Below are 57,671 nucleotides of genomic sequence, written 5' to 3'. Positions count from 1 at the left end.
CCTAAGCGGCTGGTGGAAGTGTTATTCGATGAGGCTTTACTCAACAAAGCCTTAAATCAGCTGGTTCATGCAGAGCGCGCCAAGTTAGTCGACGATCTGCACCGCTGGACAGTCTTAATGAATGGCACCGAAGGCTATCGCACCGCTGAAGTCACTCTCGGTGGTGTGGATACCCATGAACTCTCCTCCAAAACCATGGAAGCCATAAAAGTCCCCGGCCTGTTTTTTATCGGCGAAGTGATGGACGTAAGTGGTTGGTTAGGTGGGTTTAATTTTCAATGGGCCTGGGCATCTGGCGTTGCGGCTGGACAAGCGGTTTAGTCTGTTTGGGACAATAAAGTTTGAAGAAATATTTAGAAAAATTAAATGAACTAGAAATCGCTTGTCATAACAATTTTAAGGATGACTCGGATGAACATTGGGTTGATGAAGAATACGTCCGTATAAGAGCTGATGCTCTCAAGTTGCTAAGTAGCGCAAGCAAAGAGTTAGAAGTGAATGAACTTACTAGTTTTAGATTGAAAATAGTACAGTTCTTTTGTGCCAATATGGGATGTCATTTAGATATTAAAGTGCTTGAATCTGAAGATGCAAATGTACTGTCGCAAAATGAGATCGAATTTATATTGGGAAATTCTCAGTTAGCGCGGTGGAATACGTAAATTTAGGTTTGTTTTCTGCACATAACAATTCAAGGCAATTGGCGTTGTATACATTGTCACTGTTTCCCCAGTGACACGCCGCCCTTTTATTTTACAAGAAGTATCCCTATAGGTTCGACGTCGGCATCTGCAATACATGGAAGTGTAAATGCCGCCAACGGACACTGTTGCAACAATGGCAATTTTAACGATCATTTAACTGTTCATCTGGCTAAAGGCTTTTGCCCCAAATTGTGTTTCGCAGTTCAAAAGGGGAATAGGCCAAGTAAGGCTTTGCCTATAGAAAAGTTGATGGTTCGACTTAGAAGTTATGTATCCCATCTTTTCGTAGCTTGAATGCTTTAATCAAAATCGTGGGGCTTCACCCCACACCCGACCAAGGAGGACTGCTCGTCCTATCAAAAACGTCCATGTTAAACTGCCAGCTCGATATCCCTATCTCGCGCTCAAAACGGCCGTTGGCCTTCGCCCCTCGATGCTCCAAGACGCCCCCCCAACGGAGTTGAAAGCCCCTTGTGCTCATTGACAAATTTGCTATCGCTTCCGAAGGATGCGTCCCTGCACCTGCGAAAGCTAGTTCGCCATCCATGGCGAGACTCACGCAATTTGTCTATTCGCCCTGCGGCAACTCCGAGGGGAGGTGTATTCCTTGGAGTTTTGAGTCGTTAGATAGCGATTCATCTGCAAAAAATAAGCGTAAAAGCATAAGAAAGCTAGAACAATATCAAGTAATTACCCATCGAACCGTATAAAAACCGCTACCGCAAAAAAGCAAATTCCTATAGCATCATTTATACCAATTGACATGGATGTGGCAGCGGCCAAGTCCAACAAGCGATTTATGCCCTGCAAACAGCGCATAAATAATAAGACGTTACAAGGCTAAAATAGGTAATTCATGAGTGATAAAAAAGTCAATTATTTTGTAAGATGCTTAATTGTTGGCTTAGCAGCCTTCATTGTTTGGATCATATCTTACAGCTTGTTATCCCAGAGTTCTAAGGGAGCGATTTCAGCAGGTATGATCACATTGGTGATTTTGCTAGTCGTAATTGTTCTCAGTGAAACTTTTGATCAATTTAGTGTAGGAAAACTCTTTAGCTTATCGAAGGAAGTAGTTAAAAAAGATGAGTCTATTGCAAAGTTAAAAAATGAGAACACCGATCTAAGGAAAGAACTAGTAAATGTTGTTACGTCTATAAACCAGCACCAAACTAGTACAAATATTATTGGTCTTTCACCAGCTGATATAGCAAAAGCTATCGGGGTTGAAAAAGCGACGCCAGATGAAATAACAGAAAAACGCACAGAAGAAAATGATGAAAGTCCTGAACGTGTTAGACCTACTCGTCGAAGAATAAATCTTCAAAAACTTGAAGATATCGCGTTTGATAAGTTTCTGGCCGCTCGAAATCTAACTAGTCTGGACCTAATCAAAGAGGCCAAACTGGTTACTCAATTTAGTGGTATAGATGCGATAAGTAATACCCAGCCAATTTTCGATGGTTACATAAATACTGGCGACAGTGAGATATTCATAGAAATTAAAATTGCTCGTGTATCTGCGATGATGACTCGTGAGCGAGTGTATTTAATGCTGAATAAAATTTACTTGTACAATAAACTCAAGAATGCAAATGCACATTTAAATTTAATACTTGTCGATGTAGAAGGGGAAGATGACGATAGGAATCGTGTTCAACGTAATTTCGAACTATTGAAAGAATTCTTCGAACCATCAATATTAAGAGGGTTATTGAGAATAGTGCCAATATCGTTATCTGAAGTAGAAAGAGAGAAAATTTACAAAGAAGTGTAGTTACCTGATAACAACCAATTCAAGTAGATTCGCAACGCGTGACAGTTTTGGTTTTCGTTTTTTGTTTATGACACAATCCGGAAGCATTTTGTAATGCGTTGCTTACTACTTATGGATGTTAACCCGTCAAAATTTTATCCGAAAATCATGTGTTAGAACTGACGATCTAACCTGGAAATATCTCAAACATACTACGTATTTATTTGAAACTTACAGATTACGCTAATACTAAAAAGGCGAGTGATGGCGATTAGATAGATGACCGTCTGCCCCATGACCGCTTTTTGGCATCCATGCTATCGCGGCATTCGTGAATCCATTCACATCAGACTGGGCGGTCGAGCAGATGCCATGATTCGCCTATAAGTCAGCGCTTTCAGAGCCAACTCGACCATCCCACTGGCTCAAGATTACAACTCTCTGATTATCAGTAAATTTGTTGTGCCACCAATCAATCTTTACCCAATTGCCAATTTGGTTTCTGTATAGCGCAGCTTTTTTACCCTTGGGTTGGCAAGGAAGTAGGCCAACATTAGTGGGCCTAGGCGCCCCATAAACATCATAAAGATAATAATTCCTTGGCCTGCACTGGATAAATTGCCTGTTAATCCGCGGGATAGCCCGACGGTGCCGAGGGCGGATACGGCTTCGAAGGCGATATCCATCATTGGGGCTTTTTCGGTGAGCACGAGGGCGAATATTGCCAGCCAAGTGACGCCGATGGAGATCGTCGTTAGGGCGAGTGCCTTGCTAATGGTGTCTTTGGGGATTTCCCGCTTAAACACATACACAGCTTCATCGCGGCGTAAATAGCCGTAGGTGGCGAGGATTAACACCATAAAGGTCACGACTTTAATGCCGCTGGCGGTACTGAGGGAGCCGCCGCCGATAAACATCAGCACTAAAATCAATAGGGTGGAACCATCCTCGAGTTGGTCTATGGGTAGGGTGTTAAAGCCTGCGGTGCGCGGGGTTACGGCCTGAAACCAAGAGGCCAACCATTTGCCGAGTTCGCTTAAGGGCGCGAGGGTGTTGGGGTTGTTGTACTCAATCAGATAAATGGCTATCACGGCCACGGCATTGATCAATATGGTGCCGGTAATCATCATACGGCTGTAAACGGTGAGTTTCGACCAACGTTTATTGCGTTTAAGATCAATCCACACCGAAAACCCAAGGCCGCCCACAATAAATAAACCTGTGATAGTGAGGTTGATAACTGGGTCTGCGACATAAGGGATTAAGCTATCTGGGCTTAGGGCAAAACCCGCGTTATTAAAGGCGCTAATGGTATAAAAGAAGCCGTGAAACAGGCTAGTTTGCCAACCCAATTCGCCGCTCCAGTAGACAGATAAAATCAGCATACCCACGGCTTCAACCAATAGCGAAAACACCAGTACGGCCTTAGCAGTCGAGACTAAGGTAGAGGTATCAGTTTGATTAAACGCTTCTTTCGCCACTGTTTGCTGCAAGAAACCTATCTTACCGCCCAGTGCTATCAGAGTGACAATGGCAAAGGTCATCAAGCCTAGGCCGCCGCATTGAATTAACAGCGCGATAATCACTTGGCCAAAGGGCGTGAACACACTGCCGGTATCGACAACAACTAGCCCTGTGACCGTCACCGCCGAGGTCACGGTAAAGAGGCTTTGCAGCCAAGTAATGGGCGACTCGGTGGCGATAGGCAGTTTAAGCAAGCAAGTGCCGACCAAGATTAGCAGAGCAAAGCTTGCACTTAAGATAAAGGGCGGCGCGCCAAAGAGTTTTTTACTGGTTTTCGGTGTGTGCTCTAGGGTGAGCGAAGGATGCCATTGAACCACGTTACACCAACCTTGATGCGAGCTGTTTTAACTCGGCACGGCTACCGCAGAGGAATAGAGCATCCTCAGTGTGCAGGCTAAAGTCACTATCAATCTTGCTAAATACACTCTGCCCGCGCTTAACCATCAGCGGTGTGACTTTGCCTTTAGGGCTGCGCTGTACGTTGGTTTGCTCATCGGTGTTTTTCTCTTGTAGGCTCCCTAGTAGTTGGCCAACTGTGACTTGATGTAAATGGGCTTTAATATGGATTTCAACAATATAGAGCCCATCGCCGATGGCGAGAAAGTTATTCACCATAGGGTAGTTTAGCGACTGGGCGACGCGGATCCCCATATCTTCCTCGGGGTGAATAATTCGCGCGACATCGAGTTTAGACAATATGGTGTGGTGCGCTTTATTGCTGGCTTTAACCCAAATATTTTGCACGCCGAGATTTTTAAGTGCCAGAGTGCACAGCAGGCTCGATTGCATATCAAAACCGATAGCGACAATCACGACTTCACTACTGGTAAGATCGAGTTCCCGCAGCGACGCCTCATCAGCGCAGTCGCAAATCACCGCTTCGGTAAGACTTTCTACATATTTTTCAACAGCTTTGTGGTCATTGTCGACACCCGTAACTGTATGACCTAAGTGGATCAGTTCTCTGCTTACAGCAACGCCGAAGCGGCCTAATCCGATGACAGTAAAATGTGCCATTTCATATCCTTGTGTGGTTGAGCTAAAGAGTGAGGCGAGCTGGCCTACGGCGGGCCGAGGTCGGTGAGTCGATACCCTAAACCAGGCTCGGTTTTGATCAGTTGTTGTTCGTCACTATCGTTAAGCTTTTTACGCAGTTGGCTGACTAAAATCCGCAGATAATGGCTATCTTCTTGGTGAGTTTCGCCCCAGATATTGCGCAGCAGTTCGCTCTGTTTCAGCAATTGCCCAGGGTGGGACATTAACTGAACCAGTAGGGCAAACTCTTTTTTGGTGAGGGCGATTTCCTGCTGGTTAAGCCAGCATTGATGGCTGCTCTTTTGTAGGGTGAGCGGGCCAAATTGCAGCATATCGATAGTGTTTGAGGTATCCACAAGGTCACGGACTAATACCTTGATACGCACGATTAATTCCCTGATACCAAAGGGTTTACTTAGATAATCGTTAGCACCGGCCTCGAGCAGGCGGATTTTTTCTTCCTCCTGATCGCGGGCGGTTAAAACCAACACGGGGGTCTTATCTTGCTGGCGCAGTGCATGGAGTAGTTCGATGCCATCGCCATCGGGCAGGCCGAGGTCGAGCACGATAAGGTGCGGCTGGTGGCTTTGGTATTGTTTGAGCGCCGTGGCTATGCTGGTGGCGCTTATGTATTCAAAGCCTTCCGCCTCAAGTGAGATCCGCATAAAGGTATGGATTTGTGGCTCATCATCCACCACTAACACCTTGTAAGCCATTTATGCACTTTCCTTCGTTATCGGTAACGCGATGCGGATCAGGCTGCCTTGAGCAACATTTTCGGCACTGATACGCCCGTTATGGGCAGTAATAATCCCTTTGGCGACAGGCAGACCCAATCCAGCTCCGCCATCGGTAGAGGGATGTTGGCGGTAAAACAGTTCGAAAATCGCCTCCTTTTGAGATGGGGCTATGCCTTGTCCTAAGTCTTGAATATCGATACGCAGCATATCTTGGTGGCGATAGAGGCTTACGATCACAGGCTGGTTGGTGGGGGAATAATGCAGGGCATTATCGAGCACATTAAAAATCGCCTGTTCAATCAAAGAGCTGCAAATCATTAATGGTGGTAGCTCTGGCTCAGTATGAATTTTGATTCTGGGTTGCTCAGTTTGAAAGCGAGCGATAGTGCGCTGTAGCACTTCGCGTAGATTGGCTTCATCTAGGCTAAATTTGAGCGCACCATGTTGTAACTTAGTGGCTTGCAAAAGATTTTCGATATATTGGTGCAGGCGATGACTCTCGGCGGCGGCCGAGTCGATAAGCTCCTCAGTTTGCTCTGGGTTGAGCTTGGCTTGGTATTCCTTCAGCGTGGTTAAGGTGCCGATAATGGTCGCAAGGGGCGTGCGTAAATCGTGGGAGACCGAGAGCAAAATGCTGTTTCTGAGCTGCGCCTGTTCGAGTGCATGCTGCTGGCGGCGGTAATGTTCAGCCAATTTGCTGCTAGTAAGGGCGACCAGCAAAAATACGCTTAGATTGACTATGTCTTCGACGTTGAACATCTGTAACGAATAGCGCGGTGTGGTGAATAAAAAATTGAAACTGACGGCGCCAAACACGGCCACAAAGTAGGCATAGTTGGCGCTGCATTGCAGGGCCACGGCGATCACGGCTAATTGCAGGATAAGCAGCACAGCAATGGCTGATCCTGAAAATACATCAATAAAATAGCTAGTTATTAACGTTACCACTAACAACATGGCGGTAAATAACGCGGGATGCGTGCGCCAGTATTGGTTGATGGAGGCTGTGTTTGCAAAAGTCATAATGGCTAAGGCATTGCTGAAGTTAAGGCTACTCTAGCAAAGGCCTGTAGGGATAGCGCGTAAAAAATCCGTAAAATTTTCTGTGGCTTGGCGTGTGAATGTTGTCTGGCATTTACATCAGGCAGTCTGTTCTACTCACCAACTTGCATTAGATAGTGGCTGCAAATACCTCCATTAGGCGAGGTAATCTAGCTCGATTACCTCGCGCTAACGCATGAACGGCTGGGATTACCAAGGGATGGGCGGCGGCATTAAGCGTTTGCCGCTATAACCCGGCACAGTGGCAAAACGTGGGGACTTGGCCTCCCAATCGGCTTGGGCACTGGCGATATCTTCCTTACTGTAGCCGACAAAATTCCACCAGATACTGACAGAGTCGGCGAGGGGCGCGCCGCCAATCAGCAGTAAACGTGCGCCTTGGTGAAGGTCGAGCGTTATACTCTCGCGCAGCATGCCAAGGTAAGCGAGGTTATTGTTATCAAAGGATTCATCGTCGATATCGAATCGGCCCTCAAGCGGCATTAGGCCATATTCAAATCGCGGATCGAGCCGAAGTGTTAGTTGAGTGGCCTCTGTGGCGAAGATATCGAGCGCGACGATTGGCGAAAAGTGTAGTGTGGGCGCTTGTTTATCCTTCCACGAGCCAATCAATAGGGTGAATTCAGCGCCCGCCTCCTGCCAAGTGGGCAGCTGGGGATAATGGTCGAACCTCGGGGTTGTGTCTTTGTGTTCCAGCGGTAGCGCAATCCATAGCTGCACCGCATGCATAGTGCGATGACCTTCGACGGACTCTTCGGTGTGGGCGATACCATGGCCTGCGGTCATCAGATTGACTTGCTTAGGGCGGATCACTTGGGCGCTACCTAGGCTGTCCCTGTGCATGATTTCCCCCTCCAGCATCCAAGTGAAGGTCTGTAGGCCGATATGGGGATGCTCGCCCACATTCATTAAGGGGCCGTTGGTGACAGGACCAATATGATCCAGAAAACACCAAGGGCCTATGAGTCGACGCGGTTTTTGCGGAATAGCCCGCGCTACGGGTATCCCGCCTACATCACCGATTTTGGAGGCTATATGTTGGATTTGGATCCGCCCATCTTCGACGGGGCATTCCCTTGGGCCGCCGTAAAACGGCGACGTTTGCATTTGACTCATATCGACTCCTTATCTTCATTTAGACACGGATAGATTTAACATTTATGCTGGTGCAGCGAGGCGTGTTATCGCCCTCAAGGTCTGTTACTCACGCTCGACCTTAATGACTTTAACGCAATATTGGGAATAAGGGATGTTAACAGACCCTGTTTTTTGGCTAGTGGCGATTCCTGCGGTGTTGATTACGGGGATCTCTAAATCGGGTTTTGCCGGCGGCGTCGGTGGCTTGACCGTGCCCCTGTTAGCGCTAGCCATAAGCCCGGCGACAGCGGCGGCAATCATGTTACCACTGCTGATTTATATGGATTTTTTAAGTGTTCGTTCGTGGTGGGGCCAACATAATCCACGCCAATTATGGATCCTCTTACCCGCGGCGATTGTGGGTATAGGTATCGCCTATTGGTTGTTCGACCGATTAAACGAAGATTACTTACGGGCGATTTTAGGCTGTGTGTCCTTAGGGTTTGGTCTTTATGGCTTGGTTTTAGGGGATAAAACCCAAGCGACCCCTTCACCTTTGGTGGGACGACTCTGCGGCTTAACCGCAGGTTTTACCAGCTTTGTGGCCCATGCAGGCGGGCCGCCACTCAATGCCTATTTGCTGCCGTTACGTTTGGCCAAACCAGAGTTTTTAGCCACGGCAGTGGTATTTTTTGCGGTGGTGAATCTGATTAAGTTAGTGCCCTACAGTCTGCTCGGGCAAATTAATCAAGGTAACATTCTGATTTCTCTGTTACTTGCGCCTTTGGCTTGGTTAGGGGTAAAACTGGGGTTGTCGATCCAAGATAAGATCAGCGATAGGTTGTTTAAACGCATCATCTTGATTTTAATGGTGCTGGTGGGTATTCGCTTATTGTGGACGGCGTTATAGTTTTAAGCTTGAGATTAGCTTAGGCTGTTACCATCGATTTTTTCACGGTATGTTAGTTATCGCTTTGATAGCACCCGATATTACGCAAGAATTGCCCGCGATGAGTTTTACGCTAATGAAACGATTACTGATAGTTATCTTAGCCTTAGGTCTTGGTGCCTGTGCGAGCGCGCCAGAACCTAAGCCTGTGGTTAAGCAAGTTGAACCCGTCTCCGTTTGGAACGATAGCAATATCGCCGAATTGCATTCCGAATGGCGCGGCGTACCTTATCGTTTGGGGGGCGCGACCAAGAAAGGCATCGATTGCTCGGCCTTTGTGTCGGTCGCTTACCAAAAAATGTTGGGTATGACTCTGCCGCGTACAGTGGAGGAGCAGCAAGCACTTGGTAAACCCGTGGCGCGGGATCAACTGCGTAAGGGGGACTTAGTGTTCTTTAAAACTGGCTGGAGCACGCACCATGTCGGCATTTATGTGGGCGGGAATAATTTCCTCCATGTCTCGACGAGCCAAGGGGTAAAAATTTCGAGCCTACTTAATAGCTATTGGGCATCAAAGTATTGGAATGCAAGGCGAATTTAAGCCTTAATCACAGGTAGAGACTCTATGACCCCAGCGTCTGCTTCGTCCCAACATGAGCCTCTACCCACTTCGGTTTTTCTGGCGATTTTCTCCGCCGTGTTCTTACCCATGTTTTTGGCGGCGGTCGATCAAACCCTACTCGCCACCGCAACCCCAGCCATAGTGGAAGATCTTGGCGGCCTCAGGCAAGCCTCGTGGATCACTATCGGCTATATGTTGGCAATGGCGGCCAGTGTACCTATTTATGGCTGGCTGGGGGATAACTTTGGCCGCGCCAAAATCTTGATGATTGCCTTGGCGGTGTTCGCGTTAGGCTCAATTGTCTCCGCCAGTGCCGGGACGATGGACCATATGATTGCCGGAAGGATTCTCCAAGGCCTCGGCGGTGGCGGGCTGATGAGTCTGTCCCAATCCCTTGTGGGGGAATTGGTGCCGATACGGCAACGGGCGCGTTTTCAGGGCTATTTTGCCGCTATGTTTACCCTCGCCAGTGTTGGCGGCCCAGTGATTGGTGGTTTTGTGGTGCATGCCTATTCTTGGCACTGGTTATTTTGGGCGAATATTCCCTTGGCTATGCTGGCGGTTTGGCGACTTAATCGCTTGCATAAACAGAGTATTAAACCAGTACGACTGGGTCGGTTTGATTTGCTTGGCGTGCTGTTATTTCCTTCTATCATTACGGCGCTGCTGTATTGGTTGTCTGTGGCAGGGCAAGACTTTGCTTGGCTATCGGCCACAAGCTTAGGCTTTATCGGATTTATCTTTGTGGGCGCCGCCTTGCTGTTGTGGTGGGAGCGTCAGCGTGAGAGTCCTTTTTTGCCGCTGGATTTACTCGCCAACAAAGCCATTTATATGCCGCTATTAACCGCTGCGCTGTTTGCCGCCTGTCTGTTTGCGATGATCTTCTTTTTACCCATTTACTTACAGGTTGGTCTGCAAACCAATCCGGCCAAAACGGGCTTGCTATTGATACCAATGACCTTTGGTATAGTGACAGGTTCTACTATTGCGGGCCGGTTGTTGAGCCGAGATGTAGCACCTAAATGGTTGCCGACCTTCGGGATGGGGCTGGCTTCTATCGGTTTACTCTCTATCGGTTGAGTCCCGCCCAATGCGGATCTTATTGGCGGATTAGGTGTGCTGGTGGGCATAGGGTTAGGAACCGTGATGCCCAGCGTGCAGTTAGTTGTGCAGAGTGTGTCGGGCAAGGCGCGTTTAAGCCAAATTACCGCTATGGTGTCCTTGTGTCGCTCCATGGGCGCGGCAATTGGTACGGCCTTATTCAGCCTGTTGCTATATAGCTTGTTACCGCTCGAAGGGGCGCAGGTGGGGATTGCGGCGATAAAAAAGCTACCCATTGAGGTTGTGCATCACGCCTTCCAATGGGGTTTTATCGCGGCGGCCTTGGTGGCGCTCAGCTCTGCGATTGTAGGGTATCTCTCGCCCGCCACAGCGCTTAGGGATCATGAGTAGATTTGTTGGTGCACGACGGATTTAAGCTGTGTAGTATTTGCGATAGGTTAGCTTCCGCTGTGACCCCATTCTTTGCCAGGAATTCTGCATGACAACTAAAAACTGGACCTTAAAAAGCATAGCTAACGAGCTAGGTGTCTCTAACGCCACTGTTTCTAATGCTTTTAATCGTCCCGATCAACTATCGGAAAAACGCCGCAACGAAATTTTAGCCGCCTGTTCTAAATTGGGTTACTTTGGCCCAAACAAGGCGGCGCAATCCTTACGCCGAGGCAAATTTGATACCGTCGCGTTGGTATTGTCCGATAGTGTTGAATATATGGTGTCCGATCCTGTCGCCAGTAAGTTTATGAAGGGGGTGGCTTCGGTATTGGAGCGGGAAAAACTCAACTTATTGCTGTTTTCGGGCAGCTCTGACAGTGTAAATGCGGTGGCAGATTTTGTGGATGGGTTTATTTGTTATGGTCGCCCCCGCAATGCCTTGCTTGCCGAGCAATTGAAACAGGTTAAGAAAAAGGTGGTTACAGTGGATTTTGATATCCACCGCAACGCCGCTGTCAGCATTGACAATAAGTTAGCCGCCTATGAAGTGGCAAAATTGGCATTAAAATCACCTACCGATCAGGTTGCAATATTAGGCCTAAGACTGCTCGATACCCATTTAACCTGCCGAGTTTACGATTTGAATTTGCTCGAAATCGATATGTCGATTGCACACCAGAGGTTGCAGGGATACTTACAGGCGATTGAGGAAACGGGTGTCACCCTTGGCAATGATCGGATTTGGAATATTCCTGAAAGTAATGCGGAATATGCACGGATAGCGGCCAAGGAGGCGCTAAATTCGACCCCAAGACCCAACGTATTTTTATGCATGAGTGACTTAATTGCTCTTAGTGTGCTGGGTGAGGCGCAGGCGATGGGATTAGCGATCCCTGAGGATATTCGTGTAGTGGGGTTTGATGGTATTGATGAGGCGACTCGCTCGAATCCTCCGCTGACTACGGTTTATCAATACTCTGAACAAAAAGGCCAAATGGCGGCGCAGATGTTTATCGACGATGCTGTACATGCTCAGGTATTAGGGTATGAATTACGTTTAGGTAAAAGCTGTTAATATATTGATTTTTAAGTGCAAAAGGCGCTGTTAAAGCGCCTTTTGTTTTATGTTTGGTATTTATCCCTGTGCTGGGGTGAGCAGGTCGGCTAAGCTGATTTGGGTTTCGATGCTTTGCTCATCAAGCAGGGTGATCAGCCCTTGTTTATTGGCAAAGTCGAGATTAAGACTCGCCTGTGCATTTACCGCAGACCATGTGAGTGTTAGTGATTTTCCACTGGCTGCCATCGTAAAACGGCCATTGAATGCGGCGCTGCTATTACGCAGTTTAATCAATTGAATAAGAGCGTTAACCACTGGTTTTTGCAGGGCTTGTTGCACTTTTTCTCGGTTTAAATAGGGGCGATTAATATCTCGGCCAACATGGGTTTGATTTAGCAATACCATGTCGTTGGGTATGGTAAGCAGGCCTGCGTAGTACACCTGCGGAATACCCGGTGCGAAAAACTGAATCGCTCGAGCCATCAAGTAATCTAGGTCATTTTGCCCGAGGGCATCGTAATAGGTGCAGTTGATTTGATACAAATCGACATTGCTGGCGGCTGCCCCTGTGGCTTGTAAACTCTCGCCTTGACTGTTGCTGTGTATGGTTTCAACTAGATTATCGATTTGTTTTTCGTCCAATAATCCTTGTAAGCCATCCATTGGGCCCACATCGATAATGCCGATACCATCGTGGGTATCGAGTACGGTAATGCAGTTGCGAGGCGCCATTTCAAGCCAGTGGCTCAGGGCACGACAATCTTGGCTGAAGAGCGTGTGTAAAATCAGCGGTGGTAATGCAAAGTCGTAAACCATATCGACCCGTTTGGCGATATCGATTTGCGTCATATGATGGGAGTGAATTTCGGCTAGGGTTGTCATGCCTAACTGATTGGCTTGCTTTGCTAATTTATCTACAAACTCGAAGGATTCCTCAATCATAAAGCAGCTAGTGCCGGGCTTTTTGATCGCGTAACCTGCGGCATCTAAGCGGATTAAATTGACTTTGCTGTGGTTAAATCGCGCCAATACGCGGTTTAAGTAATCTTTACCTGCTGCGGAGTGAACGTCGATATCGATCTGGTTACGGGTAAAGGTGGTCCAAAACTCTTCCGTTGAACCATCCGCTAAGGTGTAAGTGCTAAAGCAGCTCCCTGGGCGAGGGCGGTAGATAGCTTCTTGATCCTGCTCGCTTAATCCCTCAGGGAATACCTTGTCCTTCGTTAGGAATAAATCCCAGTAAGCCGATTGTTTGCCATGCTTGAGCACATCTTTAAACTCGGGAGACTCCGCGGACATATGGTTAACGATCAAGTCGGCCATGATGTCGAACTCTTCACCTATGCTTTTGACATCGTCCCAATCACCTAAGCGTGAATCCACTTGCACATGGTCTATGGGATCAAAACCCGCATCGCTGCCATCGATAGGATAGTAAAAGGGCAGTAGGTGAACGCCCCCAAATAACCCCTGTAACTCGTTATTGAGCAAGGATTTGAGTTCTTTGAGTCCGGCACCGGTTATCCGATCGACATAGGTGATCAATTGCACTTGATTTTTCATACTTTGCCCACGTTTGAGTAGCCTTCCCAGAGTAAAGTTTGCCCGCGTTTATTTATAAATTGCGCAAACAAACTTAATCGATTAAGTTGTATATTTAACCAATGTGAAACATTATTCAAGTGGTTTGTTTTATTTTTGAGTTAGTCTTAGGTTTTGGGGGGATTAGCTCACTGCTGTACATAAATAATGCCTAAAGCTGTTTGGGGCTTAGCCAGCTTCAAAGGGAGTTAGGCGCGATAACGATAAGGTGAAACAGTATGGTAAGTGATTCAAATTCTGTAGAAAATCGCCATCACACTCGTATTCGAGTGCTGACGTATTTAATGTTTTTTATGTTTGCTATGACCTCCGATGCCGTGGGCGTGATCATCCCGCAGCTGATTGCTGAATTTGGCCTCTCTTTGTCTCAGGCGAGCGCCTTCCATTATATGCCGATGATTTTTATCGCAATAAGTGGCCTGTTTCTGGGTTTTTTGGCGGATAAAATAGGGCGTAAACTAACCATTTTATTAGGGTTGTTGTTGTTCGCTATTGCCTGTTTTTTATTTGCGCTTGGGGAGTCGTTTTATTATTTCCTGATGCTATTGGCCTTGGTGGGCTTGGCAATTGGGGTATTTAAAACTGGGGCTTTAGCCCTGATCGGTGATATCTCTCGGTCACCAAAACAACATTCCAGCACCATGAACACGGTCGAAGGATTCTTTGGGGTTGGCGCTATGGTGGGGCCAGCTATCGTTAGCTATCTGCTTATCAGTGGTGTGTCATGGAAGTATTTGTATTTTGGGGCAGGGATTTTTTGTCTGCTGCTTTGTTGGTTGGCGTTTAGGGCCGATTATCCGCAGGTTAAGCAATCCTCGACGGAAACAATTAATCTGGCGAACACCTTCAGTATGATGAAAAACCCTTATGCATTAGGGTTTTCCCTTGCGATTGGTTTGTATGTGGCCACCGAAGTAGCGATTTATGTATGGATGCCTAGCCTGCTGCAAGAGTATCAGGGGGATTACACTGCACTGGCGGCCTATGCCTTAACCCTCTTTTTTACCCTGCGAGCGGGTGGGCGGTTTTTGGGCGGATGGATATTAAATTACTTTTCGTGGCAACAGGTTATGTTCTGGTTTAGCTTGGCGATCAGCCTTTGCTATCTCGGTTCTATGCTCTATGGTGTTGAGGCCGCCGTTATTCTCTTGCCCCTCTCTGGGCTGTTTATGTCAATGATATATCCCACCTTAAACTCCAAGGGGATCAGTTGTTTCCCCGTGGCGCAGCACGGTTCTGTGGCTGGGGTTATCCTGTTTTTTACCGCGGTTTCTGCGGCGCTGGCTCCCCTTTGTATGGGGTTAGTTGGGGATATTTTCGGCCATGTGAAGTATGGCTTTTACCTCGCTACTGGGTTTGCCGTTTTGTTGTGTCTACTAGCGGGGGTTAATCTGATTAAAGATCCTTCCCAACCGCTGTTAAGCCGTGAAACCGCTTGAATTGAAATGTGACAGAAAAAATTTTTATGTCACATTTCTCTAATGAATCAATTAATTGTCTGTTGTTCCCACTTTAAGTTTGTTGGTTTGTACAAAAAATGCACTTGCTTTTTGTCATTTAGTTGCTAACTTGTTAACTTAATCGATTAAGATGTTTTTTAGTAAAGTGAAATAACAGGCTAATCGATTAACAATAATTTCAGTAGAAGTCGCCGTGGGGAGAGGGCGGCTTCTCAAATATGGGTGGGGACATAAAAATGATAAATCGCACATCACAACAATTCTTGTTAAGCACAATCGCCGTCTTGGTGAGTTCTCAGCTTTGGGCTGCCGATGCACCCGCGCAGGAAGAAACCAAGAAAGATGCGTTAGGCCTTGAGCGCATTACTGTTACGGGCGTGGCCCGTGGTACTCGCGTCATGGACTCGAGCGTGTCAGTTAGCAGCGTATCACTCGCGGAGTTGGAGGTTAGTACTCCACGTTCATCCGCCGAAGCGTTCCGGATCATTCCGGGTATGAAGGTGGAATCAACGGGCGGCGAAGGTAATGCTAACATTGCTGTACGTGGCTTACCTGTGGCATCGGGTGGTGCTAAGTTTCTTCAAATTCAAGAAGATGGTTTACCAATTCTACAGTTTGGCGATATTGCCTTTGGTAATGCGGATATCTTTTTACGTTTAGACTCTACAGTACAAACCATTGAATCTATTCGTGGTGGTTCGGCATCCACTGCGGCGAGTAACGCTCCCGGCGGCATTATTAACGTGATCAGTAAAACTGGGAGCTCGGATGCTGGCAGCGTGTCTACCACCTTTGGCTTGGACTACGATACTTTCCGTACTGACTTTGAATATGGCTCGAGCATCAATGACAGCCTGCGTTTCCATGTGGGTGGTTTTGTGCGTACTGGTGAAGGCCCTCGCCAAGCAGGTTATGACGCCAACAAAGGTGGTCAGGTAAAAGCTAACATAACCAAAGAGTTCGATAGTGGCTATGTTCGTCTTTATTTCAAGCATTTAGATGATAAAAGTATTGGCTACTTACCCATGCCAATGTATTCGGACGGTAGCTCTGTCCCAGGTTTTAATGCGAAATCCGATGCCATCCAGTCAGCTTATTTTCTCTCAACCCTGAGTTTAGGCGCCGATGGTGAGCGTCGTCGCGGTGATATGCGCGATGGGATGAATCCTGAGGTTAACTCAGTGGGATTAGAAGCTTCCTTTGATTTAGGCAATGACTGGCAGGTCGAAAACCGCTTCCGTTTCTCGGATGTGAGTGGCAATTTTATGGCGCCATTCCCAGCAGAAGTGGCTAATGGCGCCGACATTGCGGCCAGTATTGCGGGCACTGGCGCCAAGTTGATTTATGCCAATGGTCCTGATGCGGGCAATCCTATGGATGGACTCGCCATGCGGATCCATACCTTCGACGTTAAGATGAATGACTTTGGTTCAATCGTAAACGACTTAAAATTAACGAAAACCTTTGACGATACCAGCGTTACTTTGGGTTATTACAATGCCACCCAAAATATCAATATGACTTGGATGTGGAACTCCTATTTGATGGAAGTCAAAGGGGATAACGCCGCATTGCTTGATGTTGTGGCTGCCGATGGTATCGCCTATTCCGATGCTGGGCTCTACGGCTATGGTGTGCCTTATTGGGGTAATTGTTGCCAACGTAATTACGATACCGAATACAACATTAAGGCGCCTTATCTTGCGGTCGCGTCAAGCTTTGGGGATTTATCGCTGGATGCCAGTGTGCGTTACGACAGCGGCGATGCCAGTGGTTACTACGCTGGCAATGTGCAATCGCAAGTCGATATGAACTTGGATGGCGTTATCTCTATTCCTGAGCAAAGTGTCTCTTCTATCGATAATGCTAATCCACAACCCGTGAATTATGACTGGAGTTACACCTCCTATTCACTCGGCGCAAACTATCAGTTTGACAGCGATTTAGCTGCTTTTGGTCGCTTGAGTCATGGCGGCCGTGCCAACGCGGATCGCCTGTTATTTGGTAAAGTTCGTGCCGATGGTTCAGTGGCAAAAGAAGATGCGGTCGATAATGTGGATCAATATGAGTTAGGCCTTAAGTACCGTTACGATGACTTATCGGTGTTCGCGACCGCTTTCTATTCCGAGACCGAAGAACAAAACTTTGAGGCGACGAGTCAGCGTTTCTTCGACCGTAAGTACAAAGCCAAAGGGATTGAAATTGAATCGGCCTATTTTATCGGTGACTTCGATTTTAGGGGCAATGTCACTTGGACCGATGCTGAGATTGCTAAGGACGCTCTAACACCAGATGTTGTGGGTAATACTCCGAGAAGACAGGCCGACTTTATCTACTCGCTGATGGGCCGTTATAACTTTGACCAAGGTTCAGTGGGCATCAACCTGATTGGCACTACTGACTCCTATGCACAGGATAATAATGATCTGAAGTTTGATGGTTACAATCAGGTCAATGCCTTTGCAACCTACAACTTAACTCAGGCCTTAAGTGTCTCCTTAAACGTCAACAACCTGTTTGACGCCACGGGTATCACAGAGGCTGAGGAAGGTTCGATTCCTGATAACAATATTATCCGCGCTCGCACCATTAATGGCAGAACCACGAGTGCAACCTTGAAATACGAGTTTTAACTCCGGCGGGTTTGAGGTTTAAAACCGACAATTTAAAAGGCCCATCCAGCATGGGCTTTTTGCTTAACTAATAGAAATATAAAGGGATCCATATGACGGTATTACTCAGTTTTGGAGAGGTGTTAGTGGATTTATTACCCACAGAGGCTAGCGACAAATCCCATCAAGCCATTGCGGGCGGCGCGCCTGCAAATGTGGCTGTAGGTTATGCCAAACTGGGCGGTAAGAGTTATTTTGCTGGCGGCATTAGCAGCGATGATTATGGGGCAATGTTAAAACAAGCCCTCGAAAACGAAGGCGTTGCTACAGATTATTTGGCCGAAGTGCCAGGTGTGCCTACAGCGACAGTGGTGGTAAATTTGGATGAGAATGGTGAACGAACCTTCGAGTTTAACCGCCAAGGGACTGCCGATCTTTGCTATAGTCAGCGCCATTTCGATGCCATTCCATGGCCACAGATGGATATTTTTCATCTCTGTTCCAACACCTTTACCGAAGCGAGCATTTTTAACGCGAGCATCTATGGTGCCCGTTGCGCTAATTCATTCAATAAGATAGTGAGTTTTGATGTTAACTTGCGCTTATCACTCTGGCCCGATACCGCATTGCTTGCAGAGCGAGTAGAGCTGTGTTTTCGTTACACACAAGTGCTGAAAATGAGCCGTGAAGAGGCCGACTATTTAGCCTTAACGCGGAACAAGAGTTTCGAAGATTATTTGCAGTTTTGTTTGGCGCAAGGTGTTGAGGTGATTCTAATTACTGACGGCGGCAATCCAGTGCAGTGCATCACAGTAGATGAGCGATTTAGCGTGCCAGTCCCCCAAATTAAAGCCGTAGATACCACGGCGGCGGGCGACAGCTTTATGGCGGGATTTTTGTTTGCGCTGGGTTCTGAGTTGGAGTTTGATCTCGAGCATTTAACCTTAAAACATCGACTTGCATGTCAGGCACAGTTGCGCAAGGCGATTGAGTTTGCGGTGCGTTGCGGCGCCGTAACCTGTGGGCAGAAGGGCGCTTTCCCTGCGTTGCCCACACTGTCACAGGTGAGTTAACACTTCCTGCAAACCATCAAGCTGAGGTGAGTGATTGCTTGCCTTAGCTTTTTTTCGAGCATATTGCGCGAACTTCATCACGTTTTACTTGCCCCATTGGCCGAGCATTTATGCTATTTTAGCTGCGGCTTATAGTCGAAGGAGCATAGGTTTCTCCTCTGCTTTCGGTCGATATGGTTTTATTTCAACATGATTGGGGATTTCCTATGAGCAAAGCAAAAATCGGGATTGTAACGGTGAGCGATCGTGCCAGCGCGGGGATTTATGAGGATATCTCGGGCAAGGCGATTATCGACACCCTCAATGATTACCTCACCAGCGAGTGGGAGCCGATTTATCAAGTGATCCCCGACGAGCAGGATGTGATTGAAGCGACCCTGATCAAGATGGCCGATGAGCTGGATTGCTGCTTAATTGTGACCACGGGCGGTACTGGCCCAGCAAAACGCGATGTGACGCCCGAGGCGACCGAGGCCGTGTGCGATCGTATGATGCCGGGCTTTGGCGAGTTGATGCGCGCTGAGTCATTAAAGTTTGTGCCTACGGCGATTCTCTCGCGCCAAACCGCGGGCTTACGGGGGGATTCATTAATTGTGAACCTGCCGGGCAAGCCTAAATCAATCCGCGAATGTTTAGATGCGGTATTCCCAGCGATTCCTTACTGTATCGACCTGATGGAAGGGCCGTACCTCGAGTGTAACGAGGCCGTGATGAAGCCTTTTAGACCTAAGGCAAAATAACGTGCCGCACAGCAAGATGACATAAACCCAAGCCTAGCTTGGGTTTTTTATTGGCATTCGTTGTGGGCTGTTGTGGTCGCGCTAAGTCGCAAGTACGCAGCTTGACTTAGCGCCTATAGACACAACTTTAATACCCTGTAATACGAGTTTAACTGCGGTGCATTAACGACTATTTTAATGCCTCAATTTGCTGTGCCAGTGTGGTCTTGGCGGCGTTGTCCTCTGCATCTGTCACTATGCGCTCCAGCACTTGTACTCGTTCAATCAGTACCTGATTTTGTAGACTCAGCTGGGTGAGTTTATCCTCAAGCTGTCGATCGTTTCCGCCACCCAGTTGGCGCATTTTTAGGTAATGCTTAAACATCTCTGTAGCGCTTACACCGATAATAAAGGTCACCATAATGACCATGATAATAAATTCTTTTTCCATGATTGGCTCCTTAACTCAATGTTAGGGCGCGGCGCGCCCTCTGTGGGTTGATAGTGTTATAAACCGAAGATCACTTTTTCGCTCTTTAACGATTTTTCCATGCCGAATGCCAGTATTACCGCAATGGCGAGTGTGCCCAAGGTCGATACCAGCAATTGCAGCATGTTCATATCTTTACCTTTAATAAAGTCCATCAGTGCCTGTTGCTGACCCGAAACGGGCAACCATTGCAGGACGTCGGGCGCGATGTTGTAGCTGGCGGCCATCGACAGTGCCAAGGGCACAAACAGCACCATGGTTAGATAGGACTGGGCTTCCTTAAAGGTTTTGGCCATAAAGGACACAAACAATTGCAAACAGGCAGCCATCAGGGCAACTGGGATACCGACCAGCAGCATCAACGCCATAAACTCGCTGGTAATGCTGACGCTAAAGCCGAGCTCCTGCCAAGGCACGAAGGTATAGGCGACCTTAGATACTAATAAAATCAACACTAAGCCGAGCAGGGCAAACAGACCGACAGCAATGATTTTAGAGAGCACTAATTGGCGCGTGGTCAGCGGATGGCTGAGTAACAATGCCAAAGAGTTACGTTCACGCTCACCGGCGCTGGTGTCGATGGCCAAGTTCATCCCCGAGATAAACACTGAGTAAATCATAGTGAAAATGGCGATGCCTAAGATCATCCCGCCCTTAGAGTCGGTGGTGGCTTGGTCGTGCACATTCACTTTCAGGGGCTGCACCACGCGAGGGTCGATACCGCGGGCGATTAAGCGCAGGCTGCCCATTTCGGCGCTGTAGGCCTGCAACTGTTTCTCTAAGCGGCGAATCGAGTTTTGCAGTTTTTCCTCTGAGTTATCGGCAACGATAGTGATTTCTGCGCCTTTGCCTTGGTTCATCTGCTTGGCATAGTCGGGGCTGATAATCAGCTCGATGGCTTTCAAATCCTTCGCGCCAGCTTCGCCTTGGGTAATGCCCTTGTTAGACAAAAATCGCACTAAATCCGGCGCTTTGTCGGGATTAGTGATGCTGATTTTAAGATCGTCCGGGCTGGTCAGCTGGCCGATAAGCACCATAAACAGGCCGCACATGATCAGCGGCGTACCGATGGCGTAGTAGAGTCCCGCCATCACAGAGCGTTTATCGCGGGCGGCGTCTATCAGTTCCTTGCGAACCATTGCGATGATTTTGTTCATGATTATTCCTTATCCCAAGTTTATCTGTTCGCTATTAAGTCGAAGCAGGTGTTATCGCAATTTGTGTGAGCGTTAATGCTGTGAGTCATCATGCGGCAATACCCTCATCGGTGCCGATCAGCTGGATAAAGGCATCTTCGAGTGAGGCCTTACCCGTTTGTGCGCAGAGTTGCTCTGGGCTGCCGATGGCCACCACTCGGCCTTGCGCCATCACGATCACTTGGTCGCACAAGGCCGCGACTTCTTGCATCACATGGCTGGAAAACAGCACGCAATGCCCTTGGTTTTTAAGGTCGATAAGAATATCGCGCAGCAAACGGGTACTCATTACATCCAGCCCACGGGTCGGTTCGTCGAGGATAATATTGCTGGGGCTGTGGACTATGGCTTGGGCGAGGGCGGTTTTCATTCGTTGCCCTTGGGAGAAGCCTTTACAGCGGCGATCGCTAATATCTTCGAGGCGTAGTTTGGCGATAACCTTGCTGGTGGCCTCTTTGGCGTCGCTGGCGGATAAACCGCTGAGTTCGGCGAAGTAACGGATATATTCCCGCGGCGTGAGGCGCTCATACAGGCCAAATGGATCGGGGAATAAGCCGAGTTGCTGCTTAGCACCAATCGGGTCGATGGCAACGTCGATACCTTCAATTTCAGCCGTGCCAGTATCGGGTTTCAGCAGGCCAAAAATGGTGCGTAAACAGGTGGTTTTACCCGCGCCATTGGGGCCGAGTAGGCCGGTGATCTGGCCATTTTCGGCAACAAAACTCAAATCGTTTAGGGCCTGCACTTCGCCGATGCGCTTAGAAAGATGGGATACTTTGATCATGACTTACTCCTTGGCTCCAGTGCTGGGCTTATCTTTGGCAGAGTGGGTTGCATCTTCGGTCGCGAGTGGCTCAACCGAGCTGGCATTTAAATAGAAACTACGGCGCACATCCTTTTTCAAACATTCACCATCGAGATCTTTAACCGAACCAGTACGCACTAACTCGGCGATTAAGTTATTGGCACAGGACTGATAGGCCACGCCATGGGTGGCGTATGGTGCGACCAAGTGTTTGGCGTTAGTGAGTTTTTCCATGGCGAGTTCCGCCCAACTTGGTGGTGTGGCAGGGTCTATTTCGCCCGACAGTAACAGTGTGGGGATAGCACTCTTAATAGGCTCGCTAAAGCTGGCATCGACGGGTGGCACTTTCCACACAGAGCATGATGCTTCCAGGCTTTCGAGCATGGTTTTACCTACATAGGAGGTTTTTGCCTGTTCACGCATCGCTGGGGTGATGCGATGGATGTCTTCACCGCAAACTACGGAGGCGTGCATGCCCATTGCCATGCCTGCACCATCGGTAGTTAAGGCATACAATCCGAGTAGCGGTTGATAGTTACCTTTGGCGGCTTGATGAATCGCATGGGGCACTAAGGCGCGCACATTGGTTTGATACAGTGCCATTCTGATCGCGCCATAAAACTTCGCGCGGGTGAGCGTGAGTAAGGTCTTTTCACCCGTGACCGGGTCGTGTACTTGCTCCATCACTGGCCCTTGGCTGAGTTTGGTTACCACTTGGTCAAACTCGGCCCTGAGCTCTGGAAACTCGGCATGGCAGGCCGCAGTTTCTTGGCAATCTTTAAACAGTAAGTCAAAGCCGCGCTCAATTGCCGAGCCGATTTCTAATACGCTTTGCTGCATCGGCACTACGCCGTCTAAGGTGACTGTGGCTAGATGCTCGGGATACAAACGCATATAGAGCTGCGCCATGCGTGTGCCGTAAGAAATGCCGTATAAGTGCAGCTTTTTGTAGCCTAAATGGGCGCGCACGGCTTCGAAGTCTGCCACTGCATTGAGACTGCCGTATTGGGTTACATCGCTACCCGTTAATTGATCTCGGCATTTTTGCGCCTCGGCTAAGCTATCAATATTGTCATCGTTGAGGGCGAGTAAGGATTGTTCACCTGCATCGCAATTCAATAGATTTGAGCGACCTGTACCGCGTTGATCAATCAGCAAAATATCCCGCTGCTGTCGCACTTTATTCAGCATGCTATCAAAGCTTGCCGCATTATCTATGGCCGATTGACCTGGGCCGCCTGCTATCGCCAGCAGTGCTTCTTCATGATTGACGTTTTTCACCGCAGGCAAGACCACATAATGCACTTGGATCTGTTTGCCATCGGGCTTGTTGGGATTCTCAGGCACAGTCACAAAGCCGCAGTTTAAACGGTCCGAAACACCGTCCACATAACAGGTATTTGTGGGGGTTGTTGAAGGAGCTGATTTTTCACTTGCCCAAACCGTTGCGCTAGCCATAGCGAGCATAAGCGTACTCAACCCTATGATTTTGCGAGTTGAAATATGTTTATGCCAGCCTGTGTTTGAACGCTTAATCGCAACGCAAGCGCCGGCATTATGGGACTTCCTGTGGATCATGCTATCTATCATGAGCGCTTTCCTTTTTGCATTTCAGGATGAGTGTGATACTTTAAATACAGTGTATCGGTGTATCAATGTATTAATACAGTGTGTAAAGCCTAATGTTAGAACTTTTAAATGTCAACCCCAGCAGTGGTGAGCCAATTTACAAGCAATTACACGAGCAAATCGTGCGCTTGATTGTGGGCGGCCAACTGCAAGAGGAAGACGTATTACCCTCAGTGCGCCAGATTGCGGAATACCTTGCGGTGAACCCGATGACAGTATCTCGCGCGATTCAGCAATTGGTGGATCAGGGCTGGTTAGAACGCCGCCGTGGGCAGGCGACTCGGGTTGCTGCCCGTACCGAGGCGATGGAGTCGGGCGTGAGTCTGCTTGAGCCGCAATTAGATGGCTTATTGGCACAAGCCAAGCAGCTGGGCGTGAGCCTGCCCGAGTTGCTGCAATTGATTAACGAGCGCTGGCAAGCCTAGTCGGCCCAAGCGAAAACGAGAATAAAAAGGACGCAATTCGATGGATCAAGAGTTTCCCCCAATACTTGAGTTTTCTAAGGTAAACAAAGTTTTTCGTGGAAAAAATGGCGTTGAAAAACAGGCGTTAAAGGATCTGTCCTTGTGCTTGTCTGCCGGGATGGTGGTTGGCTTATTGGGACAAAATGGTGCGGGTAAATCGACCTTAATGCGCTGCGCTTTGGGGATTCTTTCGCCCGATTCGGGTGACATCCGCACCTTAGGTGAGACGCCGGAACAACTTTCGTCAGCCGCAAAGGAGCGCCTTGGTTATGTGCCACAACAACCCTTTGGTTATGAAGGTTTTACCGTTGAGCGCGCCCTTGATTTACACCGCAGCTTTTATCCCCATTGGGACATGCAGTTAGAGCAAGATTGGCTTGCCCGCTTTGAGTTAGATGTCAGCCAACAGGTACAACGTCTGTCCGTCGGCCAGCGCCAATCCTTGGCGCTGATCATGGCAATGGCCTATCGTCCCGAGTTGCTGATCCTCGACGAACCCGTGGCCAGTCTCGACCCGATAGTCAGACGCAAGTTTATGGTCGATTTGTTCGACTTGGCCCTCGAATCCGGCTCGGCGGTGCTGTTTTCATCCCATATCACCTCAGATTTAGAGCGGGTCGCGAGTCATGTGGCACTGATTAAACAGGGCGAATTAGTGCTGTTTAAGGAAATCGATGCCCTGCGGGAAGAGGTGCGTCTACTCAAACTGGCGGCGGGTACGGAGTTGCCTGAGCAGGTGCGTATCCTCAGCCGCGATGGCGATTCTGTACTGGTGGATCGTGGTGCCGTTGATCTCAATCTTACCGGCGTGCAGCGAAGTGAAGCGCTTAATTTGGAGCAACTCTTTGTGGAGTTACACAAATGAGTTCAGCTAAACCGCTTGTGCAACCTACTGATAAGCCTGTAACACAGCATTCAATCAATCCCTTTAACGGCATGCTGCGCCTGTGGTTATTTGACGTGGGCAGTGTGAGTTTTTTGGGTACCGGATTATTTGGCTTAGCCCTGAGCGTTTTGGCGGGATGGGCCGGGCAGAAGGAGAGTTTTGATATTTTTGTCGGCATGGGGATTGTCTCTACCTCGGCAGCGGTCGCATGGCAGTTGATTCGCTTGATGGCGAGCGAGTGCTCAATCTTAATCCCCCGTTATCGGCAGAATATTTTTATCCAGTGCGAGGTGATGCTCATTGGCGTGTTTAGCCTTGCGGTGCTTTTATGCGTATTGTTTGATTTTACCTCTAGCCTGTCGTTACTGGTGTTTGCCCAAGGGATAAGCTTAGGTTTTATCTTGCTGTGTTTACGGCAAACCCAATGGTTTTACTCCTCATTTTTACTGTTTATTTTAGTGCCGTTTTCTAGCGCTTTGGCTGAGCAAGTACCATTGTGGCTGAGCATCATAGTGCTGTTTGTGTTGGTAGTGCTGATTTGGCGCCGCTGCCTAGTGTTACCTTGGCGGGTAGAGGCGCGAAGTGTGTATCTTAACGGCTTGGAAATGGGCTGGTTTTGGCTGCCTAGCCTGCAATCCATACGGATCTTGACTCGGTTAGAGCGTTATCTGCATCCGGTTAACTTCTTTATCGGTCCTATGCTGACCGTGTTGCTGCTGTTGCTGCCCGTGCTGACATTGGTGCTGGGGGTATTATCCCATCAGTTTAATTGGGATTTTCCGGTGTTACTGCTACTGGCGCAGTTTTGTGTGATCAGCTGTTCGCTGGTGCATTGGAGTCGGGTGCAACGAGCGCGTGCAACAGAGTTACTGTTATTGATGCCGGGTTTTGATGGCAGAACCGGTTTGGTTAATGCTTTTGCCCGAGGGCAGCAACGATTGCTGTATCTCATCAGTGTCGGCATGTTGCTCTGTAGTGTGTTTATTACTTGGCTCAATGGCGGGATAAGTGCGCCATTGCTGGCGCATTTAGTGATGAGCACCTATTGGGCTTGTGCCTTGGTGTTAGGGCTAGGTTGCCTGTGCCGCCGAGTGTTACAGGTTAGCTTGACTATGCTGGTGGTGCTGGGGCATTCACTATGGGTGTCTATCAGTTTGGCGGCATTGCAGCATGATGGTCATCTATATTATTGGTTAATAGGCGATCTTTTACTGGTTGTGTTGGGGCAAATTGCCCTGTTTGGCGGCCGTAAAAAGTTATGGCGGGGCGATATCGTTGGGCTGTAATCGGCCTTAAATGACGTGATTTGGGCGACATTTGCACAAGATTAGAGCAAAAACTCTTAGTTTTTAGCTTGCCTTCAGGTAGAATGCTGCAAAAGCGGAACACTTGTAAGCTAAAAGGTGAGTCACTCATGTCGCTCGAACAATATCACGTAATTCGACTATTACAGCAGCAAAGCCAGTCGTTAAAGGAGGCTATTGCGCTGGAAGGTTTTGAAATGGCAGCCCCTTGGCATCAAGTCAGTTGGCAGGCATTTGATGAGATCAGCCATAAAATTGCACAAGTGTTGATTCAACTCGGCGTACAAGTGCAAGACCGCTGTGTGATCCTGTCACAAAACTGCCCACAATGGACCTGTGCCGATATCGGCATTCTGAAAAGCCGTGCCATTGCCGTGCCTATTTACCCAACCAGTACCTTAGAGCAAGCCAGCTTTATCATTAATGATGCGGCGGCTAAGGTGATTTTTGTCGACGACGCTAAGCAATATGCGCTGGCCTGCGAGCTACAAAAACAGTGTCCGACTCTAGAGCATGTGATTGTGTTCGATGCCGCAGTTCAGTTGGCTCAGGATAAACCTCAGCATAGACATTTAGATAACGTGCTAGCGCAGGCATACGACCAAAGTGCCGAGCTGGGGCAACGCTTAAAAGACGCGAATCTTGATGATCTGTTAACCCTGATTTATACCTCCGGCACCACGGGTGATCCTAAGGGCGTCATGCTGGATTACCGCAATATGGCTTCGACTGTGCGTCAGCACGATCAGATTTTGCCTTTTAATGCTGGCGATGTGTCTTTAGCTTTCCTACCGCTAAGCCATGTGTTTGAGCGTAGCTGGAGTTTCTACGTTTTATGCCGTGGTGGCCATAATGTGTATCTGCAAAATACCCAAAGAGTAAAAGAGGCGATAAGTGCTGTGCGTCCGCATACCTTGTGTGTGGTGCCGCGTTTCCTCGAGAAGGTTTACAGCGCAGTACAGGATAAGGTCGCGAAATCCGCAGAGGGTCGTAAAAAATTATTTGCTTGGGCGATGAGGGTTGGCGAGCGTCAGTTTGAAGTGAGCCAAGGCCGCGCTAAGGGCGGTTTGTGGTTATCCTTGCAATGGCGTTTGGCGAATAAATTGGTTTACAGCAAGTTGCAGGCAGTGCTCGGTGGACGCTTAAAGTTTATGCCCTGTGGCGGTGCTGCACTTGATTTAAATGTGGCGTCTTTTTTCCATGCTATTGGTATTCCTGTGCTTTGTGGCTATGGCATGACCGAAACAAACGCTACTGTGACCTGTAACACTTTGGATAACCGTGTCGCGGGGTCAAACGGTAAAGTCTTGCCCGAAATCGAAATTAAACTGGGTAAAGACGATGAAATCTTAGTCCGTGGCGACACTGTGATGCGTGGTTATTACAATCGCCCTGAAGATACTGCCGCCGCCTTTGAAGACGGCTGGTTAAAGACTGGCGATGCGGGACGACTCGATGCCCACGGCAATTTGTTTATTACCGATCGTATTAAAGAATTGATGAAGACCTCTAACGGTAAATATATTGCACCGCAAAGGGTTGAGGGTGCTGTTGGGTGTTGTCCTTTTATCGAACAAGTGGCGGTGATTGCCGATGCGCGTAACTATGTGACGGCGCTGATTGTGCCAGCCTTTGAATCCCTCGAAGCATGGGCAAAGGAAAAAGGCTTAAAGTATGAGTCGCCTATTGAGCTGCTGCGCCATAGCCATGTGGTTGAGCATTTCGAGCAGCGCCTCAAACAGCTCCAGCAGGAGTTGGCTAGTTTTGAGCAAATCAAAAAGTTTACCCTGCTGCCGGAAGCTTTTTCGATGGAGGCAGGATTAATCACGCCGACGCTTAAGTTGCGTCGCAAAATGATTTATCACAAGTACGCCCATGAAATTAATGCTATGTATAATAATTGATTGTTAAATATTTGATCTTAAAAGGCCGCTTAGCGGCCTTTTTTGTCTCAACTACTTCCTGACGCATAGTTCTTAGCTTAAAATTCGCCCCGTTTACTGGTGCGCACGAGGCGCAAGGTGTCGGTGTAAAGGATAGTTAAATGGAACTTTCGATTCGTCGTTTATGCGCCGCTGTCGGTGCGGTGTGGTTATCTTCTTTTGTGGTCATTCCTGCTGCGGTTGCGGCGGAATATGACAAAATGGTTCACGGTCCCGTGGATCTTCCCAATGGCCAATGGCTTAATTTTTATCAAAAAGATCAACAGGTATGGGGCGAAATGCTCTATGGCGATGCGCCCGGTGTGCGTATTGACGATTACGGCCGCGCTGAAATCGTGGCGGTGTTTTACTATGACTTTGACAAGGGCGGTACTAAGGAAGTTATCGTCATGCTCAATGATGCCGATGGTCAGCATCTACGGGGTTATGGCTTTGAGGGTGAAGAGCTAACTAAATTGCCACGCTTGCAAGCCGTGCTCGATGAAGTTGTACCAAGCATTAGCACCTTTACCGTTGGCGGCGTTCGCAAGGTGTTAAGCCAGCTGCCGCCGCAGCAGTATCGTATGACCTATGAGGCGGAAGGGGTAAAAGATCCTGATATTAAAGCGATTTTGGATGGGACCTCTAAGCTCAAACCAACACTAATTGGTTATCGCAATTCTGAAGGCACAGCGGCGGATGTAAAAACCGCAGTGGAATACAAGCTGCGCTATCCTGTGACTCGCACCGATAAGGATGCCGAGGGGCGTGAACGAAAATACAGTCTAGTCGCCACGTTTGATCGCAGTGCCTACGTCGAAGAAGATGGCAGTTTTATGTTAGTCGCCATTGGTTATGAGGCCGACGATGTCGATTGGCTTAAAAATGGCAGCGAAAAAATCCCGCGAACAGGGCCTTTTTACGAATTCATGAGTATGGGCAGTACTTGGGCTGGTGTTGCCAGTGAAGCCAATTATGTTCAAGGCGAACTTGATGGTCACTTCGCTGCCTACGATGCCCGCAATGGCAGTGTGATGTATGCGGGTGACTATAAGCTGGGCAAACAAGTGGGTAAATGGATAGAAGCCGACAGCCGTGAAACCTATTGGGAGGGCGAGTACCTCGACGGTAAGAAACAGGGTAAATGGGTGTTGCAGTCCATGATGGATGACGCCGATAACTACGGCTTTATTCACTACAACAAGGGCGTGCCCGATGGCCCGAGTGAAATCTATACCCCAGATTACGATTCCGGCACCGAAGGCGCGAAGAAATTATCCGAAAAGGGCATTTATCTCAATGGCGTAAAAGACGGTGAGTGGCTTGAGTCCGATGGCAGCAAAGGCCTGTATCAAAAGGGCGTGAAGCAAGGCGCTTGGACGGAAAAGGTTACCCAAGGGGATTATCGCTTTCAAAGCGGTGAAGGCAGCTACCTCGACGGTAAACGTTCAGGCACTTGGGTCTATATTCGAACGCCGGATGCTAACGATGCATTTACCACTAGGCAATCGGTGACTTATCTCTACAAGACCGAAGTCAACTATGAGAATGGTCTACGCCAAGGTGAAGCAAAGTTATTCAATAAAGATAATTTTATGTTTGCCCTCAAACATTATGATAAGGGCAGACTCCACGGTGAGAGTCTATGGTATTCAGCCCCGAATACTGTCAGCAATGTAGCTAACTATCGTCAAGGCGAGTTAGATGGCCCACAAATGTGGCTCGAACCTAACGGCGATCTGAATGAGTTGAGTCAGTATAAGTTCAATGACGCCGTAAAACTTAAACCCTCGCAGGATGAATGCATGATGCGAAAAGAGCCTTATACAGGAGATTGTGAGGGTGTAATAAACGCAAACAATGCCGAGACTAGCTCGATTAAAGATGGTGATCAGCGAGTGTATCGCGGCGGCCGACTATCCGAATTAAGCTATTACACCAATGGGTCAGTCGATAAAGAATATCGATTCGATTCTAACGGCCGCTTAATGTCTTTGCAGACTTATAAAGCGGGTAAGGAATATGGCCCAAGCATTCGCTATTCCACCGACGGCGGCTATTCGCTCGTACAATATGGTCATCTTATCAATAACCGTCTCTCTGGCCCCCATTACACCTTTTACCCGAACGGCCAGTTAAAGAGTTTATGGAACTATTGCCAGCAAGAAGGCGAAACCTGGAACGGTGAACCTTATTTCTGGGATAACGCCATTGCACGCTGCGGTATCCAGCGGGAGTATTTTGATAATGGTGCCGTGAGTTGTATCGAGGATCTCGACAGCAATTATGCCGTGGATAAAGTCTGTTATGACCAGAATGGCAAGTTAGCCAGCGAAATGCTGCGGATTGATGAGCAACATGTGGTGCACAAGCGCTATATCAACGGAGTGATCTATCAAGAGGAACCTGGGTTTTCGGATTTTTCCCATGTGACCAAGGGACGCAAAATCTATCACCTAGAAAACCCAAAAAGCCATGGTGTGTTTAAGTCCTACGACAGCAGTGGCAAGCTCAAATACGAAAAAATTTATGATATGGGTAAAGCTGGCTGTATGAAAAAGTACGATGCTAACGGCAAGCAAACCCCAGATACCGCGAGCTGCCAGTTCTAGCATCGCGCTTCTTATTTCTGTTAGGCTTGGTAGGGATAAACGGGGCAATCGCCTTGTTTATCCCATTCACAGCATAAAAGTATAAGAACAACAAAAGGGAAGTTTGCATGTCAGCCACCGAATACAGCCTAGAAATCCAGCCAAGATTTACCGAAACCGATGGCCTAGGCCATATTAACAATACAGTGATCCCCGTGTGGTGCGAGGCGGCGCGCACGCCAATCTTCGAGATTTTTAATCCCGAGTTGGATTTACATCAATGGAATCTGATTGTGGCGGGTTTTACTGTAGCCTTTATCGCGCCGACTTATTACGGCAAGAGCGTGACGGTGAAAACCTATGTTAGCCGTATCGGTAATAGCAGTTTCGAACTGACTCAAAGCTGTTGGCAAGCTGGCAGTAAAACTGCGGAAGTGAAAACTACCTTAGTCCACTACGACTACAGTTGTGAAAAGAGTCGCCCTATTCCCGAAGATATTCGTGAAATCTTAGCTAGCCTGAACGGCGAAGCTGCATAAGTCTGATATTCGCTTTCACCGCACAATTGCAATTGTGCGGTGAAAACGTTAACGTGGCGGCCGCAAACGTGATGCGGATCACTTATCCGCGCCTTTATTCCTTCCGGCTGGATTTAGCATGAGATTTTACTTCACCCGAATGCGTTCTAAGGACATCTGTCCGCCACGACAACCCCTGAAAAAGATCGTTTGGTCATGGGTCGGGGCCTTTTGTGGCATTTACTTAGTCGCCAGTCTTGCCACTTATATGGGCGAACATCTACTTGGCACTATGTTTGTGATTGGCTCATTTGGGGCGTCGGCGGTATTAGTGTATGGCGCGCCACTGGCTGAGTTTTCTCAGCCACGTAACTTGATTGGCGGCAGTGTATTATCGGCACTGATTGGTGTGACTGTGTACCAAGTGTTTGCCGATTATATGGTGCTTGCGAGCGCGTTAGCGGTATCACTCGCCATCGCATTGATGTACCTAACTCGCACACTGCACCCACCGGGCGGTGCAACGGCATTAATTGCTGTGATAGGCGGTGAGAACGTGCATCAACTCGGGTTTCTCTATGCGTTGATGCCAGTATTCCTCGGCTCACTACTGTTATTGCTGGTGGCGCTGGTCGTGAATAATCTCTCCACCGATCCCAAGCGCCATTACCCTGTGTATTGGATTTAGCGTACCTGTCGAGAAGCCAGTTATTTCAAAAACTTCTGCACATACCAGCAGCTGGCTTCTATCTCGTAATCTTGGGCTTTGGCCCATTTTAGGCCATTGCGAACTAAACGTTCGGCAAGACCTTTGCCACGCAGCTCGTCGGGCACAAAGGTACGGTTAAAGTTGATGTGCTGGCCATTGAGTCGGTATTCCAGCACGGCTTCATGACCGTCAACGGGGATCACAAAGCGTTGTTTATCCTGTTGATGCTCAACGGTGATTTCAATTGGTGCTTTTTCTGACATACAGCCTCCCTCTGATATGGCCTAAAGTGTTATGGCAATGTAGCCATCGGCTCGGTAGCTTAAGCTTGCTCGTGTTGTTTTAGAATGGCGAGTAATTCTGCGGGAAGCTCGGCTTTTTGGCCGGTTTTAAAGTTAAACATCACAGCCACCGAAGTGCCTAGGGTCGTTACCGCCTGCTGCTGTTTACTAAACGCCTGATAATGCATGGTGAATCTATCACTTTGAATATCGCTGATACTCACACTGACCAATAAGGTATCGGGGAAGGTTACTGGACGTTTATAGCGGGCCTGATTTTCGCTAATCACTGGGCCAACCCCGGATTTATACAGGGCATTGAGCGGGAAGAGGCGGTTGAAAAAATCGATACGCGCAGTTTCAAAATAACGGAAATAGACCACGTTGTTGACGTGTTGCAGCGCATCCATTTCGCCCCAAGCCACGGGGATTTCGGTCACTATAGGGTGCTGTGCGAGAAACTTTTCCATTGGACTTAGGGTTGGACTTTCCATTGCATTACTCATAGTCAAAAGCTCTAGTTAAAACGCTCGTTTAAGGCTGCCAGACTAGCAGTATAAAGTGCGAGCGACAAGCCTTAGGCAATAGTGACAACATTAAGTGAAGCAAGGAGTTGGCGATGATAAAACAGATTGGGGATACGGTTATTCAGGCAACACATTTTGCGTCTTGCCATTGTGGCGCTGTGGTGTTGGAGTTATCGCTGCCCAATGGCATTGAAAAGCCAAGGCGTTGTGATTGCTCAATCTGTCGGCGCAAGGGCGCTATCGTCTGTTCAGTGCCGCTGGCGGGATTGAAGATTATCAAAGGCGAGGCCGTATTAAAGTGCTACGAATTTAATACCAAAACGGCCAAACATTACTTCTGCTCTGTGTGCGGCATTTATACCCATCATCAAAGGCGCTCTAATCCCAATGAATATGGCTATAACCTTGGTTGCCTCGAAGGCGTGAATCCCTATGAATTAGGCGATGTGCCCGTTTGCGATGGCGTGAATCACCCTGCGGATAGGTAGATGTGATTGCCAGAAAAACAAAAAGCGACCCTAGGGTCGCTTTTGATGTGCAGTGCCGATGTTACTCGATCACTAGCTCATCGAAACTGCTGATAGTGCGAAAATCACCCGTGCGCTGCTTGCTGTCGCGAACCATTTGGCAGGTCATCATGCCGGCTGCGTCAGCTGCTTTTAATTCTTCAATCACATCAGACACAAACAGCACTTGCTTAGGGCTTAAGCTGATGGTGTTGAGAATATTGCAGTAAGCTTGTTTATCTAATTTGTTACCTGTACGGGTATCAAAATGACCGTTAAACATCTCGGTTAAATCACCGCCATCGCTGTGGCTGAATAACAGTTTTTGGGCATCGACAGAGCCCGATGAGAAACTGTAAATACGCAGATTTTGTGCGCTAAAACGTTTAACAGCTTCGATAAAGTCAGGGAAGATATGGCCCTTAAACTCATCATGGGCATAACCTTGCTTCCAAATTAACCCCTGTAGGGTTTTGAGCGGGGTCGCTTTGCGGTCTTCACGAACCCACTGCTGTAAAATTTCAGTCACGCGCGCTAAGTCAGCATCTGGCTCTAGGGCGATATCTCGGGTGTCGCAGATACAGTTTTCCACCAAAACATTGTGTTGGTTCTGCGCTAAAAAGTCTGGCAAGGCTTTGACAGAATAGGGGAATAGCACATCTTGGATAAAGGTTAGGTCTGTCGTGGTGCCTGCTGTGTCTACGACTATGGCTCTGATACCCATAATGTTTTGATACTCCACAATATGTTGGCTAAAAAATGCAACCCTGATCCTAAGCGTTATTGGGGTAATTGGCTAGTGGATTTCACCTTTAAGCCAAGGGAGAATGTGCGCCATATCACTAACTCATTTGGCTGAAAATCAATTAAATGAGTAATTTTAGAGGCTTATCTAGTGGATATAGGTGAAATACTGGATCTAGTGTGGGGAATTATGCTGTTTATAATCCAGCAGTTTGTTGTCGACATAAGACTATGGTCTTAATAGCTAAGGGAAATTTTGGCTGTTATTGTTGCTTTACTCTCTTTCGACTGAATTTGTGCGCCTTTACGATTTAAAGATTGGATTGAGCGCGTAGCAATGATGAGGCTGTTTATGAAATATTTACCCGCATTAGGCTTAGGTATTCTGTTGGCGGTATTGAGCTTTACGAGTTTTGCACTGGTTGCCAGTGCTGGCTATATGCATGCCTTGCTCGGGAGCGTCGATAATCTTAGCCCCACTAGTCCGGTTTATCTGGGGTTAGCTGCCCATGATGCGGGCTTATTATTGCTGCTCTCTGGGCTGATGCTATTTAGCTATCAGCGGCTTTTCCCTCGATTACCATTCGATTGGTACACTGCGGTGGCGATGCAAATGCCACTGGGTTTATTGGTGCTGTGGGCGGATGGGGTTTCCTTTAATCTCACGGACTTTTACGGTGTAGCTAGAGCTTTAACTCTCTTTAGCGCCGCCTTTGGTGTGCTGATTATTTTTGGCTTACTGCAACGCCGTGGCCGCAGGCTTGCTCAGGCTTAATGGGTCATTTGTAGGCCTTAAACTGGCCTTACAGGAATAAAATTCGTAAAATCATCGGCCTAAATGGATTTGAGTCGTAAAGAGTAGGAGTCAATGAGTTCGATTGAATTTGATATTCCCGAAGAGCACCGCATTCCCTTTCTGAAGTATTACAAACAAAAAATCGCCCCCAAATGTGCACCGTTTGAAGCAAAACGTGAAGGCGTAAACCAAAGGCGGCGTAAAAATGCCAAGTTCACCACCCCAATCTACTACCTATGTATCACGGTGATTTTAGGGGCATTTGCTGGGCTGCTCGGGGTGCAGTTTATGCTGGTGCCTATGGATTATTTTGTGCCTTTGATGATTGGCGCGTTTCTGCCCGTTCCCGTGATAGCCCTAGTGGTCATTGCCTCGGGTAAGGAAAGCGATGAACTCTATAATGCTGCCTTTGAAAAACTCTATCCCATTAGCCTTAAGTATTTTGGCGATGACTTTGCGCTAACGAGGGCGCCTAAGGTCGATTTCTCTCTCTTCCTTGAGCTGGGGCTACTGCCTAAAACCGATAAGCAGTATGCGCAAAATTGCCTTAAGGGAACCTATAACAAGGTGCCGTTCCAGTTTTACGAAGTTGATGCTTACAACACTAAATCGAACGATAATGGTTCGGTTGATCGGGAAACCGTCTTCAATGGTGTACTGCTGGTGTGCAATATTCCTAAGCGATTCAACGCTACTACCTTGTTAGTCACGGATAAGGGCAGTTTAAAAAATCGAATTGAGGGGTTTAAGACAAAGCTGTCGCGGGTCAAGCTTGAGGATGTGCGGTTTGAGCGTTGCTTTGAGGTGTATAGCAGCGACCAAGTCGAGGCGCGCTACTTACTCAATCCTTTGATGATGGAGAATCTATTAGTCCTTAGTCGCGAATTAAATGCCGAAGTTGAAGCCTGTTTCTATCAAAAACAATTACTGATAAAGATCCCGACTAAACACCATTTCTTTATCAATCAACTCGATTTAGATCGCCCCATCGATTTTAAGCTCAATATCGAGTGGATGTTCACCGAGCTAGGTTATACCTTCTCGATCATCGATACCTTAAGGCTCGATAAACATTCTGGGTTATAGCGACAGTCGCCTCAATTGCAGCCACATTAAGTGGCTGCTTTATGCTACAGCTTAAAACATGACTTTTGGCACTTATGGGTGACTCCCCGTGCTCGTTACTATCAAGCTTCAACTTTGATGGAGCAAGATGATGAACACGATTTTCACCCTGTCGCAATTTGTGCATATTACCGCGGGCGCACTGGCATTAGTGTTATTTTGGATGCCTGCCATGCTGAAAAAGGGCAGCGCGAATCACAGTCGTTTTGGCCGTTATTATGTCTATGCCATGTACACAGTGGCGGCGACGGGCGTGGCGATGGCAGCGACGGGCCTCATTGATCCGCTCGCGGTGATTAAACAGCCTGCGGCCAACGCCGATGCTTTAGCAGAGCAGATTGCGGATCGTAAAAATGCTTGGATATTTCTCATCTATATCAGCTTGTTAACTCTAGTGACCGTTAGGCATGGCGTGTTGGTTCTGCGTTATAAGGCGCAGCGTCAGCAATTAACATCGCCGCTGCATTTGTCGTTAATGCTGAGCTTAACGTTACTTGGCCCTGTGATGGCGCTATGGGGATACCAAGAAAAGCTGATCCTCGCGGTGATTTTCGGCCTGTTAGGCACTACGGTTGGGGCGGGATTCCTGCGCTATAGCTTTAAGGCAACGTTGACCAAATTAGAATGGTGGATAGAGCATTTAGGCGCGATGATTGGCTCGGGTATCGCCTGCTACACCGCCTTTTTCGCCTTTGGTGGCAGCCGTTTGTTTATCGACCATGGTAATTTGCGTCTGTTGTCGTGGACACTGCCAGGTGTTGTGGGTTTTGTAGTCATCCGCTATTTAAGTGGCAAGTATCAGCGTCGTTTTGCGGATTAACCTGAAACGTAAAAGCATAGGGAGCCGTAAAAAGAACAGGGGCCGCCTAAGCTGCCCCGATTTGAGATGATGTGAGCGGTTTTACCCGAGTTAAACCTTGGTCTCGGTAGCATTGGCCGTCTTAGCAGACTCGAGCCACTGATCCATCTTTTGCTCTAATAAATCTAAGGGCAAGGCGCCATTTTCGAGCAGTTTGTCGTGGAAGACTTTGATATCCATCTTATTGCCCAAGGCTTGTTTGGCCTTAGCTAGCAGTTCGATAATTTTCAGCTCGCCCAACTTGTAACCTAAGGCTTGTCCCGGCCAAACCACATAGCGCTCGATTTCGGACGTGGCCTCTGAGCGGTGTATTCCCTCAGTCGCCACTGCATAATCAATGGCTTGCTCACGACTCCATCCCTTTGCATGCATACCTGTGTCGACCACTAAGCGCACCGCGCGGTGTAACTCAGACTGCAAGCGGCCAAGATCGTTAATTGGATTATCCTGATACATGCCCATCTCGGCGGCTAACCGCTCGGCATAGAGCGCCCAACCTTCTCCCGCGGCATTAGAGTAAAAAATGGTACTCAGCAGCGGCAAGGTATCCGACAGACCGATGAGCGTCTGTAGATGATGGCCGGGATTGGTCTCGTGATAGGTTAAGGTTTGCAGCGAATAGGAGGGCAGCGCCGCCATATCGTACAGGCTTATCCAAAAAGTACCCTTACGCGAACCATCCTGTGACGGCGCATCGTAAAATGCACCGCTGGTTGCGGCGGCACGACTATCGGGCACGGCTTCAACCGCAACCTCTTGATTTGGTAACAGCCCAAACCACAGCGGTAATTTGGCATTCACTTTCGCCAGATAGCCGTGAATGTCCGTCATTAATTGTTGTTTGCCCTCGGCAGTGTTGGGGTAGATATATTTAGGATCCTTGAGCAATCGCTGCATGCGCTCGCCAACTGTGCCTTTGCGGTAACCCACTTGTTTGAGTAACACATCCATCTCGGCGGTAATGCGGGCGACTTCATCTAATCCCAGTTGGTGGATCTCATCTGGGGTCTTATCTGAATTGGCGAGGTGTTTAATCATCGCCTTATAGAGTTTCGCGCCCTGAGGTTGGTGTCCAAGTCCCGCCACATGGGTGGCCTTGAGACGCACAGCCTGTAGTGCGGAAATCAACTGGCGCGTGGCAGGGTAATATTTAGTCTCCACCAGTTCGGCGGCAGAGTTCGCCAACGCCTCACTTTCTGGTACTTGGGCGGCGGTTAATTTGGCTTTAAAACTGCTGACCAAGGGATGCTTGTTGGCATGGTGGACTAACTGTTGCTGTAATCCTGCGATGGTCTTATCGATAATAAAATCGGGTGGGATTACCCCCATTTGTACATCTTGATCCAGCTTATCGATAACCGTACCCATGGCGGCAGGGTACATGCTTAAGCGGTTAAGATAAGCCTTTGCTTGCTCGGAGGTGGTGACTGCAAACTTATCTTCCATATAGCTCGGAAATTCAACATGCAATCCAGATAAGTGGTTGACGACATAAGGTAAAAACCAAACACCATATTCGCCAAGCATAGTGCCATAGGCCACGGTTTCGGCAGGTAACAGGGCGCCGGCGATTTCGGATTTTATCGAGCCTAAACTCACTTGTTCAGAGGCGCTAAGCTTACTGGCATCGATAGCATTGAGCTCAGCTAATATGGCCTTAAGCGCTTTACGCCGATGATTTTCCCCCGACGGGCTGTAATCGGTCAGCTTAGAGAGTACATCCTTGCCCGCCTCATCCTCGGCCACGCCATAATAGGTGGCGATTTCTGGCCTTAGGGCAAAATAACGCTGGGTGATTGGCGCAAGTTGCTGCTTAAGGCTCAATACTTGGACGGCCTTTTCGGCCTTGGCCTGCTCAGTGGTTTGATTGGTCTGTGTTGGGTTTGGATCGCTACAGCCCGTTGCTAACATGGCCAAAATTAAAGCATTTACTATTCTTTTCATCAGGTTACTCATACAAAAACATTGTGGGCAAATCCGTTGTTGGACTTGTGCCGCAAGCGTTAAACCGTGATTAGTGTGATCAAGCTCAAATTTGAACGGTTATCCTAACAGTTTATTGCACTCAAACTGCATAAATTTTGTTACTAGTTTTATTGATAATGTGGAGTGAAAAGCGAAGTGGGGGACTAAGGAAATCCTTATAGATCATTATAATGGGCAGCCATTTTCAAATAGGTAGCTTTCAAGTGGATTCCCATCCACATAAATCAGCAAAGCACCTAATTCATGTCTAACTGAAAAAGCATTATTCATCATGGCCTCTGGGGCAGATAGGCAATACCATTGGGGCTCATTTCGCTGAGGTTGCTGCCATTCAGTGGTTAATTTTTGTGATTGAGCGATTAATTGCTGTCTTTGCGTTGCATCTGGGAAAAGCTGCTCCAAGTTATAGGACTGTATTTGCTGTCCTTGAGGATTAAAAATGCCTATATCTGGGCCAGTTTCTTCCGCAACATATTTACCCACAGTAATCACAAAGCCATTATCGTTTACTGCAAATCTAGCAGGAGCAAAACGATAAGGTAGTTGGTAGTGCTCGGAAAGCACATATCCAGACTTTTCATCCCAGGTAAAAATACTCATTTGCGCTGACTCAGGCTTGTCTAAGGGAAATGAGCCAGAGTGGAGTCGCGCAATGACTCCTCCATCAGGGCTGACCATCACAATCGACTTAGGTACAGGCCATGAGCTAGCTAGGCTTTGGCTGGAAAAAATCAGTAGCAGCAAACTCAGTATCCTTAACATGACAACTCCATTTCGCGCCTGTTAGTTTGTTTGCACTAACTTACAGGATTCTCCTCTGTAAATTCAATGATATCCCTAAAACTAGTTTAGTCGTACCAATGTCTCTATTGAAAATCCCCTTAGTTAAGGTGCCCTAATATTAAAAATGAGCGCTTGCTCAAAGGTTTTTACATCGGTTGCGATATTTGCTGAACTTAGCTGATAAAGGATTATCAGAGCGTTAAGCAAGCCTATGATTTTTATGTTAACTAAGGAGTTGTAGATGAGGAAAACCGCACTTTCGAGCCTTGTTTTTGCCCTGCTTTTAGGGGCTCCGCTGGCGAATGCCACTATTGAATCTGAATCGTTTGAAAATATAAAAGATGTGAGGGCATTACAACAGCAAGCGCCGCAGTTATTAAGCTCGGGCTTACCGAGTGAGCAACAGTTTGCGCAGCTTAAACAGGCGGGTGTGGATGTGGTGATCAATCTTATGCCCGATAGTAATAAAGATGCCCATCCAGATGAAAGAAAACTCGTGACTCAGGCTGGAATGGAGTACGTGTATATTCCCGTGGATTGGCAAAACCCTAAAGTAGAAGATGTTGAAGCCTTCTTTACAGCAATGGATCAGCATAAGGGGAAAAATGTGTTAGTTCATTGCCTTGCTAATTATCGCGCCTCAGCGTTTGCCTATTTATATCAGTTAAAGCAAGGCCAAAAGCCTGAGATAGAAAAGACTATGGCGCCATGGAATGGAGAGTTATCAAACTATCCTAAATGGCAGGAATTGTTAGTGGATGTAAGTCAAAAATACGGTTTCTAATGTTTTACGTGAGTATGAATCCGCCCGCGCGATTGCTTAGTTATACGCTTGATGCGCGGATGGCGCTTTATATGTGACGTATCATCTCCGTTATACATCAAGTTACTGGAGAATTTGCTTTAGCTGGTAAAACAAGATGGAGAACGGTTATTTTTTGGTAGATACATAAAAAAACAACTTCTTATCAATTGTTTAACATTTTAAGGGTTGGTATGATGAGCCAATGCATAAAGCATAGTAACCAATCATGGATGTGAGGCTCATTGTGTATGGGAAAACTATTTAATAAATATTTAGGTCTAACTTTAATCTTTATTCCTTTCTTTGTAAGTTCTAATTTTGAGCCAGCAATAAAGGTTTTTGATACAAACGACGATATTATTTTACCAAGTGTTGATACTTCTAGTTCGAAAGTAATATCAACAAAGGATGGTTTTTTATTTACTGGAATTAACCAGAATGGCTTTACTTCGTTATATTATTTCGATCAGTCGGCCACAACTCCCATCGAAGTAGATATTCCTCTCGCTAATAAGGGAAAATTCACAGTATTAGACCATAACTCCTTACAGAAAATAGGGGATGATTTATATACATTTTACATAGATACGACTGATGAGATGTTTTACTTTAATTTGGAATATAAAAAACTAATTAAGTGGGATTTATATTATAAGCTGAAGAATAATAAAGATATTTCACAGATTAGAGATGGTGTAGGCTCTCAATTATTTTCCGAGTTAAGTTGGATATCTTATATAAATGATGGAAATTTTATATTTGCGAGAAATAATAAAGTTTACTCATATAATAGTAAGGATGATTTACTTACCAAGTTAATGGATGGTGATGACTGGGGGAGTGAATTGATCCAGAATAATGGTAGTAATATATATTTTGAGTATGACGGCGTACTTTATAATACTGACGGCGTAAGATTGGATGATTTGTACAATTATCCTGATGGAGAACAGGCTTTTGTATATAGAGATTCAGGTGATATTGTATTAAGAGATAAGTACAACGCACCTCAAGGTGATTTCAATAGTAAAGGTTTATTTGCTATTTCATTTGGTTCAGAACGGTCGGTAGATTATTTGTATTTAAGTGGTGAGGGTTATTCTGGAGAAATAAGGCTAAGCGGTAATTATAGATTTTCAAGTAACTCAGGCATTATTTCAAATGAGAATTCTATTACATTCTTGATAAAAAAGCGTGCCACAAATTATGGTGATGGCTATCAGATACAAACTTGTAATCTAAATACGAGTCTTACCTGTAAAAATATAAATGTTCTACCTGAGATTGCTCAAGGACTAGATAATGTAACCCTATTTAAGGTAGATGCAAGTAATGTTTTAGTGAATGCGAGATATATTGAAGCTGGAACGATAGTTGAGACTAAAATGATTTTAGTCAATCTTGTTACATCTGAGGTGAAAGAGGTTGGTGTTAATATAGATAAAAATGTTGTTGCTGATATATTGGCAAAGTCGGCGGATGAAATATTTATTCTCACTAGAACTGTTTTGGACGATAAAAAAACGTTATACAAGTACAAAATAAGAGAGGCTAAATTAAGTAGCTTTTCTATAAAAAACTATCATGGTCAGTATCGTAGCGGCTTTATTGTTAGCGGGAGGTTATTTTCTTTAAAGCGTGATGTTATTTCTGAAAATTTATTAAGTGATCAAAAATTTGAAGGATTATTTGAATTTGATGAAAATTATGATTTATTTAATCTGATATTTCTAAGCAATTTTGGAAGGAATACTGGTCAGTTAAATTTCTCAGGTATCCATGGTGTTAATAAAGTTAACGATGGGATTGTTTCTTCTAGCATTAGAAATCTCGACAATAATTCTTATTATGCTTTTATGATTCGTGACGATCTGACAAAGATTGATATTTTTAATGGTTTTGTTAATTATTGGCTTGATTCTATCGATGGATTTATATTTAGTTCATTAAATAATGTTTCCATTTTTAAAAATGGCGCTGTTAGAAATTTGTATTCCTATAATGACTCGTCAAATATAAAACTATTTAACCCAATTTCATACAATAAAGGGAATATTCTTTTTGATAATAATTATGTTTTAAATGTTAATGATTACAATGTATTTGATGTTTTAAAACCAAATTTGAATGGTTATATAAGTTCAAATCCTGTTCAATGTGGTGGTGGTATATTTTATCTCTGGAGTGATTCTAATGGTAATAGCCTTTGGAGGAGTAACAATAAATCTTTATCAAAGATAGATCTGAATGGTAGGGACATTAGTTTAAAACTTGATTATTATAGTTTATCGGACTCTTTGCTGTTATCTAGTTACAACAAAGCGACATTTGCTGATGATAATTATTTTATAATTAACTGTAACGATTTTACAATTAAAGATATTTCACTTAAGCCAAATGATGCGACTAGTGTTAGTATTGTGAAAAGTGAACAAGGTGACTCATATGCTTATGTATACTATTCTGATAAAATGGAAATTTATTATCTGAATGATTATGACTTTAAATTAAATAAAATATATACAACATATCTTTCTGATTATTTTTATCCAGAATATAATATGATTCATCGAACTGTAGCAGGATTTTTTTATAATTATCAATATCAGTTCAGTAATGGAAATCTTGTTAAGATTGATAATGCTGATAATGAGTTGGTGGTTGCTAGCACTGGTGACTGCCACAGTGATGCTGATGACCCTCGGGGATGGATGGTATGTGCTGTAACTATAAAAAATGATAATTTAATGGAAGATGCCATACGTATTTATGATCCAAAGTTACAGAAACATGTTTACGTTAAGTTGAGCTATCTGGAGCCAGAGGCTAATATCAGTAACTTTACATATAGTAAAGGAAGATATTTTTTTAATGCGAATGTAGTTGGAATTGGTTATGAATTGTTAGCTATAGATCAAAACTGCCTGATTGAATTAGATAATGGAGCAGATAACTGTACGTTACCACTTCCAAACTCAGCTCCAAGAATTTATAGCCATGAAATAGAAAGTTATTACAATGGACAATCCGTTTATTTCCCCATTAGAGCTGTTGATGAGGATTTAGACCGGTTGACGTATAAAATTATTCGTAAAGATGTAAATTGGTTATCTATTTCCAATAACGGTGTTTTAAATGGTGTGATCCCTAATAATGAAAAACCAAGAGTAATTAATTTAACTATTGGAGTCTCAGATGGGAATGTTGAAATTACAAAGGAGATCAAATTAAAAATTTTAGAAAATAATAATCATGATAACACGGATAATCCGTCTACGCCTCCAAGCGATAATGGGGAGGGTGGTGGAAGCTTATCGCTATTTTTGCTTTTTATCCTTTACCTCGTAGCAACTTATCGCAGAAATTCCAAGCAGGGTTCTAGTTGTCAGTTTTGAATATAAAAAATATTTAGTTAGTTTTGCCATTGATAGCTTTGTTCGTGAAGCTATCAATGGCATTTCTCTAACTTGTGTATTTAGGTGTGTTGATGAACTAGCTTGCCATTCTTCACTACATCTTTGCAGGGATTGACGCCGTAGCTGTAGGCCAACTGTGCTGGGGTGGCGATATCCCACAGACAGAAATCCGCCTGTTTGCCGACCACTAAGCTGCCGACATTATCTTCAATCCCAAGCGCCTTAGCGGCATTGAGTGTTAAACCCGCAAGCGCTTCCTCTGGGGTTAAGCGGAATAGGGTGCAACCCATGTTCAGCATCAGCAGGGTCGAGCAGATGGGCGATGAGCCGGGGTTAAAGTCGCTGGCGAGCACCATAGGCACACCGTATTGACGCAATAAGTCGATTGGCGGTTTTTGGGTTTCCCGCAAAAAGTAAAACGCGCCCGGTAACAGCACGGCGCAGGTGCCACTTTCACTTAGGGCTTGAACGCCAGCCTCATCTAAATATTCAATATGATCAACCGACTTAGCCCCTAAGCGTGCGGCTAATTCAGAGCCGCCCATATTGGATAATTGCTCGGCATGCAGTTTAACTTGCAGGCCAGCCGCTTTGGCGGCGCTCAGCACGCGCTCGGTTTGTTCTAGGTTAAAGGCGATGTTTTCACAGAATACATCCACCGCATCGGCGAGGTTTTCGGCAATCACCGCAGGCAGCATCTTATTGATTATTAAGTCGACATAGCCGTCGCTATTGTCTTTAAATTCGGGCGGCACCGCATGGGCACCGAGGAAGGTGGTCTTCACATCCACATGGTGATGTTGGCCGAGTTCGCGGGCGACGCGAAGGATTTTGAGTTCAGTTTCGGTATCTAGACCATAGCCAGATTTAATCTCGACCGTGGTAACGCCTTCCTTTGCCAAGGCATTTAAACGCTGGCGGCCGAGATCAAATAACTCGGCTTCGTCGGCCTCACGGCAGGCGTTAACCGTGGAAATAATGCCGCCGCCAGCACGGGCGATTTCCTCATAGGTAGCGCCCTTTAGGCGTAGCTCGAATTCGTTGGCACGATTACCTGCAAACACTAAATGGGTGTGGGCATCAATCAGCCCCGGAGTGATCCAACCGCCCTTGCCCCTGTAAACAGGAATGGACAACACATCGAAGGCGGGCAGCTCGCTGCGTGGGCCTAACCAGGCAATTTTACCGTCTTTTACTGCGATAGCCGCATTGGTAATTGCACCGTAAGGTGCTGATATGGAAGGGTCCATTGTTGCTACGTTAACGTCTATCCAAACCTGATCCCAAGACATTGTTATCCCTCGCTACGTTGGCTTTTTGGCCCCGCAAACTCTTTATTATCGAAAGTTATGTGAGCTAGCTTGTATTTACTTGTATATACAAGCTAGGATTGTAGCCGTAATTTTGAACGTTTAAAAGTGTGCCAGCACCTAGCACCTAGCACCTAGATTCTAGATTCTAGATTCTAGATTCTAGATTTTTATACCGAGGAAGTGTTTTGGCTACGCCTAAGTTTGCAGAAATTAAGCAATATATCATTGGCTGTATCGAGTCTGGTGAGTGGGAAGAAAATGCCCGCGTACCCTCGGAAAACCAGCTAGCCGAACTGTTTGTCTGTAGCCGGATGACGGCGCGTCGCGCCTTGACCGAGCTGACGGACAACGGCGTTCTTGAGCGCTCACAGGGGCTGGGCACCTTTGTTGCGGGGCGAAAGTCGCAATCCTCCATGTTGGCGATCCGCAACATTGCCGACGAAATCAAAGACCGTGGTCATGGTTACAGTGTGCAGCAGTTGGCACTTGAGCAAGTAAACGCTACCGCGCCTATCGCCATCGCACTGGCGCTGGAGCTCGGGAGTCCGGTGTTTCATTCGGTGTTAGTGCATTGCGAGCAGGGCGTGCCGCTGCAAGTCGAGGAGCGTTATGTGAATCCCGCCTTTGCGCCTGATTACTTAGAGCAGGACTTTAGCGAGCAAACTCCCCATGAATACCTGTCACAGGTTGCACCGCTGACCGAGGCGCACCACACCATCGAAGCCATAATCGCCAGTAGTGAGTTGCAACAGAGGTTAGCCATTCCGGCGACCGAACCCTGTTTACAGATTTCACGCCGAACTTGGTCGCGCCAAGGGGTGGTGAGTTTTGCCAAATTAGTACACCCAGGTAGCCGCTTTAAACTCGGCGGACACCTTACCTTTAATAAATAACAACTCGCGAAAACCCGTTAAGAGCTTATGCCTTTAACCTTAGGTTTAGTGAAAAACACAATAAAAACAATAGCACTTAGCCGTAAGGCGAGTGAGTTCAACAGGTTGAAAGAGGACATCTCAATGGACAAGCGACACGACCCAAGCCGCCGTATTATTGCGCCCCATGGTAGCCAATTAAGCTGTAAAAGCTGGTTAACCGAAGCGCCAATGCGCATGTTAATGAACAACTTACATCCCGATGTGGCCGAGCGCCCAGAAGACTTAGTCGTCTACGGTGGTATCGGCCGAGCTGCCCGCGATTGGGATTGTTACGACAAAATCATCGAAGTCCTACAACGCCTCGAAGACGATGAAACCTTAATGGTGCAATCGGGTAAGCCTGTGGGCGTATTTCGCACCCACGCCGATGCTCCACGCGTGCTGATTGCTAACTCTAACCTAGTGCCACATTGGGCAAATTGGGAACACTTCAACGAGCTAGATAAACAAGGTTTGGCAATGTATGGCCAGATGACCGCGGGTTCGTGGATCTATATTGGTACCCAAGGCATTGTCCAAGGGACCTACGAAACCTTCGTTGCAGTGGCAAAACAACACTTTGGCGGCGTTGCTGCCGGTAAGTGGATCCTCACCGGTGGTTTAGGGGGTATGGGCGGCGCGCAAACGCTGGCAGGTACTATGGCTGGCTTCTCAGTGTTAGCCTGTGAAGTCGACGAGACTCGCATCGATTTTCGTCTACGTACCCGTTATGTGGATAAAAAGGCCACTTCATTAGACGAAGCCTTGGCTATGATCAACGATGCCAATGCCTCGGGCAAACCCGTTTCCGTCGGCCTGTTAGCTAACGCCGCCGATGTATTTGCCGAATTAGTGAAGCGTGGTATTACTCCTGATGTTGTCACCGACCAAACCTCTGCCCACGATCCGCTGAACGGCTATTTGCCACAGGGCTGGACCATGGCGCAAGCGGCCGACATGCGTAAAACCGATGAGGCTGCCGTCGTTAAAGCGGCTAAAGCCTCGATGGCGGTACAGGTGCAAGCCATGCTGGATCTGCAAGCGGCAGGCGCAGCGACCTTAGACTATGGTAACAACATTCGCCAAATGGCCTTCGAAACCGGCGTTAAAAACGCGTTCGATTTCCCAGGTTTTGTGCCTGCCTATATTCGCCCACTCTTCTGCGAAGGTATCGGCCCGTTCCGTTGGGTTGCGTTATCTGGCGATCCTGAGGATATCTACAAGACCGACGCCAAAGTAAAAGAACTGATCCCAGACAATCCACACCTGCACAACTGGTTAGATATGGCCCGTGAGCGTATCGCCTTCCAAGGGCTGCCAGCGCGTATCTGCTGGGTGGGTTTAAAGGACCGTGCGCGTTTAGCCCAAGCCTTTAACGAGATGGTGAAAAACGGCGAGCTGTCGGCGCCGATCGTGATTGGTCGCGACCACTTAGACTCAGGCTCAGTCGCCAGCCCTAACCGTGAAACCGAGTCTATGATGGACGGTTCAGACGCAGTATCTGATTGGCCATTACTGAACGCTCTGCTAAACACTGCCAGCGGCGCGACTTGGGTATCCTTGCACCACGGTGGTGGTGTTGGCATGGGCTTTAGTCAACACTCGGGCGTAGTGATCGTGTGTGACGGCACTGAAGCTGCTGCTAAACGTGTTGGCCGCGTGCTGTGGAACGACCCAGCGACAGGCGTGATGCGCCATGCGGATGCGGGTTATGAAATAGCTAAAAACTGTGCAAAAGAGCAGGGCTTAGATCTGCCCATGCTTAAAGACTAACTATTCAACAAACCGTGAAAAACAACGACAAGAATACGGATGTAAAAATGAAATCAGTCAATCATTTAGTATTAACGCCCGGCAGTTTAAGCCTGGCGCAACTGCGTGAAATCAGCCGCCATAAGCTGACACTCGAACTGGCACCAGAGGCGATAAACGACATCAACACCAGCGCGCAAATCGTGCAAAAGGTGCTGGATGAAGGTCGCACCGTTTACGGCATCAACACGGGTTTTGGTCTGCTGGCCAACACTAAGATTGCCCCGGAAGATCTGCAATTGCTGCAACGCTCTATCGTGTTATCCCACGCGGCGGGCACGGGCCAGTATATGCAGGATGCCACAGTGCGCTTGATGATGGTGTTAAAGATCAACTCCTTAAGCCGTGGTTTTTCTGGTATCCGTTTAGAAGTGATTAACTTCCTTATCAGCCTAGTGAATGCCGAGGTTTATCCTTGCGTGCCTGAAAAAGGTTCTGTGGGTGCCTCTGGCGACTTAGCGCCGTTAGCCCATATGTGTCTGCCGCTCCTGGGTGAAGGCGAGATGAGCTACCAAGGGCAGATTATTTCGGCCGCCGAAGGCTTAGAAATCGCCGGCCTTAAGCCAATCGATTTAGCTGCGAAGGAAGGCTTAGCCCTGCTCAACGGTACTCAGGCTTCTACCGCGCTGGCGCTGGAAGGCTTGTTCCACGCTGAAGACTTGTTTGCTGCCAGCTCAGTGATTGGCGCGATGAGCGTTGAGGCGGCCATGGGTAGCCGCAGCCCGTTTGACCCACGCATCCATGCGGCCCGTGGTCAAAAAGGTCAAATCGATTCGGCGATGGTGTTCCGTCATCTGTTGGGTGAAGAGTCTGAAATCAGCTTAAGCCATGCAAACTGTGAAAAGGTACAAGACCCTTACTCACTACGCTGCCAACCACAGGTGCTAGGCGCTTGCTTAACGCAAATTCGCCAAGCGGCGGAAGTGTTAGGCACTGAGGCCAATGGCGTGACCGATAACCCGCTGGTATTCCAAGATACTGGCGATATTATTTCCGGTGGTAACTTCCACGCCGAACCAGTCGCTATGGCTGCGGATAATTTGGCGATTGCGATTGCCGAATTAGGCGCGATTGCAGAGCGTCGTATCGCGCTGCTCATCGACTCTAGCCTGTCTAAATTGCCACCTTTCCTAGTGAAAAACGGCGGGGTGAACTCGGGCTTTATGATCGCCCAAGTAACCGCGGCGGCATTAGCCTCTGAAAACAAAACTTACGCCCATCCAGCCTCGGTAGACAGTTTACCAACCTCGGCAAACCAAGAAGACCATGTGTCTATGGCGACCTTTGCGGCGCGCCGTTTGCGGGATATGAGTGAAAACACCCGCGGCGTATTAGCGATTGAATTGTTAGCTGCCGCCCAAGGGTTGGATTTCCGCGCGCCATTAGCGCCAAGTGATGCAGTGGCTAAGGCCAAAGCCGAGCTACGCGAAGTGGTTGCCTACTACGATAAAGACAGATATTTCGCGCCGGATATCGAAGCGGCAACGGATCTGTTGTACACCGCCAGCTTTAATACTTACTTGCCCCAAGGCGTATTGCCGAGTCTGTAATGCACAGTCTTTGGCGCCGATAACCCCTCTGCGGGTGAAAAGTGCTGAAGCAAGCGACCAATAAAGTGAAAGGCATAGCGATTTGCTATGCCTTTTTCTCATTTAGGGAGGGGATTTAGCACTTTAGCGCTTTTTGATCTTAGCCTTGGCAATCGACGGGTAAATACTCGTCGGGAATACCATTACTACTACATACCCAAGTCACATTATCCTGCTCGTCGACTTGTGGCGATAGGTACACCTCATAGTCTTGATAATCCCCTAGGGGTTCGCCGCCCACAAACCCGACTATGCCATCGGTGTAGAGATTAAAGGTGGCCAGTTGTGCATCCGTGAGTCCAAGGACTTCCAATTCTGTCGGCCAAGCTTTGTGGGCTTGGTAGTAGGCCGTTAAAGTATCTGTAATGGGCGTTAATGACTGATGTAATTGATCTATATGTTTAACCGCAGCATCGGTATCGGGAACGGTCAAAGTTAAAGCCGGAGTTTGATCAGTTGGCGCCTCATAACTTATCTCTGCGCCCATTTTTTCTTGGTATTCCTTATAGGCGGGAATCGCGACCGCTGCTGCCACACCGATAATCGCCGCAAGGATGATAATCCCGCCGCCTGCTGTGCCCATACGTGGCATAAACAAACTAAAGAGATAGGCAAATACACTGCGTGAAGGCGCCGTATACACTTTGCCTTGTGCGGTTGCTTGTACTCTTGCCATGCGTTTAGTCAGCCAAGGATAGCTGCTATTGATCTCATGGAAAGACATCCAAAAGCCGCTCGACTCTTGGGTTTGGCGAATATATTGATCGACATTCATCCGTTTCCACTGCTCAACCCCGGCGGCGAGTACGGCGACCGCATTGGTGGCTGAACGTAAGCTATTGCAGCAGCGCAAGCCGTGTAAATCACAGGTATATTCACAGGCACGGGCATAGGCGGCGCCTACTAACGGCAACCAAGTGGCGAACACTAACAGCGGCTCTTTACCAATATGGTTACGGCGAATATGGCCCAGCTCATGGCCGATATAGAAGTTAAGGGCATCTTTATCGGACTCGAGTGCATCCACGATCGATGAGAACAGCACTATGTAGTTACGGCGTAAAAAGCGGGTGGCGAGGGCATTTAGCATACCATCGGCCGCTAACAGGTAGGCGCGCGGTGGTTCTTTAATCTCTAAACGCTCGCAGCAGGCGAGGTATTGTTTGTGTAAATCGGGGAACTGCTCAGGGCTGATTTCAACCGCCGTGCCCTTTAAGTAGCTGATAAACGCCGAGTGGGTGAAGAGGTAAATAATAAAAAACATCAGCACATAAATCAGGGCGAGACCTTTTGTGGCTAAAATAAGTAAAAGCCAAATAAGTCCTGAAATAATCGCTAAAATTGTAAAGAGTGACTTTTCCTTCGAATAGACGGTATCGGTCATTTGAATAGGGTTGTCGTTCCCTGCACTAACCACTTGTTCCATGTTGATCCTTTTCCTAGTGAAATAACAAAGCGGCGTGAAAATAGTCAATTTCACTAGGAAATTCAATCTCTATAACTGGAATAACCGATAATTTACCTTTAAGTGCTAAAAATGGCTTAAGGTGCCAATACGGCGGTGCCATTTTTTATCGCGTTTTGCGCCAGTTCGTAAACCTGCTTTTCGGCTATATTAACTAGCTTTTGGTGTTCATCGCCGAGTTGCTCCATCTCTTTGCCCATCACTTCCATCGATGCGCCTAGGCTTTCAATTTGCGCGTTACTCTCAGCATCTTTTTCACCTGAGGCGAGATTGACTAAGAGGTTGTTGGTTTCGGCACTGATAGCATCACCCTTTACTTGCATTTGCTCGCCTAGACGCTGCATTTTTTCGCCTTGGATCTGCATTGGGCGCACGGCCTCTTTCACTTGATTTACAAGGGCTGGATCGGTAATCACATAGCGGTTTCCGCCAGTCTTAACCCACAGGTAATCCGTTTGGTAAGCATTGCCTTGTTGTTTGAGTGTGTTCCAATCTTGGCTTTCACCCGCGCCTATCGTGAGCTCACCATCTTGGCGTACATAAATCCACGAAAAGTCAGGATAATTACTGCTATTGATTGAAATATTGGTTTCGGTCGATGACTGAGTGCTTGTCTGCTGTGTAGCCCAAATTCCACAGGGGATAAGTGCGAGGATCAATAAGCCGCCAAATACTTTAGTGCGTGTGTTCATAATGCTTCCTTGTATGAATAAGTGTTTGTGATTAACTCACCTGTATAAGCAGAGTCCATGCCAATAAAATATTCTTTATTTATCATTCACATGTAGAAAGTGTCCGCCTGGCGAGCCTAAATGTGTCCGCGCGTTCAGTCTCAATGTGTCCGTTCAGTGGACACTTTTGGGATAACCCATCAGGCTGCACTACACTTAGTCGAGTTTGTTAAATACTGCTTGATTGCGGAACAGGCATTGAGTGGTTATTTGTGGAGTAGTGCTGTTTTTTGCCAGTTTGATAAGCGTATTTTGCTTAAGTCAGCTTAGGTTAAGCTGGTATGGCGTTAGCTATGGCAATGAATAGTGGTTGGTCGTTTATGTGAGGGACTCAAGAGTATGAAGTTAACTAAGATAATCAATATGCAAATCGCAGGAATAGCGGGGTTTTTAGCCATCGCCTTGAGTATGCCTGCTATTGCGGCTGAAAAGCCTTCCTTTGACTGTAGTAAAGTACAGCCGGACAGTATCGAAGATATGGTGTGTAAGGATGCAGGCTTAACTAAGTTAGATAAACAATTGGCCGAGGTCTATGCTAAGGCCACCGCAAAAGCTAAAAATGAACAGCCTCCAACGTTAAAAGCGCTGCAACGGGGTTGGGTAAAAGGTCGCAACGAATGTTGGAAAAGCGATGATAAACATGCGTGTATTGAATCGAGTTACCAAACACGGATTGCAGAGTTACAGGCGCAATATCGCCTCGTTGAGATGACTGGCCCAGTATTTTATGCCTGCGATGGCAACCCCGCCAATGAAGTCGTGGTCAGTTACTTTAATACTGAACCCGCCACCTTAATTGCAGAGTATGGCGATCAAACTTCCTTGATGTTTGTTCAGCCAAGTGGCAGTGGCGCTAAGTATCAGGGGCGCAACGAAAGCCTATGGGAACACCATGGCGAAGCCAAAATTGTCTGGGGATATGAAGCGCCAGAAATGACCTGTACGGTCAAAACAGCTAAATGATTAAAAATTAACACCAAGCCCTAGGTTATAACTGACATCCCGAACATGGCGTATCGAGGTTTTAGTCTCATTGATATCATATTTGAATGAGAGGTAAATTTGCTGAGTCAGTAGATACTTAAGCCCAAATGTTGAGTCCGAAATATAATCAATGGTTGGTGTGTCAGGAAAGGCGATTTGGAGATCGGCATAGGTCTCCAATACGCCATCAAACCAATATTGTTTATAGTTGAGCGTGGATGCCCAAGCGTTGAGTTGATAGGTAAATATTTGGGTATCCAACCAAAAATGGTTGTACGTAACAACAAAGTCCAGTTTATCTCGTCCTATTCCCCAAAACCGATAACCCGGACCAATCGCGGCGTAATAGTTGCTAATTGGGAAGTCGAGTCTATCTTCTTGAAAATAATCTTCTTGCCGCAATAACCAATGTTCACTGATGAGGTAGTCAAGGCTGTAGTGGCCTTCAATCGTATTACGTTTGGTGGCGTTACCTTCGGTTTCATAGCGCACTTCACTTTTCAGGTTATGGCGCCATTGCAAGGTTTCGGCTGTGATATCACTTTTTGCATGGAGTTTTTGGGTATTTTTGCTGTGGCTGGTGACATCGAGTGCGGCCTCAACACTGCCACTATAGCGCCATTCTGAGTCACTTTTTCGGTCTGAATACACCAGCTCACTAATGGGAATTTGTTTATTGTTAACCTGAACAAACCCATCGAGTTCGGAGGATTTTATGCTCACATCTTGTAGCGTACGGTTGATGCTCCAATGCTGATTTTGGGTGGTTTCAAAGCTTTTAATCGCGCTACGCTCTATGGATATTTTGGGGGAATAACTGGGTTTTATAACTAAGTGTGCTTCGTCAAAGCTTTTAATTTCGCCAGTGATTTTATCGCCATTTCTCAGTAACACAGTATCTGCCAGACTTTGCCCACTTAAGCCTGCCAGTAATATGGCTACAGATAACCTAGAAAAGTGATTTGGCATTAGTGGCTGGCTCTAAAAAATAAACAGTGTCGAAGATTTGGGCATTCTAGCCTATATGGCGCAGAGTAAGGCAATAACAATAGGCGAAGATTTCAGGAATTGGATGTTAGCACCCAATTCCCTATCTTGCTTAAGGATCAACGAGAATTGATTTCGGTGATTTTGAGATTGAGCAATTGTTTCTGCCAACGGTTTTTGTCAACGCCTTCAACCCAAATCACAGGGCTCTTACGTTGCTCGCCCTTACGTAGGTAGGTTTCTGGCATGCGGAAAATCGCTTCCCAGACTTCCAGTTTTTCGGTTTTGAGCAAGGTGCCATCGTCGGCAAAGAAGCTGGCTTCGACCTCAACTAAAGTCACGTGTTCGCCGCTGGTGCTGGCAAGCTCAAAGTTCAAGCCGAGTTTATCCTGCTTCCATTGGCTCTCGCTGAAGGTGACTTTAATGCCGTCTTTGGCAGTAGAGCCTAAGATCTCGGGTCTGGCGATGGCATTGGCGGTCAGAGTTGTGACAGGTTTGGTTGCTTCAACGGCGGATGTGCTGCTGGCTACTGCCGCTGCGGCTGTTGTTACAGTAGAACTTGGGGTCGCAACTGTAGCAACTGCTGGCGCTTTAGCGGCTTTGGTCTCTGTGATGATATATTCCCAGGTAAAGTCGTCTTTTAGTCTGACTTGAGCGCCATTCTCAAGGGTAATGGTGGCCACATCGGCTGCCATCACTGAGGATGAGAGCAATAAGAGTGAACTAAGTGCGCTAAGGCGAAATAAGGTTTGCATTGATTTTCTGGCTCCGGTATCCATCTGAGTCAACATTCTGCCCTAACATAAACAATTTGCAGCATATTCGTCACTGTCTAAGTCGCGTTTTGATGAATAAAGCGGATTTAGCCGTAAGAGAGGGCAGACTGAGTTTAAGGTATGCGCTTAGGGATAAAAAGTATCAGGGCGTTGTCATAGAGTCGGATTGTCTATAAACGTCTGTAGAGGAGAGTAAAATGCAAGGTAAACATCGTACTTATGGACTCGTTATCGGCTTGATTTTCAGTGCTGTAACCTGGGCAGATGAGCCTCTTAAAACGGGCTGTGCTGCAAAATTAGCGGCTATAAGTGCTGAACTCACTGAGGCTAAGGCTGCTGGTCATCAGCACAAAGTGGCAGGGCTAGAAAAGGCCTATAGTGAGGTCGCAAACCATTGTGACGATGACAGCTTAACTGCCGAGCGTTTAGCTAAAATTGAGGTCTTAGAGGCTAAATTAGCCGAGCGCCAGCATGAGCTTACCGAAGCGATTGCCGATGGTAAGCCTATGGATAAAATCAATAAAAAACGCCAAAAGATTGCAGAAGTTGAATCTGAGCTTGCTAAGGCTAGAGCAGAGCTCGCACAATAACTTCGGACTCTTTCGGTTTAACCCGCATACCCTATGCTCAAAATGGTCGATTCAGTGCTGGAGTTATAACCTGCACTCAGCATGACATGCTCTGTTAGGCGATATCTTAGGCCTGCTTCGGCACCCCAATGTTTGGACTTATCTTCTTCCCACGAGGGTTTGCCATCGACAATGCGGGGTGAAATATTGTTGGTATAAGCTGTGGTGCTGATATAGAGGCTGCCGCCCGCATAAATGCTAAAGTTATTGGTTAAACTGTAGCTTAAACCTAAGCGCCAGAGGCTTTCTTGTCGATGTGATAGTGCGGGTTCTGGCACCTCAATATCGGTTTCACGACTGCGGGCATAACCAAGGTAATAACCCCATCGCTGATAATCATCATCGAAATGATAGGGCGCAAGGGTGATTCCGTAGAGATTATCTTCTGCGGGAACGTAATCGAGCATGAGCGCTACATAGGGAATGGTGGTTCTCTCAACTGATTTATCTGGCATCATCAGATGATTTGAAGTGTTATATTCCGTTGCCTGTAGCGGTTGGCATAGGCTCAGTAGCCCAATGCTAAGATAGGCGAATTTAGGTAAATGACGATACATGGGATGGCTTCCTTGGTAGCAGGTGGATTATTGTTCATTTCCTTTTGTGTGTGGTCAATTCAAAATGCTAAAATCTCTTTTAAAATAATTAGTTGTAAAATTTTTGTATCTTATGGTGAGTGTTTTTAAAGGGATATTTAACTGAGGGTAACTCAGTTGTTTCCTTTGTATGACTTTGTTGCGCTAGCGCCTAAATTGGAGTGAATTGTGGATCAGGAAATAAGGCTCGAAATTTCGGCATGGTTAACGGGTTTGGGAATTGACAGTCAACCATCCGACGGAATATCAACCAGCATTATGCTGCTTGCTTGCGTGTTAGTAGCGGCCATAGCCTATTTTATTATGCGCCGTGGGGTGATCCGCGCGGTTAACATGGTGATTCTGCGATCTAGAGTGACGTGGGACGATGTGTTTATGCGCTATAAAGTGCTCGAAAAGCTGGCGATGTTAGTGCCCGCTATCGTGCTCAATCTGCTGGTGCCTATAACCTTAACAGAGCATCCGGTACTTAGCGGCTTAGTTGATCGCCTACTGAGTATCTGGCTGGTGGTATTGATGATCCGCGCTATCTACGCGGGGCTGGATGCGGTTAATGAAATCTCTGACATCAATCTGGTTAGCCGCCGACTACCGGTTAAAAGCTTTGTGCAGTTGTTTAAGTTGTTCCTATTCTTTGTCGGCCTTATCGTGTCCCTTTCTGTGCTCGCCGATCAGTCTCCTGTGTACTTCCTCAGCGGCTTAGGTGTAGCGACGGGTTTTGTAATGTTAGTGTTCCGCGACACGATTTTAGGCTTTGTCGCAGGGATTCAGCTCGCAGCCAACCGCATGGTAAGCAAGGGCGACTGGATCCAAATGGATAAGTACGGCGCTGATGGCGCGGTGGAGGAAGTGTCCTTAACCACAGTCAAAGTACGTAACTGGGATAAGACCATCACCATGATCCCCGCCTATGCGTTAGTCTCGGATGCGTTCCGTAACTGGCGTGGCATGTCCGAATCGGGCGGGCGACGTATCAAACGCGCGGTTAATATCGATATCAACAGTATTAAGTTTTTAACTGAGGAAGATCGAAATCGCCTGAGTAAAATCAATTGTTTGAAAGAGTATTTCCCCGCCAAGATCAGCGAGATCCAAGCGTCGAATGCTAAAGTGTCGGATCTGGATATGATGGTCAATGGTCGCCATTTGACCAACGTGGGGACTTTCCGCGCTTATTTGCAGGAATACCTGCAACGCCACGATAAAGTGCATAAGGATATGACCCTGATGGTGCGCCAATTGGCACCGACCACCGAAGGCTTACCGATTGAGGTTTATATCTTTACCAATGATACCCGCTGGGCTTTTTATGAAGCGATACAAGCGGATATCTTCGACCATATCTTTGCCGTGTTGCCTGAGTTTGGTTTGCAGGCCTTCCAAGCGCCGACGGGTAACGATATCCGCAGTCTGAAATCGGTGAAGGTCGAGGGTTAGTCTCGACTGACGAGAATCGCGGCGAGGGTAAGAAATACGCCGCCGCTGGTTCGGTCAAACCAATGCAATTTGTTGCTGGCCTTAAGGCTAGGTGCCAGCACATTGGCCATCGAGGCGTAGATCATTACAAAGCTAAAGTCGACCAGCGCCCAAGTGAGGGCAAGAATCGCCAATTGCGGTAATTGTGGTGCGGTTAAATCGATAAATTGTGGAAATAACGCCGCAAAAAACAGTAGGTCTTTAGGATTGCTGATCCCTACTAAAAATGCCTGTTTAAAGAGTTGTTTAGGCTGACCATTTCCTTCTTTTTTTGCCACTTCCAATGGCTGAACGTGCTGTTTTGTGAGCAATAATTTGATACCCAAAAACACCAGATAGGCGCCACCACACCACTTGAGTATGGTAAAGCCGTATTCCGAGGCGCTGATCAGTGCCCCTAAACCTGCCGCCGAGGCCACCATTAATACCAGTGCGGCGCACACACTACCAAGCCCTGTGGCTATGCTGCGTTTTTTACCGAAATGAATACCGTGGGACATAGACCCGTCATTCCGCACCTAATTTTCGATTTAAAAAACTTGACGGCGATCGGTCATTCTGATCTATTACTCTCTTTTGCAGGTAATTCATCATGGCCGCTCCCGCTATCTCTATCCGTAACCTCGACCAC

At 47.1% G+C, this 57,671-nt stretch carries 50 protein-coding genes and 2 pseudogenes (1 of these 52 running past the window's edge); 30 read left to right on the top strand and 22 right to left on the bottom strand.

All coding sequences use genetic code 11. The features are described from left to right. From AEA42_RS02985 to AEA42_RS02970, 3 genes are all read left to right on the top strand, one after another. Positions 1–321, top strand: the end of a protein-coding gene (locus AEA42_RS02985) for an NAD(P)/FAD-dependent oxidoreductase (RefSeq protein WP_011715342.1). Its footprint begins 864 nt before the window's first position; 321 of the gene's 1,185 nt are visible here — the last part of the coding sequence; its start codon lies off the left edge, out of view; the stop codon is at positions 319–321. Positions 322–341: 20 nt separating this feature from the next. Next, positions 342–662: a hypothetical protein gene (locus AEA42_RS02980; RefSeq protein ID WP_055646928.1), complete on the top strand. Its 321-nt coding sequence runs from the start codon at positions 342–344 to the stop codon at positions 660–662. An 898-nt stretch (positions 663–1,560) separates the two neighbouring features. After that, entirely contained in the window at positions 1,561–2,481 is a 921-nt protein-coding gene (locus AEA42_RS02970) for a hypothetical protein (protein ID WP_055646926.1), read from the top strand. Positions 2,482–2,939: 458 nt separating this feature from the next. Here the strand turns inward: AEA42_RS02970 and AEA42_RS02965 are convergent, their stop codons facing one another. From AEA42_RS02965 to AEA42_RS02945, 5 genes are all read right to left on the bottom strand, one after another. After that, complete coding sequence (locus tag AEA42_RS02965; RefSeq protein WP_055646925.1) at positions 2,940–4,301, bottom strand: TrkH family potassium uptake protein; 1,362 nt, start codon at positions 4,299–4,301, stop codon at positions 2,940–2,942. A gap of 1 nt (position 4,302) precedes the next feature. After that, positions 4,303–5,001 (bottom strand): TrkA family potassium uptake protein, encoded by a 699-nt coding sequence (locus tag AEA42_RS02960; protein WP_037416157.1) that lies wholly within the window; start codon positions 4,999–5,001, stop codon positions 4,303–4,305. 44 nt (positions 5,002–5,045) lie between these two features. Beyond that, entirely contained in the window at positions 5,046–5,735 is a 690-nt protein-coding gene (locus AEA42_RS02955) for a response regulator transcription factor (RefSeq protein WP_037416162.1), read from the bottom strand. Continuing rightward, positions 5,736–6,782: an ATP-binding protein gene (locus AEA42_RS02950; RefSeq protein ID WP_055646924.1), complete on the bottom strand. Its 1,047-nt coding sequence runs from the start codon at positions 6,780–6,782 to the stop codon at positions 5,736–5,738. It lies immediately after the preceding gene. Between the two features lie 228 nt (positions 6,783–7,010). Then, on the bottom strand, positions 7,011–7,937 hold the full coding sequence (locus AEA42_RS02945) for a pirin family protein (protein ID WP_055646923.1): 927 nt from the start codon (positions 7,935–7,937) through the stop codon (positions 7,011–7,013). A gap of 133 nt (positions 7,938–8,070) precedes the next feature. Here AEA42_RS02945 and AEA42_RS02940 point away from each other — a divergent pair, with 133 nt between their 5' ends. The 4 genes and pseudogenes from AEA42_RS02940 (at position 8,071) to AEA42_RS02925 (ending at position 11,978) form a co-directional block, all read left to right on the top strand. Next, positions 8,071–8,808 carry a sulfite exporter TauE/SafE family protein gene (locus AEA42_RS02940; protein WP_055646922.1) on the top strand — a complete coding sequence of 246 codons (738 nt, stop codon included), beginning with the start codon at positions 8,071–8,073 and terminating at the stop codon, positions 8,806–8,808. 115 nt (positions 8,809–8,923) lie between these two features. Next, positions 8,924–9,388: an NlpC/P60 family protein gene (locus AEA42_RS02935; RefSeq protein ID WP_037427995.1), complete on the top strand. Its 465-nt coding sequence runs from the start codon at positions 8,924–8,926 to the stop codon at positions 9,386–9,388. Between the two features lie 24 nt (positions 9,389–9,412). Next, a pseudogene (locus tag AEA42_RS02930) lies at positions 9,413–10,861 on the top strand (MFS transporter). An 88-nt stretch (positions 10,862–10,949) separates the two neighbouring features. Further along, positions 10,950–11,978 (top strand): LacI family DNA-binding transcriptional regulator, encoded by a 1,029-nt coding sequence (locus AEA42_RS02925; protein ID WP_055646921.1) that lies wholly within the window; start codon positions 10,950–10,952, stop codon positions 11,976–11,978. 60 nt (positions 11,979–12,038) lie between these two features. On the opposite strand, the gene gtfA is transcribed toward AEA42_RS02925, so the two are convergent. Continuing rightward, positions 12,039–13,523, bottom strand: coding sequence for a sucrose phosphorylase (gene gtfA, locus AEA42_RS02920; protein WP_055646920.1), 1,485 nt, complete (start codon positions 13,521–13,523; stop codon positions 12,039–12,041). A 257-nt stretch (positions 13,524–13,780) separates the two neighbouring features. Here gtfA and AEA42_RS02915 point away from each other — a divergent pair, with 257 nt between their 5' ends. The 4 genes from AEA42_RS02915 to mog all read left to right on the top strand — a co-directional run bounded on the left by AEA42_RS02915 (position 13,781) and on the right by mog (position 19,447). After that, a complete protein-coding gene (locus tag AEA42_RS02915) occupies positions 13,781–15,001 on the top strand; it encodes an MFS transporter (RefSeq protein ID WP_047536425.1) in 1,221 nt (406 codons plus the stop codon). A 257-nt stretch (positions 15,002–15,258) separates the two neighbouring features. Beyond that, positions 15,259–17,655: a TonB-dependent receptor gene (locus AEA42_RS02910; protein ID WP_055646934.1), complete on the top strand. Its 2,397-nt coding sequence runs from the start codon at positions 15,259–15,261 to the stop codon at positions 17,653–17,655. Between the two features lie 92 nt (positions 17,656–17,747). Beyond that, on the top strand, positions 17,748–18,707 hold the full coding sequence (locus AEA42_RS02905; protein WP_055646919.1) for a carbohydrate kinase: 960 nt from the start codon (positions 17,748–17,750) through the stop codon (positions 18,705–18,707). A gap of 206 nt (positions 18,708–18,913) precedes the next feature. Continuing rightward, entirely contained in the window at positions 18,914–19,447 is a 534-nt protein-coding gene (mog, locus tag AEA42_RS02900) for a molybdopterin adenylyltransferase (RefSeq protein WP_037416491.1), read from the top strand. Between the two features lie 169 nt (positions 19,448–19,616). On the opposite strand, the gene AEA42_RS02895 is transcribed toward mog, so the two are convergent. The 4 genes from AEA42_RS02895 to AEA42_RS02880 form a co-directional block, all read right to left on the bottom strand. Beyond that, complete coding sequence (locus AEA42_RS02895) at positions 19,617–19,877, bottom strand: phage-shock protein (RefSeq protein ID WP_037416192.1); 261 nt, start codon at positions 19,875–19,877, stop codon at positions 19,617–19,619. A gap of 56 nt (positions 19,878–19,933) precedes the next feature. Beyond that, the gene (locus tag AEA42_RS02890; RefSeq protein ID WP_037427971.1) at positions 19,934–21,073 is read right to left on the bottom strand and encodes an ABC transporter permease; all 1,140 of its coding nucleotides are present in this window, start codon (positions 21,071–21,073) and stop codon (positions 19,934–19,936) included. 88 nt (positions 21,074–21,161) lie between these two features. Beyond that, complete coding sequence (locus tag AEA42_RS02885; protein WP_037416198.1) at positions 21,162–21,896, bottom strand: ATP-binding cassette domain-containing protein; 735 nt, start codon at positions 21,894–21,896, stop codon at positions 21,162–21,164. Between the two features lie 3 nt (positions 21,897–21,899). Next, entirely contained in the window at positions 21,900–23,507 is a 1,608-nt protein-coding gene (locus AEA42_RS02880; RefSeq protein WP_055646918.1) for an alpha/beta hydrolase, read from the bottom strand. A gap of 92 nt (positions 23,508–23,599) precedes the next feature. Between AEA42_RS02880 and AEA42_RS02875 the strand changes: the two genes are divergently transcribed. The 7 genes from AEA42_RS02875 to AEA42_RS02845 all read left to right on the top strand — a co-directional run bounded on the left by AEA42_RS02875 (position 23,600) and on the right by AEA42_RS02845 (position 31,919). Then, complete coding sequence (locus AEA42_RS02875) at positions 23,600–23,971, top strand: GntR family transcriptional regulator (RefSeq protein WP_037427968.1); 372 nt, start codon at positions 23,600–23,602, stop codon at positions 23,969–23,971. A gap of 40 nt (positions 23,972–24,011) precedes the next feature. After that, positions 24,012–24,875: an ABC transporter ATP-binding protein gene (locus AEA42_RS02870; RefSeq protein WP_055646917.1), complete on the top strand. Its 864-nt coding sequence runs from the start codon at positions 24,012–24,014 to the stop codon at positions 24,873–24,875. Continuing rightward, complete coding sequence (locus AEA42_RS02865; protein ID WP_055646916.1) at positions 24,872–26,182, top strand: hypothetical protein; 1,311 nt, start codon at positions 24,872–24,874, stop codon at positions 26,180–26,182. The genes AEA42_RS02870 and AEA42_RS02865 overlap by 4 nt, the downstream gene beginning before the upstream one ends. 128 nt (positions 26,183–26,310) lie before the next feature. Then, a complete protein-coding gene (locus tag AEA42_RS02860) occupies positions 26,311–28,104 on the top strand; it encodes a long-chain fatty acid--CoA ligase (RefSeq protein ID WP_055646915.1) in 1,794 nt (597 codons plus the stop codon). A 140-nt stretch (positions 28,105–28,244) separates the two neighbouring features. Then, positions 28,245–30,734, top strand: a complete 2,490-nt coding sequence (locus AEA42_RS02855; protein WP_055646914.1) for a hypothetical protein — start codon at positions 28,245–28,247, stop codon at positions 30,732–30,734. A 107-nt stretch (positions 30,735–30,841) separates the two neighbouring features. Beyond that, entirely contained in the window at positions 30,842–31,252 is a 411-nt protein-coding gene (locus AEA42_RS02850) for a thioesterase family protein (protein WP_055646913.1), read from the top strand. Between the two features lie 118 nt (positions 31,253–31,370). Continuing rightward, the gene (locus AEA42_RS02845) at positions 31,371–31,919 is read left to right on the top strand and encodes an HPP family protein (RefSeq protein WP_055646912.1); all 549 of its coding nucleotides are present in this window, start codon (positions 31,371–31,373) and stop codon (positions 31,917–31,919) included. Between the two features lie 20 nt (positions 31,920–31,939). Here the strand turns inward: AEA42_RS02845 and AEA42_RS02840 are convergent, their stop codons facing one another. Both AEA42_RS02840 and AEA42_RS02835 read right to left on the bottom strand, forming a co-directional pair. After that, positions 31,940–32,203 (bottom strand): GNAT family N-acetyltransferase, encoded by a 264-nt coding sequence (locus tag AEA42_RS02840; RefSeq protein WP_055646911.1) that lies wholly within the window; start codon positions 32,201–32,203, stop codon positions 31,940–31,942. Between the two features lie 59 nt (positions 32,204–32,262). Next, positions 32,263–32,691, bottom strand: a complete 429-nt coding sequence (locus AEA42_RS02835) for a thioesterase family protein (RefSeq protein ID WP_055646933.1) — start codon at positions 32,689–32,691, stop codon at positions 32,263–32,265. Between the two features lie 149 nt (positions 32,692–32,840). On the opposite strand from AEA42_RS02835, the gene AEA42_RS02830 reads away from it, so the two are divergent. Further along, positions 32,841–33,236 (top strand): GFA family protein, encoded by a 396-nt coding sequence (locus AEA42_RS02830; protein WP_037416229.1) that lies wholly within the window; start codon positions 32,841–32,843, stop codon positions 33,234–33,236. Positions 33,237–33,297: 61 nt separating this feature from the next. Here AEA42_RS02830 and mtnC read toward each other — a convergent pair whose 3' ends face one another. Continuing rightward, on the bottom strand, positions 33,298–33,978 hold the full coding sequence (gene mtnC, locus AEA42_RS02825) for an acireductone synthase (RefSeq protein WP_037427953.1): 681 nt from the start codon (positions 33,976–33,978) through the stop codon (positions 33,298–33,300). Positions 33,979–34,350: 372 nt separating this feature from the next. On the opposite strand from mtnC, the gene AEA42_RS02820 reads away from it, so the two are divergent. The 3 genes from AEA42_RS02820 (at position 34,351) to AEA42_RS02810 (ending at position 36,739) form a co-directional block, all read left to right on the top strand. After that, complete coding sequence (locus AEA42_RS02820; RefSeq protein WP_037416234.1) at positions 34,351–34,773, top strand: hypothetical protein; 423 nt, start codon at positions 34,351–34,353, stop codon at positions 34,771–34,773. Between the two features lie 93 nt (positions 34,774–34,866). Then, positions 34,867–35,880 (top strand): DUF3137 domain-containing protein, encoded by a 1,014-nt coding sequence (locus AEA42_RS02815; protein ID WP_055646910.1) that lies wholly within the window; start codon positions 34,867–34,869, stop codon positions 35,878–35,880. Between the two features lie 127 nt (positions 35,881–36,007). After that, a complete protein-coding gene (locus AEA42_RS02810; protein WP_055646909.1) occupies positions 36,008–36,739 on the top strand; it encodes a hypothetical protein in 732 nt (243 codons plus the stop codon). Between the two features lie 90 nt (positions 36,740–36,829). On the opposite strand, the gene AEA42_RS02805 is transcribed toward AEA42_RS02810, so the two are convergent. Together AEA42_RS02805 and AEA42_RS02800 are read right to left on the bottom strand one after the other, a co-directional pair. Continuing rightward, complete coding sequence (locus tag AEA42_RS02805; protein WP_231640343.1) at positions 36,830–38,722, bottom strand: DUF885 domain-containing protein; 1,893 nt, start codon at positions 38,720–38,722, stop codon at positions 36,830–36,832. 207 nt (positions 38,723–38,929) lie between these two features. Beyond that, positions 38,930–39,526 (bottom strand): hypothetical protein, encoded by a 597-nt coding sequence (locus tag AEA42_RS02800; protein WP_055646907.1) that lies wholly within the window; start codon positions 39,524–39,526, stop codon positions 38,930–38,932. 262 nt (positions 39,527–39,788) lie between these two features. Here AEA42_RS02800 and AEA42_RS02795 point away from each other — a divergent pair, with 262 nt between their 5' ends. Together AEA42_RS02795 and AEA42_RS02790 are read left to right on the top strand one after the other, a co-directional pair. Next, positions 39,789–40,331: a protein tyrosine phosphatase family protein gene (locus AEA42_RS02795; RefSeq protein WP_055646906.1), complete on the top strand. Its 543-nt coding sequence runs from the start codon at positions 39,789–39,791 to the stop codon at positions 40,329–40,331. A gap of 269 nt (positions 40,332–40,600) precedes the next feature. Beyond that, a complete protein-coding gene (locus AEA42_RS02790; RefSeq protein ID WP_055646905.1) occupies positions 40,601–43,747 on the top strand; it encodes a hypothetical protein in 3,147 nt (1,048 codons plus the stop codon). 80 nt (positions 43,748–43,827) lie between these two features. Here the strand turns inward: AEA42_RS02790 and hutI are convergent, their stop codons facing one another. Next, on the bottom strand, positions 43,828–45,060 hold the full coding sequence (gene hutI / locus AEA42_RS02785) for an imidazolonepropionase (RefSeq protein WP_055646904.1): 1,233 nt from the start codon (positions 45,058–45,060) through the stop codon (positions 43,828–43,830). A 206-nt stretch (positions 45,061–45,266) separates the two neighbouring features. Here hutI and hutC point away from each other — a divergent pair, with 206 nt between their 5' ends. The 3 genes from hutC (at position 45,267) to hutH (ending at position 49,357) form a co-directional block, all read left to right on the top strand. Beyond that, a complete protein-coding gene (gene hutC / locus AEA42_RS02780) occupies positions 45,267–45,974 on the top strand; it encodes a histidine utilization repressor (protein ID WP_047536458.1) in 708 nt (235 codons plus the stop codon). Positions 45,975–46,097: 123 nt separating this feature from the next. Then, positions 46,098–47,768 carry a urocanate hydratase gene (gene hutU, locus AEA42_RS02775; protein WP_055646903.1) on the top strand — a complete coding sequence of 557 codons (1,671 nt, stop codon included), beginning with the start codon at positions 46,098–46,100 and terminating at the stop codon, positions 47,766–47,768. Positions 47,769–47,815: 47 nt separating this feature from the next. Beyond that, positions 47,816–49,357 carry a histidine ammonia-lyase gene (gene hutH / locus AEA42_RS02770; protein WP_055646902.1) on the top strand — a complete coding sequence of 514 codons (1,542 nt, stop codon included), beginning with the start codon at positions 47,816–47,818 and terminating at the stop codon, positions 49,355–49,357. A gap of 139 nt (positions 49,358–49,496) precedes the next feature. On the opposite strand, the gene AEA42_RS02765 is transcribed toward hutH, so the two are convergent. Together AEA42_RS02765 and AEA42_RS02760 are read right to left on the bottom strand one after the other, a co-directional pair. Continuing rightward, positions 49,497–50,822 (bottom strand): M48 family metallopeptidase, encoded by a 1,326-nt coding sequence (locus tag AEA42_RS02765; protein WP_055646901.1) that lies wholly within the window; start codon positions 50,820–50,822, stop codon positions 49,497–49,499. A gap of 116 nt (positions 50,823–50,938) precedes the next feature. Next, complete coding sequence (locus AEA42_RS02760) at positions 50,939–51,553, bottom strand: hypothetical protein (RefSeq protein ID WP_037416298.1); 615 nt, start codon at positions 51,551–51,553, stop codon at positions 50,939–50,941. 378 nt (positions 51,554–51,931) lie between these two features. On the opposite strand from AEA42_RS02760, the gene AEA42_RS02755 reads away from it, so the two are divergent. Then, positions 51,932–52,555, top strand: coding sequence for an MliC family protein (locus AEA42_RS02755; protein WP_037416303.1), 624 nt, complete (start codon positions 51,932–51,934; stop codon positions 52,553–52,555). On the opposite strand, the gene AEA42_RS02750 is transcribed toward AEA42_RS02755, so the two are convergent. Both AEA42_RS02750 and AEA42_RS02745 read right to left on the bottom strand, forming a co-directional pair. Next, the gene (locus AEA42_RS02750; RefSeq protein WP_037416307.1) at positions 52,556–53,545 is read right to left on the bottom strand and encodes a DUF481 domain-containing protein; all 990 of its coding nucleotides are present in this window, start codon (positions 53,543–53,545) and stop codon (positions 52,556–52,558) included. Between the two features lie 137 nt (positions 53,546–53,682). After that, positions 53,683–54,318 (bottom strand): DUF3157 family protein, encoded by a 636-nt coding sequence (locus AEA42_RS02745; RefSeq protein ID WP_055646900.1) that lies wholly within the window; start codon positions 54,316–54,318, stop codon positions 53,683–53,685. 218 nt (positions 54,319–54,536) lie between these two features. On the opposite strand from AEA42_RS02745, the gene AEA42_RS02740 reads away from it, so the two are divergent. Continuing rightward, positions 54,537–54,929 (top strand): DUF1090 domain-containing protein, encoded by a 393-nt coding sequence (locus AEA42_RS02740; protein ID WP_037427934.1) that lies wholly within the window; start codon positions 54,537–54,539, stop codon positions 54,927–54,929. 17 nt (positions 54,930–54,946) lie between these two features. On the opposite strand, the gene AEA42_RS02735 is transcribed toward AEA42_RS02740, so the two are convergent. Beyond that, positions 54,947–55,525: an outer membrane beta-barrel protein gene (locus AEA42_RS02735; RefSeq protein WP_055646899.1), complete on the bottom strand. Its 579-nt coding sequence runs from the start codon at positions 55,523–55,525 to the stop codon at positions 54,947–54,949. A 207-nt stretch (positions 55,526–55,732) separates the two neighbouring features. Between AEA42_RS02735 and AEA42_RS02730 the strand changes: the two genes are divergently transcribed. After that, positions 55,733–57,001 carry a mechanosensitive ion channel domain-containing protein gene (locus AEA42_RS02730; RefSeq protein ID WP_037416320.1) on the top strand — a complete coding sequence of 423 codons (1,269 nt, stop codon included), beginning with the start codon at positions 55,733–55,735 and terminating at the stop codon, positions 56,999–57,001. On the opposite strand, the pseudogene AEA42_RS02725 reads toward AEA42_RS02730, so the two are convergent. Continuing rightward, positions 56,998–57,543, bottom strand: a pseudogene (locus AEA42_RS02725) (LysE family translocator); the annotation flags it as partial. The gene AEA42_RS02730 and the pseudogene AEA42_RS02725 sit on opposite strands and share 4 nt — an antisense overlap. Between the last annotated feature and the right edge of the window lie 128 nt (positions 57,544–57,671).

The organism is Shewanella sp. Sh95, from assembly GCF_001308045.1.
Lineage (GTDB): Bacteria > Pseudomonadota > Gammaproteobacteria > Enterobacterales > Shewanellaceae > Shewanella > Shewanella xiamenensis.
This window is presented reverse-complemented; position numbering and strand designations above follow the sequence as displayed.

Coding starts and splice junctions, on each gene's coding strand:
- AEA42_RS02970 (WP_055646926.1), top strand. CDS start 1,561: ATGAGTGATAAAAAAGTCAATTATTTTGTAAGATGCTTAATTGTTGGC.
- AEA42_RS02960 (WP_037416157.1), bottom strand. CDS start 5,001: ATGGCACATTTTACTGTCATCGGATTAGGCCGCTTCGGCGTTGCTGTA.
- AEA42_RS02955 (WP_037416162.1), bottom strand. CDS start 5,735: ATGGCTTACAAGGTGTTAGTGGTGGATGATGAGCCACAAATCCATACC.
- AEA42_RS02950 (WP_055646924.1), bottom strand. CDS start 6,782: ATGACTTTTGCAAACACAGCCTCCATCAACCAATACTGGCGCACGCAT.
- AEA42_RS02945 (WP_055646923.1), bottom strand. CDS start 7,937: ATGAGTCAAATGCAAACGTCGCCGTTTTACGGCGGCCCAAGGGAATGC.
- AEA42_RS02940 (WP_055646922.1), top strand. CDS start 8,071: ATGTTAACAGACCCTGTTTTTTGGCTAGTGGCGATTCCTGCGGTGTTG.
- AEA42_RS02935 (WP_037427995.1), top strand. CDS start 8,924: ATGAAACGATTACTGATAGTTATCTTAGCCTTAGGTCTTGGTGCCTGT.
- AEA42_RS02925 (WP_055646921.1), top strand. CDS start 10,950: ATGACAACTAAAAACTGGACCTTAAAAAGCATAGCTAACGAGCTAGGT.
- gtfA (WP_055646920.1), bottom strand. CDS start 13,523: ATGAAAAATCAAGTGCAATTGATCACCTATGTCGATCGGATAACCGGT.
- AEA42_RS02915 (WP_047536425.1), top strand. CDS start 13,781: ATGGTAAGTGATTCAAATTCTGTAGAAAATCGCCATCACACTCGTATT.
- AEA42_RS02910 (WP_055646934.1), top strand. CDS start 15,259: ATGATAAATCGCACATCACAACAATTCTTGTTAAGCACAATCGCCGTC.
- AEA42_RS02905 (WP_055646919.1), top strand. CDS start 17,748: ATGACGGTATTACTCAGTTTTGGAGAGGTGTTAGTGGATTTATTACCC.
- mog (WP_037416491.1), top strand. CDS start 18,914: ATGAGCAAAGCAAAAATCGGGATTGTAACGGTGAGCGATCGTGCCAGC.
- AEA42_RS02895 (WP_037416192.1), bottom strand. CDS start 19,877: ATGGAAAAAGAATTTATTATCATGGTCATTATGGTGACCTTTATTATC.
- AEA42_RS02890 (WP_037427971.1), bottom strand. CDS start 21,073: ATGAACAAAATCATCGCAATGGTTCGCAAGGAACTGATAGACGCCGCC.
- AEA42_RS02885 (WP_037416198.1), bottom strand. CDS start 21,896: ATGATCAAAGTATCCCATCTTTCTAAGCGCATCGGCGAAGTGCAGGCC.
- AEA42_RS02880 (WP_055646918.1), bottom strand. CDS start 23,507: ATGATAGATAGCATGATCCACAGGAAGTCCCATAATGCCGGCGCTTGC.
- AEA42_RS02875 (WP_037427968.1), top strand. CDS start 23,600: ATGTTAGAACTTTTAAATGTCAACCCCAGCAGTGGTGAGCCAATTTAC.
- AEA42_RS02870 (WP_055646917.1), top strand. CDS start 24,012: ATGGATCAAGAGTTTCCCCCAATACTTGAGTTTTCTAAGGTAAACAAA.
- AEA42_RS02865 (WP_055646916.1), top strand. CDS start 24,872: ATGAGTTCAGCTAAACCGCTTGTGCAACCTACTGATAAGCCTGTAACA.
- AEA42_RS02860 (WP_055646915.1), top strand. CDS start 26,311: ATGTCGCTCGAACAATATCACGTAATTCGACTATTACAGCAGCAAAGC.
- AEA42_RS02855 (WP_055646914.1), top strand. CDS start 28,245: ATGGAACTTTCGATTCGTCGTTTATGCGCCGCTGTCGGTGCGGTGTGG.
- AEA42_RS02850 (WP_055646913.1), top strand. CDS start 30,842: ATGTCAGCCACCGAATACAGCCTAGAAATCCAGCCAAGATTTACCGAA.
- AEA42_RS02845 (WP_055646912.1), top strand. CDS start 31,371: ATGAGATTTTACTTCACCCGAATGCGTTCTAAGGACATCTGTCCGCCA.
- AEA42_RS02840 (WP_055646911.1), bottom strand. CDS start 32,203: ATGTCAGAAAAAGCACCAATTGAAATCACCGTTGAGCATCAACAGGAT.
- AEA42_RS02835 (WP_055646933.1), bottom strand. CDS start 32,691: ATGGAAAAGTTTCTCGCACAGCACCCTATAGTGACCGAAATCCCCGTG.
- AEA42_RS02830 (WP_037416229.1), top strand. CDS start 32,841: ATGATAAAACAGATTGGGGATACGGTTATTCAGGCAACACATTTTGCG.
- mtnC (WP_037427953.1), bottom strand. CDS start 33,978: ATGGGTATCAGAGCCATAGTCGTAGACACAGCAGGCACCACGACAGAC.
- AEA42_RS02820 (WP_037416234.1), top strand. CDS start 34,351: ATGAAATATTTACCCGCATTAGGCTTAGGTATTCTGTTGGCGGTATTG.
- AEA42_RS02815 (WP_055646910.1), top strand. CDS start 34,867: ATGAGTTCGATTGAATTTGATATTCCCGAAGAGCACCGCATTCCCTTT.
- AEA42_RS02810 (WP_055646909.1), top strand. CDS start 36,008: ATGATGAACACGATTTTCACCCTGTCGCAATTTGTGCATATTACCGCG.
- AEA42_RS02805 (WP_231640343.1), bottom strand. CDS start 38,722: ATGAAAAGAATAGTAAATGCTTTAATTTTGGCCATGTTAGCAACGGGC.
- AEA42_RS02800 (WP_055646907.1), bottom strand. CDS start 39,526: ATGTTAAGGATACTGAGTTTGCTGCTACTGATTTTTTCCAGCCAAAGC.
- AEA42_RS02795 (WP_055646906.1), top strand. CDS start 39,789: ATGAGGAAAACCGCACTTTCGAGCCTTGTTTTTGCCCTGCTTTTAGGG.
- AEA42_RS02790 (WP_055646905.1), top strand. CDS start 40,601: ATGGGAAAACTATTTAATAAATATTTAGGTCTAACTTTAATCTTTATT.
- hutI (WP_055646904.1), bottom strand. CDS start 45,060: ATGTCTTGGGATCAGGTTTGGATAGACGTTAACGTAGCAACAATGGAC.
- hutU (WP_055646903.1), top strand. CDS start 46,098: ATGGACAAGCGACACGACCCAAGCCGCCGTATTATTGCGCCCCATGGT.
- hutH (WP_055646902.1), top strand. CDS start 47,816: ATGAAATCAGTCAATCATTTAGTATTAACGCCCGGCAGTTTAAGCCTG.
- AEA42_RS02765 (WP_055646901.1), bottom strand. CDS start 50,822: ATGGAACAAGTGGTTAGTGCAGGGAACGACAACCCTATTCAAATGACC.
- AEA42_RS02760 (WP_037416298.1), bottom strand. CDS start 51,553: ATGAACACACGCACTAAAGTATTTGGCGGCTTATTGATCCTCGCACTT.
- AEA42_RS02755 (WP_037416303.1), top strand. CDS start 51,932: ATGAAGTTAACTAAGATAATCAATATGCAAATCGCAGGAATAGCGGGG.
- AEA42_RS02750 (WP_037416307.1), bottom strand. CDS start 53,545: ATGCCAAATCACTTTTCTAGGTTATCTGTAGCCATATTACTGGCAGGC.
- AEA42_RS02745 (WP_055646900.1), bottom strand. CDS start 54,318: ATGCAAACCTTATTTCGCCTTAGCGCACTTAGTTCACTCTTATTGCTC.
- AEA42_RS02740 (WP_037427934.1), top strand. CDS start 54,537: ATGCAAGGTAAACATCGTACTTATGGACTCGTTATCGGCTTGATTTTC.
- AEA42_RS02735 (WP_055646899.1), bottom strand. CDS start 55,525: ATGTATCGTCATTTACCTAAATTCGCCTATCTTAGCATTGGGCTACTG.